The organism is Labrys sp. WJW (assembly GCF_001676615.1).
GTDB lineage: Bacteria > Pseudomonadota > Alphaproteobacteria > Rhizobiales > Labraceae > Labrys > Labrys sedimenti.
This window is the reverse complement of sequence record NZ_LYXZ01000056.1, coordinates 114,087-171,757: the sequence shown is the minus strand read 5'-3', so window position 1 is coordinate 171,757 and position 57,671 is coordinate 114,087. Positions and strand designations below refer to the sequence as shown.

General features: G+C 62.7%; 46 protein-coding genes, 1 tRNA gene and 2 pseudogenes (1 of these 49 only partly in view). 22 read left to right on the top strand and 27 right to left on the bottom strand.

The window, feature by feature from the left end; genetic code table 11:
* Positions 1-53: 53 nt before the first annotated feature.
* Together BA190_RS28795 and BA190_RS28790 are read left to right on the top strand one after the other, a co-directional pair.
* A complete protein-coding gene (locus BA190_RS28795) occupies positions 54-2,228 on the top strand; it encodes a type I secretion system permease/ATPase (protein WP_068296078.1) in 2,175 nt (724 codons plus the stop codon).
* Entirely contained in the window at positions 2,225-3,670 is a 1,446-nt protein-coding gene (locus BA190_RS28790; RefSeq protein ID WP_245314979.1) for an HlyD family type I secretion periplasmic adaptor subunit, read from the top strand. The genes BA190_RS28795 and BA190_RS28790 overlap by 4 nt, the downstream gene beginning before the upstream one ends.
* A 41-nt stretch (positions 3,671-3,711) precedes the next feature.
* Here the strand turns inward: BA190_RS28790 and BA190_RS28785 are convergent, their stop codons facing one another.
* Positions 3,712-5,961: a ComEC/Rec2 family competence protein gene (locus BA190_RS28785; RefSeq protein ID WP_156771746.1), complete on the bottom strand. Its 2,250-nt coding sequence runs from the start codon at positions 5,959-5,961 to the stop codon at positions 3,712-3,714.
* A 201-nt stretch (positions 5,962-6,162) separates the two neighbouring features.
* Between BA190_RS28785 and gltX the strand changes: the two genes are divergently transcribed.
* Both gltX and gltA read left to right on the top strand, forming a co-directional pair.
* Positions 6,163-7,593 carry a glutamate--tRNA ligase gene (gltX, locus tag BA190_RS28780; protein WP_068296072.1) on the top strand — a complete coding sequence of 477 codons (1,431 nt, stop codon included), beginning with the start codon at positions 6,163-6,165 and terminating at the stop codon, positions 7,591-7,593.
* Between the two features lie 303 nt (positions 7,594-7,896).
* Positions 7,897-9,189: a citrate synthase gene (gltA, locus tag BA190_RS28775; protein WP_068296068.1), complete on the top strand. Its 1,293-nt coding sequence runs from the start codon at positions 7,897-7,899 to the stop codon at positions 9,187-9,189.
* Positions 9,190-9,265: 76 nt separating this feature from the next.
* On the opposite strand, the gene lpxB is transcribed toward gltA, so the two are convergent.
* The 18 genes from lpxB to proS all read right to left on the bottom strand — a co-directional run bounded on the left by lpxB (position 9,266) and on the right by proS (position 32,918).
* Positions 9,266-10,438, bottom strand: coding sequence for a lipid-A-disaccharide synthase (gene lpxB, locus BA190_RS28770; RefSeq protein ID WP_371260425.1), 1,173 nt, complete (start codon positions 10,436-10,438; stop codon positions 9,266-9,268).
* Positions 10,438-11,328, bottom strand: a complete 891-nt coding sequence (locus BA190_RS28765; protein ID WP_082980100.1) for an LpxI family protein — start codon at positions 11,326-11,328, stop codon at positions 10,438-10,440. Before BA190_RS28765 ends, lpxB begins: the two co-directional genes overlap by 1 nt.
* A complete protein-coding gene (gene lpxA / locus BA190_RS28760; RefSeq protein ID WP_068296064.1) occupies positions 11,325-12,161 on the bottom strand; it encodes an acyl-ACP--UDP-N-acetylglucosamine O-acyltransferase in 837 nt (278 codons plus the stop codon). Before lpxA ends, BA190_RS28765 begins: the two co-directional genes overlap by 4 nt.
* A complete protein-coding gene (fabZ, locus tag BA190_RS28755) occupies positions 12,161-12,625 on the bottom strand; it encodes a 3-hydroxyacyl-ACP dehydratase FabZ (RefSeq protein ID WP_068296063.1) in 465 nt (154 codons plus the stop codon). The genes lpxA and fabZ overlap by 1 nt, the downstream gene beginning before the upstream one ends.
* 69 nt (positions 12,626-12,694) lie before the next feature.
* Positions 12,695-13,771: a UDP-3-O-(3-hydroxymyristoyl)glucosamine N-acyltransferase gene (gene lpxD, locus BA190_RS28750; RefSeq protein WP_068296061.1), complete on the bottom strand. Its 1,077-nt coding sequence runs from the start codon at positions 13,769-13,771 to the stop codon at positions 12,695-12,697.
* Positions 13,772-14,038: 267 nt separating this feature from the next.
* Positions 14,039-16,246 (bottom strand): outer membrane protein assembly factor BamA, encoded by a 2,208-nt coding sequence (gene bamA, locus BA190_RS28745; RefSeq protein WP_068296059.1) that lies wholly within the window; start codon positions 16,244-16,246, stop codon positions 14,039-14,041.
* Positions 16,247-16,419: 173 nt separating this feature from the next.
* A complete protein-coding gene (locus tag BA190_RS28740; RefSeq protein WP_082980099.1) occupies positions 16,420-17,544 on the bottom strand; it encodes an RIP metalloprotease in 1,125 nt (374 codons plus the stop codon).
* 52 nt (positions 17,545-17,596) lie between these two features.
* Positions 17,597-18,421: a phosphatidate cytidylyltransferase gene (locus tag BA190_RS28735; RefSeq protein WP_068296056.1), complete on the bottom strand. Its 825-nt coding sequence runs from the start codon at positions 18,419-18,421 to the stop codon at positions 17,597-17,599.
* Positions 18,422-18,530: 109 nt separating this feature from the next.
* Positions 18,531-19,301, bottom strand: a complete 771-nt coding sequence (locus BA190_RS28730) for an isoprenyl transferase (protein WP_068296054.1) — start codon at positions 19,299-19,301, stop codon at positions 18,531-18,533.
* 133 nt (positions 19,302-19,434) lie between these two features.
* On the bottom strand, positions 19,435-19,995 hold the full coding sequence (gene frr, locus BA190_RS28725; RefSeq protein ID WP_068296052.1) for a ribosome recycling factor: 561 nt from the start codon (positions 19,993-19,995) through the stop codon (positions 19,435-19,437).
* A gap of 34 nt (positions 19,996-20,029) precedes the next feature.
* Positions 20,030-20,746: a UMP kinase gene (gene pyrH, locus BA190_RS28720; protein ID WP_068296050.1), complete on the bottom strand. Its 717-nt coding sequence runs from the start codon at positions 20,744-20,746 to the stop codon at positions 20,030-20,032.
* A gap of 117 nt (positions 20,747-20,863) precedes the next feature.
* Positions 20,864-21,793: a translation elongation factor Ts gene (gene tsf, locus BA190_RS28715; RefSeq protein WP_068296048.1), complete on the bottom strand. Its 930-nt coding sequence runs from the start codon at positions 21,791-21,793 to the stop codon at positions 20,864-20,866.
* A 166-nt stretch (positions 21,794-21,959) separates the two neighbouring features.
* Positions 21,960-22,973: a 30S ribosomal protein S2 gene (locus BA190_RS28710; RefSeq protein ID WP_068296046.1), complete on the bottom strand. Its 1,014-nt coding sequence runs from the start codon at positions 22,971-22,973 to the stop codon at positions 21,960-21,962.
* 270 nt (positions 22,974-23,243) lie between these two features.
* Positions 23,244-25,097 (bottom strand): WD40 repeat domain-containing protein, encoded by a 1,854-nt coding sequence (locus tag BA190_RS28705; RefSeq protein WP_156771744.1) that lies wholly within the window; start codon positions 25,095-25,097, stop codon positions 23,244-23,246.
* Positions 25,098-25,212: 115 nt separating this feature from the next.
* Complete coding sequence (dnaE, locus tag BA190_RS28700; protein WP_068296043.1) at positions 25,213-28,680, bottom strand: DNA polymerase III subunit alpha; 3,468 nt, start codon at positions 28,678-28,680, stop codon at positions 25,213-25,215.
* A gap of 657 nt (positions 28,681-29,337) precedes the next feature.
* A complete protein-coding gene (locus BA190_RS28695) occupies positions 29,338-30,033 on the bottom strand; it encodes an ABC transporter ATP-binding protein (RefSeq protein ID WP_068296041.1) in 696 nt (231 codons plus the stop codon).
* A 3-nt stretch (positions 30,034-30,036) separates the two neighbouring features.
* The gene (locus BA190_RS28690) at positions 30,037-31,332 is read right to left on the bottom strand and encodes a lipoprotein-releasing ABC transporter permease subunit (RefSeq protein WP_068296040.1); all 1,296 of its coding nucleotides are present in this window, start codon (positions 31,330-31,332) and stop codon (positions 30,037-30,039) included.
* 266 nt (positions 31,333-31,598) lie between these two features.
* Entirely contained in the window at positions 31,599-32,918 is a 1,320-nt protein-coding gene (proS, locus tag BA190_RS28685; RefSeq protein WP_068296038.1) for a proline--tRNA ligase, read from the bottom strand.
* Between the two features lie 926 nt (positions 32,919-33,844).
* Between proS and cysG the strand changes: the two genes are divergently transcribed.
* Positions 33,845-35,272, top strand: a complete 1,428-nt coding sequence (cysG, locus tag BA190_RS28680; protein ID WP_068296035.1) for a siroheme synthase CysG — start codon at positions 33,845-33,847, stop codon at positions 35,270-35,272.
* A gap of 113 nt (positions 35,273-35,385) precedes the next feature.
* Positions 35,386-35,733: a GCG_CRPN prefix-to-repeats domain-containing protein gene (locus BA190_RS28675; RefSeq protein ID WP_068296032.1), complete on the top strand. Its 348-nt coding sequence runs from the start codon at positions 35,386-35,388 to the stop codon at positions 35,731-35,733.
* Positions 35,734-35,935: 202 nt separating this feature from the next.
* On the opposite strand, the gene BA190_RS28670 is transcribed toward BA190_RS28675, so the two are convergent.
* Positions 35,936-36,319, bottom strand: coding sequence for a hypothetical protein (locus BA190_RS28670; RefSeq protein ID WP_156771743.1), 384 nt, complete (start codon positions 36,317-36,319; stop codon positions 35,936-35,938).
* A gap of 261 nt (positions 36,320-36,580) precedes the next feature.
* Between BA190_RS28670 and BA190_RS28665 the strand changes: the two genes are divergently transcribed.
* From BA190_RS28665 to BA190_RS28650, 4 genes and pseudogenes are all read left to right on the top strand, one after another.
* A tRNA-Pro gene (locus tag BA190_RS28665) sits at positions 36,581-36,658 on the top strand.
* Between the two features lie 55 nt (positions 36,659-36,713).
* Positions 36,714-37,060, top strand: a pseudogene (locus BA190_RS36975) (putative quinol monooxygenase).
* Positions 37,061-37,183: 123 nt separating this feature from the next.
* Complete coding sequence (locus BA190_RS28655) at positions 37,184-37,600, top strand: hypothetical protein (RefSeq protein ID WP_068296028.1); 417 nt, start codon at positions 37,184-37,186, stop codon at positions 37,598-37,600.
* Positions 37,597-37,875 carry a hypothetical protein gene (locus BA190_RS28650; protein ID WP_068296026.1) on the top strand — a complete coding sequence of 93 codons (279 nt, stop codon included), beginning with the start codon at positions 37,597-37,599 and terminating at the stop codon, positions 37,873-37,875. The genes BA190_RS28655 and BA190_RS28650 overlap by 4 nt, the downstream gene beginning before the upstream one ends.
* A 308-nt stretch (positions 37,876-38,183) precedes the next feature.
* Here the strand turns inward: BA190_RS28650 and BA190_RS28645 are convergent, their stop codons facing one another.
* Together BA190_RS28645 and BA190_RS28640 are read right to left on the bottom strand one after the other, a co-directional pair.
* A complete protein-coding gene (locus BA190_RS28645; protein ID WP_068296024.1) occupies positions 38,184-38,363 on the bottom strand; it encodes a hypothetical protein in 180 nt (59 codons plus the stop codon).
* Positions 38,364-38,604: 241 nt separating this feature from the next.
* Positions 38,605-38,817 carry a cold-shock protein gene (locus tag BA190_RS28640; protein ID WP_068296022.1) on the bottom strand — a complete coding sequence of 71 codons (213 nt, stop codon included), beginning with the start codon at positions 38,815-38,817 and terminating at the stop codon, positions 38,605-38,607.
* A 552-nt stretch (positions 38,818-39,369) separates the two neighbouring features.
* Here BA190_RS28640 and BA190_RS28635 point away from each other — a divergent pair.
* Both BA190_RS28635 and BA190_RS28630 read left to right on the top strand, forming a co-directional pair.
* Positions 39,370-40,299, top strand: coding sequence for a glycosyltransferase family 2 protein (locus tag BA190_RS28635; protein ID WP_068296020.1), 930 nt, complete (start codon positions 39,370-39,372; stop codon positions 40,297-40,299).
* Positions 40,283-40,729: a GtrA family protein gene (locus BA190_RS28630; RefSeq protein ID WP_068296018.1), complete on the top strand. Its 447-nt coding sequence runs from the start codon at positions 40,283-40,285 to the stop codon at positions 40,727-40,729. Before BA190_RS28635 ends, BA190_RS28630 begins: the two co-directional genes overlap by 17 nt.
* Before the next feature lie 128 nt (positions 40,730-40,857).
* Here BA190_RS28630 and BA190_RS28625 read toward each other — a convergent pair whose 3' ends face one another.
* The gene (locus BA190_RS28625) at positions 40,858-41,334 is read right to left on the bottom strand and encodes an outer membrane protein assembly factor BamE (protein WP_245314977.1); all 477 of its coding nucleotides are present in this window, start codon (positions 41,332-41,334) and stop codon (positions 40,858-40,860) included.
* 165 nt (positions 41,335-41,499) lie between these two features.
* On the opposite strand from BA190_RS28625, the gene BA190_RS28620 reads away from it, so the two are divergent.
* From BA190_RS28620 to aat, 7 genes are all read left to right on the top strand, one after another.
* On the top strand, positions 41,500-42,096 hold the full coding sequence (locus tag BA190_RS28620) for a ubiquinol-cytochrome C chaperone family protein (RefSeq protein ID WP_082980097.1): 597 nt from the start codon (positions 41,500-41,502) through the stop codon (positions 42,094-42,096).
* Positions 42,093-42,623, top strand: a complete 531-nt coding sequence (locus BA190_RS28615) for a DUF177 domain-containing protein (RefSeq protein WP_068296015.1) — start codon at positions 42,093-42,095, stop codon at positions 42,621-42,623. The genes BA190_RS28620 and BA190_RS28615 overlap by 4 nt, the downstream gene beginning before the upstream one ends.
* 259 nt (positions 42,624-42,882) lie before the next feature.
* Positions 42,883-43,647, top strand: coding sequence for a DsbA family protein (locus BA190_RS28610; RefSeq protein ID WP_068296014.1), 765 nt, complete (start codon positions 42,883-42,885; stop codon positions 43,645-43,647).
* Positions 43,648-43,793: 146 nt separating this feature from the next.
* The gene (aroQ, locus tag BA190_RS28605) at positions 43,794-44,237 is read left to right on the top strand and encodes a type II 3-dehydroquinate dehydratase (RefSeq protein ID WP_068296342.1); all 444 of its coding nucleotides are present in this window, start codon (positions 43,794-43,796) and stop codon (positions 44,235-44,237) included.
* 34 nt (positions 44,238-44,271) lie between these two features.
* Entirely contained in the window at positions 44,272-44,748 is a 477-nt protein-coding gene (accB, locus tag BA190_RS28600) for an acetyl-CoA carboxylase biotin carboxyl carrier protein (RefSeq protein WP_371260423.1), read from the top strand.
* Between the two features lie 5 nt (positions 44,749-44,753).
* Positions 44,754-46,112, top strand: a complete 1,359-nt coding sequence (gene accC, locus BA190_RS28595) for an acetyl-CoA carboxylase biotin carboxylase subunit (RefSeq protein ID WP_068296013.1) — start codon at positions 44,754-44,756, stop codon at positions 46,110-46,112.
* An 11-nt stretch (positions 46,113-46,123) separates the two neighbouring features.
* Positions 46,124-46,792, top strand: a complete 669-nt coding sequence (gene aat / locus BA190_RS28590) for a leucyl/phenylalanyl-tRNA--protein transferase (protein WP_068296012.1) — start codon at positions 46,124-46,126, stop codon at positions 46,790-46,792.
* Between the two features lie 277 nt (positions 46,793-47,069).
* Here aat and BA190_RS28585 read toward each other — a convergent pair.
* The 4 genes and pseudogenes from BA190_RS28585 to BA190_RS28570 all read right to left on the bottom strand — a co-directional run.
* Positions 47,070-47,522 (bottom strand): annotated as a pseudogene (locus BA190_RS28585) (DUF2155 domain-containing protein); the annotation flags it as partial.
* 82 nt (positions 47,523-47,604) lie between these two features.
* Positions 47,605-48,012 carry an NADH:ubiquinone oxidoreductase subunit NDUFA12 gene (locus BA190_RS28580; protein ID WP_068296007.1) on the bottom strand — a complete coding sequence of 136 codons (408 nt, stop codon included), beginning with the start codon at positions 48,010-48,012 and terminating at the stop codon, positions 47,605-47,607.
* A 115-nt stretch (positions 48,013-48,127) separates the two neighbouring features.
* Positions 48,128-49,063: a nucleoside hydrolase gene (locus BA190_RS28575; protein ID WP_068296337.1), complete on the bottom strand. Its 936-nt coding sequence runs from the start codon at positions 49,061-49,063 to the stop codon at positions 48,128-48,130.
* 89 nt (positions 49,064-49,152) lie between these two features.
* Positions 49,153-49,659: a DUF1003 domain-containing protein gene (locus BA190_RS28570; protein WP_068296005.1), complete on the bottom strand. Its 507-nt coding sequence runs from the start codon at positions 49,657-49,659 to the stop codon at positions 49,153-49,155.
* Between the two features lie 139 nt (positions 49,660-49,798).
* Here BA190_RS28570 and BA190_RS28565 point away from each other — a divergent pair, with 139 nt between their 5' ends.
* The 3 genes from BA190_RS28565 to BA190_RS28555 form a co-directional block, all read left to right on the top strand.
* Positions 49,799-51,073, top strand: a complete 1,275-nt coding sequence (locus BA190_RS28565; protein WP_068296003.1) for an NAD(P)/FAD-dependent oxidoreductase — start codon at positions 49,799-49,801, stop codon at positions 51,071-51,073.
* A 73-nt stretch (positions 51,074-51,146) separates the two neighbouring features.
* Complete coding sequence (locus BA190_RS28560) at positions 51,147-53,348, top strand: tetratricopeptide repeat protein (RefSeq protein WP_082980096.1); 2,202 nt, start codon at positions 51,147-51,149, stop codon at positions 53,346-53,348.
* Positions 53,349-54,103: 755 nt separating this feature from the next.
* Positions 54,104-57,671, top strand: the 5' portion of a protein-coding gene (locus BA190_RS28555; RefSeq protein ID WP_068296002.1) for a vitamin B12-dependent ribonucleotide reductase. 194 nt of this gene lie beyond the right edge of the window; only the first 3,568 of its 3,762 coding nucleotides appear in the window; the start codon lies at positions 54,104-54,106; the stop codon falls past the right edge of the window.

Below are 57,671 nucleotides of genomic sequence, written 5' to 3'. Positions count from 1 at the left end.
CGTTCCTTGCCACTGCGAGCACTTGCGACTACGTCCCCCGAGGTCTTCCATTCATGAATGAAATATCACAGAGCACGGGAGAGCCAGAGAAACTCGACTCCGGTCTCGCTGCGCTGTGCGGTGTGGCGAACTATTTCCGAATTGCAGCCGATCCCATGCATATGCGCCGAGAGCTTGCGCTGGGAAACAGGGAGAGCACCCATGTCGATCTGGTGCGGGCCGCAGCCATCGTGGGTCTCAAGGCGCGCACCATCAATGCGGCCAAGGCCAAGCGCCTGCAGTCCATACCAGTGCCGGCCATCGTCAAACTGCGGGGCGGTGGCTATGCCATTTATGGAGGCCTGATGGCCTCCGGAGACTATCGGCTGGTCGATCCCGTCACGCGCGTGGCACGCGGCGTGTCGGTGGAAGACCTGCTCGGTCAGATCGAGGCGGACGTCATCCTGGTTGCCCGCCGTCTCAAGGGCCCTGGCATCGATCCGAAAGCCTTCAGCCTGCGCTGGTTCCTGCCATCGATCTGGCGCTACCGCAAGCCACTGGCCCATGTCCTGGTTGCATCGATCTTCGTGCAGATCTTCGCGCTGATCACACCGCTCTTCTTCCAGGTGATCGTCGACAAGGTCCTGGTGCATCAGGGCTATTCGACGCTCCTCGTACTGGTCCTCGGCCTGGTCATCATCGGTGTCTTCGACGTCTCGCTGCAATATCTGCGCACCTATGTCCTTTCGCATACGACGAGCCGCATCGATGTCGAGCTTGGCAGGCGCCTCTTCCATCACCTCTTGCGCTTGCCGCTCGGCTATTTCGAGACGAGAGCGGCAGGCCAGACCGTCGCCCGTGTGAGGGAACTCGAGACGATACGCTCCTTTCTGACGGGCCAGGGCCTGTTCTCGGCGATCGACCTGTTCTTCACCTTCATCTTCATTGCCGTTCTCTTCCTCTATTCCTGGAAGCTGACGCTGATCGTCATCGCGGCGATCCCGCTCTATTTGATCATCACCCTGCTGGTGCGCCCGCATCTGCGCGACAAGGTCAAGCAGAAGTTCAACACGGGAGCAGAAAGCCAGCAATTCCTGGTCGAGACCGTGGTGGGCATCCAGACGCTCAAAGCCGCGGCCGTCGAGCCGGCAACCCAGTTGCAGTGGGAGGAGCGGCTCGCCGCCTATGTCCGCACGGCCTTCGACGCGACGCTCCTGGCGAGCGTCGGCCAGAACGCCATTCAATATGTCAGCAAGCTGATGACCGCCGCCCTGCTCTTCTTCGGCGCCATGGCCGTGATCCGCGGCGAGATCACGGTAGGCGAACTCGTCGCCTTCAACATGATCTCCGGGCAGGTGATGCAACCCATCCTGCGCCTGTCGCAATTGTGGCAGGATTTCCAGCAGGTGCAGGTTTCCATCGAAAGACTGGGAGATATTCTCAACACCGTTCCGGAACATTCACCCCGAATGCCGTTGGCGTTGCCGACGCCACGCGGACAGATTGCCTTCCGGAACGTATCCTTCCGCTACAGGGCCGGTTTGCCGGAAGTTCTCAAAACCATCACCTTGCAGATCAATCCGGGCGAGGTGATCGGCATTGTCGGCCCCTCCGGTTCGGGCAAGTCGACGTTGACCAAGCTGATCCAGCGTCTCTACACACCGGTGGAGGGACAGGTCTTTCTCGACGGAGCCGATATTTCACAAGTCGACCCGGCTTGGCTGCGCAGCAATATCGGCGTGGTCCTGCAGGAAAACCTGCTGTTTCACCGTTCGGTTCACGACAATATCGCCTTGGCCAATCCGACCATGTCACGCGGCGCGGTGATGCAGGTCGCACGCCTCGCCGGCGCCGACGAATTCATCAGCAAACTGCCGAGCGGCTACGAAACCATCATCGAGGAACGCGGCGCCAATCTCTCGGGCGGACAACGGCAGCGCCTCGCCATCGCCCGCGCCTTGGCGACAAACCCGCCGATCCTCATCTTTGACGAGGCCACGAGCGCCCTCGACTATGAGAGCGAGCGTGTCATCCATCGTAACATGCGACAGATCGTCAAGGGGCGCACGGTCATCATCATCGCCCACCGGCTCGCCGCCGTCAGGAACTGCAACCGCATCATCAGCATGGCCGATGGGCGCATTGTCGAGATCGGCACGCATGACGCATTGGTGGCGAGGAAAGGCGGTCTCTATGCTCATCTGTGGGCGCTGCAGACCAGCCAGGCGAGTGGGGAGGACGTATCGTGAGCACGACCTCGCTCTCCCCTGCACGCAAGCGGCCCGTACCGCGGCGATCCGATCAGGAGTTCCTGCCAGCGGCGCTCGAGATTCTGGAAACCCCGGCGTCTCCTGCAAGGCTGGCGCTGCTGCTGCTCATCTGTGGTTTCCTAGCCAGCGCCCTGGCCTGGTCCTATTTCAGCCGGATCGACATCTTTGCCGTCGCTGCCGGCAAGATCCGGCCGATCGGCCAGATCAAGACCATCGAGCCTCTGGAAACGGGACGCATTCGGGCGATCCGAGTCGACAATGGCGCGCATGTGAAGGCTGGGGACATCCTCGTTGAACTCGACACCGTCGAGACCGAGGCCGACGTCGGCAACATCGCGGCAAGCCTGGCCGCTTATCAAGCCGAAGCCGTGCGGCGGCGGGCAGCGATCGAAACTACGGAGAAGAACATCATCGATGTGGCCCCCGCTATCCCATGGCCCGAGGCCATTCCCGCCAATGTGCGCATGCGCGAAGAACAAGTGCTGCGCGATGACCTGGCGAGTCTGCGCGCCGAGCTGAGCAGCTTGACGGCCAAGAAAGCGGTGAAGACGGCGGAACGTGATCGGCTGATCGCCACCACGACCTCCCAGGCGGCCCTGATAGAAACCCTGCAGAGCCGGGTCGACATGAGAAACACGCTGATGGAGAAGAATGCCGGCACGCGCACAAACTTGTTTGACGCGCTCCAGGCTCTCCAGTCGGAAAAATCCGCCCTCGCCGCCAATAATGGCTGGCTGGAGCAGGCGAAGGCCGAGATGGTCACTTTCGCGGTCGAGGCCACCAAGATCCGGGATGCCTTCATCAGCGACAACTCCCAGAAAAAGGCGAATGCCGAACGCCAGGCCGACGACCTCAGCCATCGCCTGATCAAGGCGAAGGCGAGCCTCGAACACAAGACCTTGACCAGTCCGATCGACGGTACCGTGCAGTCCGTCTCCGTGACCACCATCGGCCAGGTCGTGACCACGGGCCAGGAATTGATGCGGGTGGTCCCGGCCAATGCCACGCTCGAAATCGAAGCCTATGTGGAGAACAAGGACATCGCTTTCGTCCATAAGGGGCAAGAAGCCATCGTCAAGGTGGAGGCCTTTCCATTCACCCGCTATGGGACGATCTCCGGCCTCGTGACGCATGTCGCCGCCGACTCCATCCCTGCGCCGGAAGCACAGCGCGCCGAAGGCGACCCGACGCAGGCCATTCGACAGCAGGATATGTTTGCCGGCGCTTCGAGGGTCCAGGCACTCGTCTATCCCGTCACGCTCACCCCCTCGGCCACCTTCATTGCGGCAGACGGCAACAAGGTGCCGCTCGGAGCAGGCATGACGGTAAGCGTTGAAATCAAGACAGGCAGCCGGCGCGTCCTGGAATATCTCTTCTCGCCCCTTGTCGAGGTGTCATCCCAGGCGATGCGCGAGCGTTGATCCGCGGCGCGGAGAACCAAGGCGCCTCCCCTGGAAATATGTCAGTCGTCAGCACTCGGCTGCGAAGGCCCCAGATCTGCGTCGGGGATAGCGGAGCCCTGAGGCGGATCGACAAGTGGGGCCTTTGCAGCGGGCGGCGCAACACTGGAAGCCGGCTTCGTCCTGGCGGGAGCCCACGGGCGTGAACCCTCGAGGTCGCGCGCCATGACGATGCGCCAAGTGAGGCGGCCATCGTCGCCGCGCGGGCCGGCATAGAGCGCGATCGAGCCGGCCGCGCGGATCAGTTCGCGGTCCAGTGTCAGGCCAAGCGCGGCACAACGGGCACCGATCGAAACCGGCCCGGCCAGGACGCTGACGCGCCCGCAATCTTCCTCCGCCGCATTTGCCGTCTTGTCGAGCATGAAGACCCCGCCTCCTTCGAGGGGGGCGGAACATCCTTCCTTGTCACACAGGCGCTGCGCAATCAGAGTGGGATCCTCGGGCTTGCGCCGATCACCCATGGCCAGCAGCCATTGCTGAACGGTGAAAGCGTCGGACCGCTGCGCCAGCACCGTCAACTGATCGCCCTTGCGGACGAGGGCCGCATAGCCGTTGGAGCCGAACAGGGCCACCGGCAGCGGTGCTGTCGCGGCCAGGGCAATGCCCCCGCCAAGGGGCAGCAAGGCCAACAAAGCGAGACGCGTGCGCAGGATAGTCAGCAGAACCAGCGTCAGGGCGAACAATCCGAGAGCAACGGACGAAAATTGCGGCATCACGAGGTCGGAACCGGGCCAGGTGGCAACCGAACGGGCCACCTGCATGAACAAGCCGACCGCCCAGCCCATCGCCTGCCAGAATGGAGCGCCATAGCCGAACGGCTCGGCCACCAGCGCCAGCATGGCGAGTGGCATAATCAGGAAGGAAACGATGGGAGTCGCGACCAGGTTGGAAGCCAGTGACTGCAGGGTGAGGCGATGGAAATGAAAGGCGGAAAACGGTGCCGTGGCAAGCGAGGCGACGATCGTCGTCAGCATCATGGCGAGCACCAGGGTTACCGCGCCTCCAATAGCCCTCTCCCACGCCATCGTGGGTTTCTCTCGCTTACGCCGGCTCCATTGCTCATGTGCGATCACCAGCATTGCCACCGCCGCAAAGGACATCTGGAAGCTCGGCCCCAGCAACTGTTCCGGCGTGGTCAGCAGCACGAAGCTTGCAGCCAGGGCGACGTTGCGCCGGGTGATGGCATTGCGCCCCAGCGCCACGGCCAGCAGCACGATGGCCGTCATCAGGAAGGAACGAACGGTTGCGACCTCGGCACCGGAAAACAGCGTATAGGCCGCAGCCGGCAGCAGAGAGAGCATCGCGGCGAGTTCCTTGGTGCCCCGATAGAGCACGATACGGCGCGACAAGGCCAACACGGCGCGAATGAGACCAAACAACCCGCCCGCAAACAGGGCCATGTGCAGCCCGGAAATCGAAACAACATGGTAGAGGCCGGAAGCACGCAGTGCATCGTTGGCATCGCCGGGTATCTGGCCGCGCTTGCCGGTAACCTGCGATGCTGCGATCGCCCCATTCTCGCCCTGTATCGTCTCGACGATCCGCCGGGTCAGATGGTTGCGCTGCCGGTCGATCCAGATGGTGAAGGCCTCCGCCCAGTTCGCTTCGACCGGGCTGGCGGCAGGTGAGATCTTGCCCGCTGCGAAACCAACGCCACCAATGCCGTCAAAGTAGGCATCGCGTGCAAAGTCGTAACCGCCCGGCAAGGCAGGCGATGGTGGCGGCCGCATGATGGCCTTGAGGCTGATGCTGTCACCGGCTTCAATTTCGCTGCCCTTGCGGACCGTGAGGCGAATGCGAGCCGGCATGGCGGCAGGCTCCAGCTTCTCCACCGAGACCGGCCGGATGACGATGCGGGCACTGCTGCCCAAGCGAGGCTCGACCGAAAGGACAAGCCCCGTGACGGTTCCTGCCATCGAGCGCGAAAGCTGCGGCGCGGCAACGCTCATCGTGCGGAGCTTGGCGGAACAGAACCCCGCTCCTGCGGCCGCCAGGCAGACCAGGCCGACATGCAGCCACCAGCGTGCCCGCAAGCCATAGGCAAGGCAGGCCGTGCCCACGGTGAGGAGCGCTGGAAAGACAAGACCGGGCTCTTCCGGTGCGGCGAAATAGGCGATCACACCCAGGCCCAGAAAGATCGGAACGACGAGAGCAAGCTCGAAGGCGGCCATCTCGGCCGCAAGCCCGGCTGCCAGCCAGGCCAGCAGTTGTTGCAGCCCCTGCCCGAACAGCATACCGCCGGGCAGCGCCAATCCCCGCTGTCCCGGCCTTCCACCGAGGACACCAACTCGCGCGCGGCCCCGATCATTCTCAGGCAAAGGCGCCCCCGCCGCTACCGTCCGATGAAACCCTGTGCTAAAGCCCCAAGCTTATTGATGTGATCCGGGTTAGCCAAGAGCTCAACGCTCCTCAGCCCTGGTCTGCCCCACCCTTCCTTGGAATTGCCAGCTTCGATGTCCACTCCCGTCGTTACCCGCTTTGCTCCTTCCCCTACCGGCTTTCTCCACATTGGCGGCGGCCGCACGGCTCTGTTCAACTGGCTTTTTGCCAGAGCCAAGGGCGGCAAGATGCTGCTGCGCATCGAGGACACCGATCGCGAACGCTCGACCGATGCCGCCATTTCAGCCATCCTGGACGGCCTGGCCTGGCTCGGCCTCGACTGGGACGGGGACCCGATTTTCCAGTTTGCCCGCGCGGCCCGTCATCGCGAGGTCGCCGAGTCGATGCTCGCCCAGGGCAAGGCCTATTATTGCTACGCCACCCAGCAGGAGCTCGAGGAGATGCGCGAGCTCGCCCGCAAGGAAGGGCGTCCGCCGCGCTATGACGGTCGCTGGCGCGACCGCGACCCGGCCACCGCCCCCAAGGACGTCAAGCCGGTGATCCGCCTGCGTGCCCCTATCGAGGGCGAGACCGTCATCCATGACGACGTCCAGGGTACCGTGCGCTGGGCCAACAAGGATCTCGACGATCTCGTCCTGCTGCGCTCCGACGGCACGCCGACCTATATGCTGGCCGTGGTGGTCGACGACCACGACATGGGCATCACCCATATCATCCGCGGCGACGATCATCTCACCAATGCCGCCCGCCAGAAGCAGATCTATGAAGCCATGGGTTGGGAAGTGCCGCATATGGCGCATATTCCACTGATCCATGGGCCTGATGGTGCCAAGCTCTCCAAGCGCCATGGCGCGCTCGGCGTCGATGCCTATCGCGCCATGGGTTACCTCCCGGCTGCCATGCGCAATTATCTGGTGCGCCTGTCCTGGAGCCACGGCGACCAGGAGGTGTTCACCACCAAGGAGATGATCGAGCATTTCGATACGGGTGCCATCGGCAAATCAGCCGCGCGCTTCGATTTCAAGAAGCTCGAAAATCTCAACGGCATCTATATGCGCAACTCGACGGATGAGGAGTTGCTCGCCGCCATCGACCAGTTGCTGCCCCATCTTCCCGATGGCCCGGCGCTCGCCGCCCAGCTTGCCGCCGGCAACGGCGCCAAGCGTTCTCAACTGCTCGCGGCCATGTCGGGCCTCAAGGAGCGTGCCAAGACGCTGGTGGAACTGCTGGACGGCGCCAGTTTCCTGTTTGTCTCGCGCCCCCTGCCGCTGGATGACAAGGCCAAGGCCATGCTGAGCGAGGAAGCACGGGCGACCATCGCCATGCTGCTGCCCCGTTTCGAAGCGCTGACCGAGTGGAACGCAACGGCGACCGAGGCGACGGTACGGGCTGCAGCCGAGGAAACCGGCGCCAAGCTCGGCTCCCTTGCCCAGCCGCTGCGCGCCGCCCTCACCGGCCGCACCACCTCCCCGCCCGTCTTCGACGTGCTGGCCGTGCTCGGCCGCGAGGAAAGCCTGGCCCGGCTGAAGGATCAGGCGGGCTGAGACCAAGCGCCGCACAATTGCGTTTCCTGTGCGCTGGGTTTCGCGCAATAGGTGTATTTTTCGCAGCTTTGACGCGAAAGATTTGGAAAGCTTTCGCGTCAAAGTGGACCAAATGGTCGAACGTTGGTCTAACGGAACCCACCTCGTGGTCGAACCGTCGGTTCACCTCTTCGTCATTCTTGCGGCATTGCAGCAAATGGTCTACCCAACACCCACGGATCGGCGATACGTAGGCCTTACTTGAGCCGGGGGGCTCCTTTCTGGCCAAGGCGTGACCGCGTATTTCCGTACAAGGAGGATTGCATGAGCGGTAACACGGCGACTCTGACTATTGGTGACAAGGCAATCGAATTGCCGACCAAGGCCGGCTCCGTTGGTCCGACGGTTGTTGATATTGCGCCCCTCTATAAGCACACGGGCATGTTTACCTACGATCCGGGCTTCACCTCGACGGCGAGCTGTGAATCTCAGATCACCTATATCGATGGCGATGAGGGCGTGCTGCTCTATCGCGGTTACCCGATCGAGCAGCTCGCCGAGCATGGCGACTTCCTCGAGACCTGCTATCTGCTGCTCTACGGCGAACTGCCGACGGCCGCCCAGAAGGCAGACTTCGACTATCGCGTCACGCGCCACACCATGGTGCACGAGCAGATGGCCCGCTTCTTCCAGGGCTTCCGCCGCGACGCCCATCCGATGGCGGTGATGGTCGCCTCCGTCGGCGCCCTCTCGGCCTTCTACCACGACTCCACCGACATCTCCGACCCGCATCAGCGCATGATCTCGTCCATGCGCCTGATCGCCAAGATGCCGACCCTGGCGGCGATGGCCTACAAATACACCATCGGTCAGCCCTTCGTGTATCCGCAGAACAATCTGGACTATCCGTCCAACTTCCTGCGCATGTGCTTCTCCGTGCCCTGCGAGGACTACAAGCCCAACCCGATCCTGGCTCGCGCACTCGATCGCATCTTCATCCTGCATGCCGATCACGAGCAGAACGCCTCGACCTCGACGGTACGCCTGGCCGGCTCCTCGGGCGCCAATCCCTTTGCCTGCATCGCGGCCGGCATCGCCTGCCTGTGGGGCCCGGCCCATGGCGGCGCCAACGAGGCGGCTCTCAAGATGCTGCAGGAGATCGGCACCGTCGATCGCATCCCGCAATATATCGCCAAGGCCAAGGACAAGAACGATCCGTTCCGCCTGATGGGCTTCGGCCATCGCGTCTACAAGAACTACGATCCGCGCGCCAAGATCATGCAGCGCACCACCCACGAGGTGCTGAACGAGCTCGGTCACAAGGATGACCCGCTGCTCGAGGTGGCGCTGGAGCTCGAGCGCATCGCCCTGCACGACGAGTATTTCGTCGAAAAGAAGCTCTATCCCAACATCGATTTCTATTCGGGCATCACGCTGAAGGCGATGGGCTTCCCGACCTCGATGTTCACCGTACTGTTCGCCCTGGCCCGTACGGTCGGCTGGATCGCCCAGTGGAAGGAAATGATCGAGGATCCCTCCCAGAAGATCGGGCGCCCGCGCCAGCTCTATACCGGCGCGGCCCGCCGCGACTACGTCTCGCCGGCCCAGCGCCGCTAAATAGCAAAGGGCGGATCCTCGGATCCGCCCTTCTCGTTTCCAGTTCCTGCGCTTCCGGCTGACGCGCCCGAATCTCTTATCTCGCCTTGGCAGCAATGGTCTCCAGGACGATGCGGGCTGCTCGTTGCGAGGGCGTCTCTCCCACAACCTGCATGCGCCGATCGATCTCGTCGAAGGCTTGCATCTGGGCCAGCCGCTCGTCCGTATCCCCCAGCAATCCAGCCATCAGGTCGGCCAGGCGATTCGGCACGACCTCCTCCTGGAAGAGTTCGGGCACCGCCGGGCGGTCAAGAATCAGATTGGGCAGCAGGAAGAAACGTCCCTTGACCAGACGCCTCGCCAGGAAGGCCTCCCAGGCCGGAAAGCGATAGGTGCCGATCATCGGCACCTGCGCCAGGGCCAGTTCGAGCGTCACCGTGCCCGATGCCGCCAGCGCTGCCCGTGCCTGGCGAAAGGCCGCGTATTTCTCATCGGGGTCAGTGATGATGCGCGGCTTCACAGCCCAGCCGGCCGTCGCCTGTCGCAAACGTTCGGCATAGCGCGGTACCGTCGGCAGCACGGCATCGAAAGGCCCGATCCTGGTCGACAAGAGCTCGATCGTCCTGCCGAAATCCTCGGTCAGCAATCCCACTTCACTCGAGCGGCTGCCCGGGAGCACCAGCACCAGCGGTCGCGCTCCCTGCCGGATCGCCTCCTCCTCGGCATTGGGCCGCAATTCGCCAAGACGTTCCATCAGGGGATGGCCGACATAGGAACAGGGCGGACCGTTCAGCCGGCGATAGGCTTCGGGTTCGAACGGCAGCAAGGCGAGTACATGGTCGACATAGGCCCGCATCGACACGGCCCGGCCCGGGCGCCAGGCCCAGACGCTGGGCGAAACATAGTTGATGATCGGCAGATGCGGCAGGCGCCGGCGCACACGCTTGGCGACGGCATGGGTGAAATCCGGGCTGTCGATGATCACCAGGCCATCCGGCGGACCGGCAACGATGGCGTCGATCACCTGCCAGGCCCGCCGGTAGATCGTGGGAAAGCGACCGATCACGGCGGCAAAGCCCATCACCGCGATATCATCGAGGGGAAACAGGCTTTCCATGCCCTCGCGCGTCATGGCGGGGCCAGCCGTGCCCGTGAACACCACGGGCGCACCGGCCTGTGCTCGCAGGGCCTGCATCAACTTGAAGCCGAGTTGGTCGCCGGAATGTTCGCCCACGACGATGGCGATCTTCAAAGGCCGTCCCGTCATCATCACACCCCGACAAGGAACAGATTGGCCGCATCGGCCGCCGCGATGGTGGCGTCCCGCTCCAGCACGAGAACATTGCCCGCCTCGATGGCGATACCTGCGAGACCTGCTTTCTTGGCGAGACGCACGGTACGCGGGCCGATGCCCGGAAGGTCGGCTCTGAAATCCTGCTCTGGCTTTGCTGCCTTCACCAGCACGCCGCCATCCTGCTCGGCCACGGGCGGTCGGCCATGGCGCAGCAGGCGCCCGAGCAAGCCGGATTGGCGCAAAAGAGCCACCCTACGGATCATATTGTCGGTACCTTCGGCAGCCTCGACGGCCAGCACGCGCTTTTGGGCGACGACCACACCCTGGCCGATATCATCGGCTCCCATGGCGGCAAGAGCGCGCCGGCCGACAGCGATCCCCTCGAGCTCGGCCGGACTCGGCGACAAGCGGCCAAGCGGCCCCACGGGCGCCATCAGCGACGGCGCGACGTCACGAACGCCGACGACTGCATAACCATGCTTTTCCAGGAAGACGATCACGCCCCGCAGGAGATTATCGTCCCCGCCCTCGAGCACGTTGCGGATTTCATCGAGGTGCCGGACAGCCTGGATGCCTGAGCGTACCATGCCAAGCCCTGGCCGATGCACGGCACCGGCCAGAACCACCCGGCCAGCGCCCGCCCGAGCCAATTCCTGCAGAACCCCCTTCGGATCGATCAGGCTGACGGGATATTGGGCGTAGCCTGCGAAATCGGCGTCGGCAAATCCCTTCAAAGGCAAGATCGCGACAGCTTCGCCTCGCTTTGCAGCCTCTGCCGCGATCTCAGCCGGCAAACGTCCTGCGCCGGCGATGACCGCCAAGGCAGGCAATGCCGAAACCACCCCGGCAACAGGCGGTGTGCTCACGCCTCGCTGCCTGCGAGATCGCGCGCCGCCGCATCGCGCGGCGTCACCAGCGCACGATGGCCGCCGGCTCTCACAAAATCGACGATCTCCATGACCGCCGTCTGATCGGCGAAAGTCTCGGCAACGCTCTCGACCCGCTCCTTCAAGGTGCCGGCGGAGGCAAACAGCATGCGATAGGCGTGGCGCAAGGCATGGATCTGTTCCCGCCCGAAGCCGCGGCGCTTCAGGCCGACGATGTTGAGGCCAGCCAGGCTGGCGCGATCGCCCAGGGCCATGCCGAAGGGAATCAGATCGTTCTCGACGCCGGACAGGCCACCGACGAAAGCATGCGCGCCGACCCGTGCGAACTGGATCACCGCCGCCGCTCCTCCGAGAATGGCGTAGTCGCCCACCGAAACATGGCCAGCCAGCAAGACGCCATTGGAGAGAATGATGTTATTGCCGAGCCTGCAATCGTGCCCGACATGGGAATTGGCAAGAAAGGCACAGCGATCGCCGACCACGGTATGCATGCCGCCACCGCTGGTGCCGGGATTCATCGTCACCCCTTCGCGGATCAGGCAATCACTGCCGATGGTGAGGTCCGAGGGTTCGCCGGCATATTTGAGATCCTGCGGCTGGTGCCCCAGCGCGGCGAAGGGAAACACCTTGGTACGCGCACCGATGCTGGTACGCCCGGTGACCACGACATGCGAATGTAACGTGACACCATCCGCCAACGTCACTTCAGGCCCGACAACGCAGAATGGGCCGATACTGACGCCCTCGCCGAGTGTCGCTCCCGCCTCAATGACGGCGGTGGGATGAATGGTCTGTTGAGCCCCCCCGACCATTATTCGGTAACCAGCATGGCGGAAACCACGGCCTCGGCTACCGTGACTCCGTCGACCTTGGCCTCACCCTTGTACCACCACATGTTGCGGCGATTCTTCAGCTTGGTCAGATGCAGGCGCATCTGGTCGCCCGGGGTGACCGGCTTGCGGAAACGGCACTCGTCGATGGTCATGAAATAGACGACCTTCGGCTTGGCCTTGCCTTCCGTGCTGAGCACGCAAATCGCGCCGGCCGTCTGGGCCATCGCTTCGATCACCAGCACGCCCGGCATCACCGGCTGTTCGGGAAAATGGCCGGTAAAATGCGGCTCGTTGAAGGTGACGTTCTTGATGCCGACGGCGGAATTGTCGCCATCGATTTCGACAATGCGATCCACGAGCAGGAAGGGATAGCGATGCGGCAGCAACGTCAGGAGCTTGCCGATATCTGCGGTTTCCAGCGTTCCAGGGGTTGCTTCACTCATATAGGTCTCGTTTCCTGAACCGGCTCGGCCTCTGGCCAGAGCGCTTAAGCCAAACTCCAACTCGCCCCCTCAGGGAGCGGATCCCTCATCCGTTCCCTGCCCCGATCGAACCCGCGAATTCTTGACCAGCTTTTTCAGCAGAGCCAGCTCGCGGGCATAATCGCCCAGCGGCTGGGCCGGCGTGCCGCCCATGCGTGCACCCGGCGGCACATCATCCTTGACATTGGCGGCGCCGGCGATCTGGGCACCCATGCCGATGCGGATATGGCCAACCGTGGCAGAGGCGCCGCCCATCACCACGAAATCTTCCAGGACGGTCGAACCGGAGATCCCGACCTTGGACACCAGCACGCAGTGCCGGCCGACCATCACGTTGTGGGCGATCTGCACCTGATTGTCGATCTTGGTGCCCTCGCCGATGATGGTGTCCCGGTTGGCGCCGCGATCGATGGTGGTGCAGGCACCGATCTCGACATCGTCCTGCACGACGACGCGGCCGACCTGCGGCACTTTGAGATGGCCGCGCGGCCCCATCGAGAAGCCGAAACCATCCTGGCCGAGGCACGCCCCGGCGTGGATGATGACGCGGTTGCCGACCAGCGAATGCTGGATCACGACATTGGGACTGATTGAGCAGTCGCGCCCGATCCGCACATCCGGACCGATCACGGCATTGGCGCCGACGATGGTGCCGGCCCCGATTTCCGCACGGGGCCCGATGACGGCACCCGGATCGACCGTCACGCCGATCTCGAGCCTCGCCTCGGGATGCACGACGGCACCCGGTGAAATCCCCTTGGCCCCGAAGAAGGATTGGGGGCGTGCCGCGTCCGGGAACAGGGCCATGCCGATCTGGGCAAAGGCGCGATAGGGCTCGCGCGCCACCAGCAGCGGCGCATGTCTCGGGGCACGATCGACGAATTTGGGAGAGATCAGGATGACCGCAGCCTTGGACGTTTCCAGCATCGGCAGGTAGTGCGGATTTTCGAGGAAACTCAGATCGCCTTCCCCGGCATGATCGAGCGGCGCAACCCGTTCCACCGTCAGGTCCAGCGACAGACCTGCCACGGGTTCCGCGCCGGTGAGCTCGACGATATCGGCAACGGTGAGGCGGTTGCGCGCGTGAAAGAATACCGGATCCGTCATCAAGTCCACGCTACGGTCAGCCCCTCCAAATCCGGCTTCGAGTGGCTGCTCCGAAACCGGTGATCTTTTCCATTATGAATAGACCAGTCCCTTTGCAAAAGCGTTACCGGTCCGAACATTCATGCGCCAGCCCATACACGATGAAGGGGCCGCGATGCAAAACACCGAATATGTCCGTTCGTTGCGATATCCCGGGGATGCCACTGTGCGAACAAAAAACCGGCCGGCCCCGAAGGGACCGGCCGGCGAAAACGTCAGGTCAGATCATCAATAGTTGACGATCGTGCCGAAGCGGAAGGCCTGCGTGTCGTCATGCTTGTCCTTGGTCAAGACATAAGCGTAGTCGAAGCGCAGCGGGCCAAGCGGCGAGGCCCACAGCAAGCTGGCGCCGACCGAAGACCGGATCTTGTGGCTGTCGACGAGATCGAACTCGCCAGGATGCTGGATGGCGAAATTCTTGCCGCCATAGCCATAGAGCGTACCGGCGTCGGCAAAGACCGCGCCACGCAGACCGACTTCACGCGGCAGGCCAAAGATCGGGAACTGGAGTTCCACCGTACCACCGAAGTAGGTCGTGCCGCCCAGCCCGTTGCCCTTGGCACCGCCGGCGATGTCGCGTGCACCGATACCGCCCGGGGCAAAGCCGCGCACCAGATCGGGGCCGGGGTTGAACTGGTCGACGATCGCCAGACTGTCCTTGTCACCGAAGCCGCGCATATAACCACCCTGGCCGCGGACCATCAAGGTGAGGTCGTCAGTCAACGAATAGTAATAGCGACCATCGATCGACTGCTTGATGAACTTGGCGTCGCCGCCCAGACCGGCGATGTCCTGCTTGAACTGAACATAGACACCCGAGCTCGGCTGCTTGAGATCGTCCAGCGTGTTGTAGGTCAGCGTGTAGCCTACCATCGAGACAAGGCGGCGACCGTCCGCAGCCAACTCCTTGATCGCCCACGACGCTTCACCGTTATCAAAGTCGCCATCGGTGTAACGCCCATCCGGAATAGTCACCTTCTCCGAATAGATCGTGTAGTTCACGCCGACGGTGAAATTCTCAGTGATCGGGAAGGCAGCGCGCAACGTGCCGCCCGTGGTCTGGTCCTTGTAGTAGCTGTAGTCGCTGTCATCGGTCGTCTTCGAGAAGATGTCGAAGCCGGCGGCGATGCGCTGACCGAGGAAATAGGGCTCGGTGAAGGACAGGCTGTAGCCCTGCGTGCGCTGGCCATACTGCACCGAAGCCTTCACATACTGGCCGCGGCCGAGGAAGTTGCGCTCGGTGAGCGAAACTTCGCCGAGGAAGCCGTCCGAGGTGGAGTAGCCGCCGCCCAGCGAGAATTCGCCGGTGGACTGGTCTTCGACCTCGACGTTGACGACCACGCGATCAGGCTCCGAGCCCGGCTCGTTGGTGACGCGGATGTTCTTGAAGTAACCCAGATTCCGCAGCCGGCGAGTGGCCCGCTCGATCAGGGCCTTGTTGTAGGGGTCGCCTTCACCGATATCGAACTCGCGACGGATCACATAGTCACGCGTGCGGGTGTTGCCGCGGATATTGATGCGCTCGATATAGACCTTCGCGCCCTCTTCCACGACGTAGTTGACACTGATGATGTTGCCGCCGGCATCGCGGACCGCACGAGGACGAACCTGAGCAAATGGATGGCCGGAAGCAGCCAGCTTGACCGTCATGTCCTCGACGGTCTTGTCCACGTCCTCGCCGCGGTAGGTCCAGTTGTTCCAGGACTGGACGTCGCCCTGGAGATCGGCCGGGTTGACGTCGGAAATGCTGGATTCAACCTGCGAAGGACCGAATTTGTAGTACTGGCCCTCATCGACCGTAACGGTCAGGACATAGGCATCCTGCTTCTCGTTCAGCGACGGAACGATGGAGACGACGCGGAAGTCGGGATAGCCGTGGTTCACATAGAACTGGCGCAAGCGCTCCTCATCGCCGGCGAGGCGATCCGGATCGTAGGTGTCGGTGGTGCGCAGCCAGCCGAGATAGCCGCTCTCGACCGTCGCCATCTGGCGCTTCAGGCGCCAGGCGGAGAAATTGTTGTTGCCGACGAAGTTGATCGAGTCGATGCCGACCTTCGAGCCTTCAGCCACGGTGAAGACGAGGTCGACACGATTGTTCGGCAGCGGGACTTCGCGGTAGGTAATCTGCACCGTCGAGCGACCGGTCCGGTTATAGGCCTCACGCATGCGATCGATATCGGCGTTGAGGGTAGCCTGGTTCACCTGGCTGCCAGGCTTGGTCTCCATGATGGAAGACAGCTGATCCGCGGTGACCTTCTTGTTCTTCTCGAACACGATGCGGTTGACGATCGGCGCCGAGCGCGACGCAACATGCTTCCTCGGAGCGGCTTCAGCCGTGCCCACCAAGGGAGATGCCACGAAGGCCCCGAACAACGACGGAACCGCGACAGCCGCGAGGGCAACGCCCAGCTTCAACTTGTACATTGCTGTTGCCATCGGGTCTAAATCCCACTCTTTTTACCAAACCAAGTCGAGTTCAACGCCAAACCTCGCCAGCCCGCATTGCTCTCATTGGAAATGCTTCTACAGGGTTTCCGGACGCATGCAAACCGACCCTCGGCCGCCATCCGTCCTTTTTTGGGAGACCGTTGCGAATCCGCCACGCCCTCTCAGCCGCCCGATAATTGCTGTGACAGATCATGGCCCAACACCAAAACGGTGATTGTAATTATCAACATGAGCCCGATGCCGAAGGACAACTCCTGCGCGCGCGCTCCAACCGGCCTGCCACGGATCGCCTCGATGGCGTAGAAGACCAGATGACCGCCATCTAGAACCGGTATCGGCAACAGATTGATGAAGCCGACCGAAATCGACAGCCCCGCCGTCAGCAGGATCAGGCCGGCGAACCCGATGGTTTCGGTGATCGTCTTGGAGGCTACCGCAATGCCGACAATGCCCGTCACCTGCTTGGGATCGCCGCGGCCCGCAAAAAGATCGTAGATAAATTTCGCTGATGCACCAATACCTTGCCCCGTTTCCTTGGTACCCTGCCACAGCGCGGAGACAGGATCGAGGCGCGACATGCCGCCGGGGCCGATGCCGATGATCGCCCGCGAAATGGTCTTGCCATCCGGCGTGGTGAAGGTGCGGGTTTCCGGCGTGACACTCACGTCGAAACTCTCCTGCCCCCGCTCGATGGTGAGATTCACAGGACGTCCCGGCTCGGCCGAAATCAGCTCAGGAAGCTGGTCGAACAGTGTGACCTTGGTGCCGTTGACCTCCACGATCCGGTCACCCTTGCGCAGGCCGGCCTTAGCCGCCGGCCCATCAGCCTTGATCGGCCCGATAATGGCGTCAGAATTCGGGTAACCATAAATCGAGAATGCGGCGGCGAAGACGAAGGCGGCCAGGATGAAATTGGCCAAAGGACCTGCCGCCACGATGGCGATGCGCTGCCAGACCGGTTTGTGGAACAGACTGACCGCCCGCTCCTCCGGCGTCATCAGCTGGTTGCGCTCCTCATCGGGCAGGGAAGCGGCATTGGCATCGCCGAAGAAGCGCACATAGCCACCGAGCGGGATTGCCGCGATGCGCCAATGGGTACCGTGCCGATCGTCATAGCCGAACAATTCCGGCCCAAAGCCGATCGAAAAGGTCACGACCTTCACGCCGCACCAGCGCCCGACCAGGAAATGCCCAAGCTCGTGAAAGAAGATCAGGATGGAAATGATCACGATGAACGGCACGAAGCCGAGAGCACCGAGACCGAAACTATCCAGAAGACCCATCATCCGTTCCCCTCACGCACCAGAAGCCAGGCCAGACCGCCCTGCTTTTTCGGCACTACCACACAATGAAGCCCTGGGCCGGGTGCAATCCGGCATGCACAAGTCCGATCAGCAAGGCGGCCAGTGCCGCCGCCAGGAAGCCGTCGAGCCTATCCATGACGCCGCCATGACCCGGGATCAGATGGCTCGCATCCTTGGCATCAAAGCGGCGCTTCAAGGCGGATTCAAGGAGATCGCCCCCCTGAGAGATCGCTGCCAGCACCGCGCCTATGGGAACCAGAACAAGAGAGCCGCCAACCAGGCCGGCCGCCAAGGCGGCAAACACCGTACCACCGATGAAACCCGACCAGGTTTTCTTTGGGCTGACCCTCGGCCACAGCTTCGGCCCGCCAAAGGTGCGGCCGGTAAAGTAGGCCAGCACGTCAGAGCCCCAGACAATGGCGAACAGCACGAAAATGGCACGCATGCCATAGGGCTCGTCCAACCTTAGCAGGGTAGCCGGCAAGACCACGCAGGCCGCATAGGGCAAGGCGGCCGCGACCAGCAAAGGCTGCATCGCCCCTCTCCCCCAGGCCAGCCCCCCCATCACCGCCGCGCCTCCCAGGACTGTCAGCAGGGCTGCGCCTCCCTGCCCGCCCAGGGCGAGCACGGTCGATACCGCGAGCAAGCCGACACCAAGCGCAACGATCAACCAATCCCGTCGGCCGCCGGCGATCAGGAACAGCCATTCGCACAGGACGGCTGCGGCTGCGAGAAACCAGAACAACGCGAAAAGCGGCCCGCCCCACCAGGCGGTGGCCAACGCCAGCCCGGCCATGACCAGGGCCGAGGCGATACGGATGGAAAGATCGGACCAGTTGGCCTTGGATACGCCCGCCATGTCAGAGACCACGGGCGGATGAAACCGTCCCCCGCGGACGGCCAGCCGCTATCCCCCGACACAAAACTGCTCTCACATCATCCCCCACAGGCACGCCGACGATATTGCCCTAGCCGGAATTGGCCTGACGGGGCGGATTGGCTTCGCCGAGCCCCCCGAAACGACGATCACGAGCATGGTATTCGGCCAACGCAGCCTCCAGGGCGCGCCGATCGAAATCCGGCCAGAGCAGGGGAACGAAGACGAATTCGGCATAGGCCGCCTGCCAAAGCAGGAAATTGGAAAGCCTCTGTTCGCCGGAGGTTCGAATGACCAGATCCGGATCCGGAATATCATGCGTATGAAGATTGGCGGCAAGGGCATCGGCCGTGATGTCCTGCGGCTTGAGCGTCCCCTCTGCCACCTGCTGGGCCAGGCGCCGTGCGGCAGCGACGATCTCCTGCCGGGCGCCATAGTTGAACGCCACCACCAGGGTCAGCCCCGTATTGGCAGCTGTGAGGTTTTCGACCTCGACCAGGAGTTCGGCAAGCTCTGCGTCGAGCCCCTCGCGTTCGCCGATGATGCGCACCCGAACATTGTTGGCATGCAGGTCCGCCAGATCGTTGCGAACGAAACGCTTCACCAATCCCATGAGATAGTCGACCTCGGTTCGAGGTCTCGACCAATTTTCCGAGGAGAAGGAGTAGAGCGTAAGATAGCGGATGCCCAGTTCCGCGGCGGCGCGGACGGTCCGCCTGAGTGCTTCGACGCCCCGGCGATGCCCCTCGAAACGGGGCATCAGGCGCTTGGAGGCCCAGCGGCCATTGCCATCCATGATGATGGCGACATGAGTCGGCGGGGCCGCCACGGTGGTATCGTCGATTTCGTCCCTGCCAAACATTGGTGCCTCGAAGCTTCTCCGCCGAACCGGCTGGCACGAATTCTATCGAACGATCATCGGATAGACAGTGGATAATTGGTGTCGAATTGGGGAAGTAGAATAGTCCTTGCGGATAGTCTGCAACCCTCTTCCGTCACACCTGCATGATTTCCTTCTCCTTGGAGACGAGCGTCTTGTCGATTTCGGCGATCATCGCATCGGTCGCCTTCTGCACCTGATCGGCCAGACGCTTTTCTTCGTCCTCGCCGATGGCACCGTCCTTTTCCGTCTTCTTCAGGATATCCAGGCCGTCGCGACGGACATGCCGCACCGCCACGCGTGCCGATTCTGCGTATTTATGCGCGACCTTGACCAATTCCTTACGGCGATCCTGCGTCATCTCGGGAATGCGCAGCCGGATCACCTGGCCCTCGGTCTGCGGATTGAGACCGAGATTGGAATTCATGATCGCCTTCTCGACGGCACCAACCATGCCGCGGTCCCAGACCTGCACACTGATCAAGCGCGGTTCGGGCACCGAAATGGTAGCGACCTGGGACAGCGACATGCTGGCGCCATAGGCATCGACATGCACCGGTTCGAGCAGCGAAGAAGAGGCCCGGCCGGTACGAAGTCCACCCAACTCATGTTTCAGCGCATTGAGCGCGCCTTCCATGCGGCGCTTGACCTCGGCGATATCGAATGACGCAGTCATGTTCCTGCCCTCGAAATTTCTTTGATGGAAGCGGTCAGGGAGTGACCAGGGTGCAACGCCCTTCTCCACGCAGCACGGCTGCCAGGGATCCGGGTTGTTGAATCGAAAAAACAATTATCGGCAAGCGAGCCTCGCGGGCAAGCGCAAACGCCGCCGTATCCATGATCTTGAGGTCTTTGCGGATGACCTCGTCATGGGTGATGTGATCATAGCGGGTCGCGGCCGGGTCCTTCTTGGGATCGGCGGAATAGATGCCATCGACCTGCGTGCCCTTCATCAGGACATTGCATTCCAGCTCCGCAGCGCGCAACGCGCCGCCGGTATCGGTGGTGAAGAAGGGATTGCCGGTGCCGCCCGCCAGCAGCACGACACGGTCCTTGGCAAGGTGCTCCATCGCCTGCTGACGCGTATAGGTCTCGACCACCGACGGCATGGCGACGCCGGACATGGCGCGGGCGGACTGGCCGAGCGATGCGAGCTGGGCTTCGAGCGCGATGACGTTCATCACGGTGGCGAGCATGCCCATGGAATCTGCTGCAGGCCGCGACAGACCCATGCCTGCGATCTGCGAGCCGCGGAAGATATTGCCGCCGCCCACCACCACGGCGACTTCGACGCCGAGCTTGACGGCTTCGATCACGTCCTCGGCAATGCGCCGCACCGTGGCCCGGTCGATGCCGAAGGCCTCGCCTCCCATCAATGCCTCGCCGGAAAGCTTCACCAGGACGCGTTTATAGGGAAGGACCGCCATGATTGCTCTCCGATTCGCTGGCCACTTATACAACAGGCGGCCCATGGCCGCCTGTTGTCGATCTCCGTCATCCACATGGCCGAAATACGGCCGGCGGCGATTCCTGGAAGAAGAGGCTCAGGCGGCGTGGCCAGCCTGGGCAGCGACTTCGGCCGCGAAGTCGCTTTCCTGCTTCTCGATGCCATCGCCGAGGGCGTAACGCACGAAGCCCGCCACCTTGATCGGCGCGCCGGCGGCGCCTTCGCTCTCCTTGACGGCCTGGCCGACCGACTTGGAGGGATCGAAGATGAAGCCCTGCTCCAGCAAGGTCACTTCCTTGAAATAGGTCTTGATGCCGCTCTCGACGATCTTGGCGATCGCCGCTTCCGGCTTGCCCTGCTCGCGATACTTGTCGGCGAGAATGGTCTTCTCGCGCTCGATGGTCGCGGCATCGACGCCGGCGGCATCGACCGCAACCGGGTTCGAGGAAGCGACATGCATGGCGATCTGACGGCCGAGCTCGGCCAGCTTCTCGGCATCGCCGGTCGATTCGAGCGCCACGATCACGCCGATGCGGCCCTTGTTGGCAATCACGGGATTGTGGACATAGGTTGCCAGCACGCCCTGCCCGACCGAGACGATCTTGGCGCGGCGCAACGACATGTTCTCGCCGATCTTGGCCACCGTGTTGGCGATCTTCTCATCCACCGAACCGCCGCCGGGGAAGCCAGCAGCCTTGATGGCCTCGACATCCTCACCAGTCTTCAGGGCGACTTCGGCGATACCGGAGACGAGATCCTGGAACTCGGGGTTGCGGGCGACGAAGTCGGTCTCGGAATTGACCTCTACGGCAACGCCCTGATTGCCGTCGACCAGAACGGCGACGAGCCCTTCGGCGGCGACACGGCCGGCCTTCTTGGCGGCCTTGGACAGGCCCTTCTTGCGCAGCCAGTCAACGGCGGCTTCCAGATCGCCGGCGGTCTCGGTGAGCGCTGCCTTGCAATCCATCATGCCCGCGCCGGTCTGTTCGCGCAGCTCTTTAACCATGGCGGCGGTAATGTTCGACATCGCAGGATACCTCTTTGGGAAACCGGAACTGGTCCGGTGATGGGAAGCGGCCCGGCGCTTACCACTCCAACATCACAATTGGAAGGCGAGCAACCGGGCCGTGTTCAGGAATAGATAGGAAGGCTGCAATCAGATTGCAGCCCAAAAAACCACAGACCCTGGAAGGTCAGGCGCCGGCAACCAGATTGCGAGCCAGTTCCACCCAGCCGTCGCGATCGATACGGCCGTTGAGCTTGAGCTCGGCATCGACCTTGGCGACGTCTTCCGGGGTCATGGCAGCCACCTGCCAATAGTGCCAGATGCCGCCCTCGTTGAGCTTCTTCTCGAGCTGCGGGCCGACGCCGGTCAGCTTGGTCAGGTCGTCGGGCGCGCCGCGCGGAGCCGACAGCAGCTCGAAGAGCTCGCCAGCGGGGGCAGCCTCGTCGGCGACCGGCAGTTCCTCGACCAGCGGAGCTTCCTCGGCGCCGATGTCGAGACCCATGTCGCCATGGGCGCGGGAGATGCCGTCGAGAGCGGCGCGGGCGACGAGATCGCAATAGAGCGACAGGGCGCGGCCGGCGTCATCATTGGCCGGAATCGGGAAGGTGATGCCATCCGGATCGGAATTCGAATCGAGGACAGCAGCCACCGGGATGTTGAGGCGGCGGGCTTCCTTGATCGCGATGTCTTCCTTGTTGGTATCGATGATGAAGATCAGGTCGGGGGTGCCGCCCATGTCCTTGATACCGCCGAGGGCGCGCTCGAGCTTGTCGCGCTCGCGGGTAAGGTCGAGGCGCTCCTTCTTGGTGTAGCCCTGCTGAGCACCACCGGAGAGCAGCTCGTCGAGCTTGCGCAGGCGCTGGATCGAGTTGGAGATGGTCTTCCAATTGGTCAGCGTGCCGCCGAGCCAACGCGAATTGACATAATACTGGGCCGAACGGCGGGCCGCATCGGCAACCGCGTCCTGGGCCTGGCGCTTGGTGCCGACGAACAGCACGCGACCGCCACGGGCAACCGTGTCCGACACGGCCTGCAGGGCGCGATGGAACGCGGGAACCGTCTGGGCGAGGTCGATGATGTGGATGCCGTTACGCACGCCGAAGAGATAGGGCCCCATCTTGGGGTTCCAGCGGTGCGACTGATGGCCGAAATGGGCTCCAGCTTCGAGCAGCTGGCGCATAGAGAAATCTGGCAGTGCCATAGAGTTGTAACTCCGGTTTGATAAGGCCTCCGCGGACATCTACCGTGCCTGCTTCGCCGCGCCATTGCGGACAAAACAAAACACGGCACCGGAGCGGCAGGGCCGCTTCGTCCGCGTGTGGAATGGCGCGCTCTATAAGCGGATGCGGCCGATTAGGCAAGCCCCCTGACATCCGCCATCACGATGAAGTTCGATCCTGCGCTCGCTCCACCGCCACGGGCTATGCCTCCGCTGTGTCTTTCGATCGGCGGAGGCGGCCTTCCATCGACCTCAAGGCCCGGTAGTCGCCTGCTCGCCAAGCAGTTCCGTCAGGCTGGCGCGCTGATTCTGCCGGATGTAATCGTCGAGGCGAAGGATGCTCGTCCCGCGGACCAGCGCCAATACCCTGCGCGGGTCCGTATTGGTGACGAAGCGGCCGTCCGGTGCCAACGCCAGTGTTTCGGCCCTGCCGCTGATGGGAGACTGGTTGGCATGGAGTGTCACCAGCAATGCTCCGCTACGGCCGTCCCGCAGTTCGACGCCGCCATTTTCATCTCGGGACTTGATGGCCTTCCAGCGCCCATCCCGCGAGACGATCGCGCCATTGGCCGGTGACGAGCCGACATAAGCGAGCGTGCCCTGCCCCGTAGCCAGGTCCCACTGGACGAGGCTGCTGCCTGAGGCAACTTGCAAGAACTGGCTGTTGGGCCCGAAACTCAATCGGGTGATACTCGGGTTTCCGGCCAGCGAAATCTCCCGCCAGGCGTTCTTGGCTTCCTGACCGGCCTCCTGATCCACCTCTTGCCAGAGCCGCACCGGATAGTCGAATTCCGTGGACAGTACGCTTTGCCCATCGGGCGCAAACTGGAAATTCCGCTTGAAGCTGCTTTGAGGGATAAAGCGCGATGTTCCGTCGATGGTGGACCAAAGATAGACGTCGCCGCCATCGGCCTTGACGGCAATCAGGCCACCATCGGCCGAGAAATCGAGAGCCTGCGGCCGGTTATTGGAATCGCTCCCGGGCCACGCGGCAAGGCGGATGCCGGTCGCGACATCCCAAAGGACCAGCGAGGAATCGGGCATCCGCGACAAGGCGCGTGGATTGCGGGCGGATGCGGCGACAACGGGACCCGGCGGAGCGCTTCGCGCCGTCGCAACGCAGCGCCCGACCTCCCACGCCACGGCATCGCCGCTGCCCGCGTCCAGGAGCAGTACGCTGCGCCCGTCGAGCGAGAAAACCCTGCCGGCCTCCTGCCGCGCCGCCTGAATCTGGCAATAGCGTCGATCGCTCTCGACGAGGCAGGAAAGCGCAGGGCGTTGATCCGGCATGACGCAGGTCTTGCCGCCACTCTCTGCGTCAAAGGACGCGGTTTCCCACCGCGACGACACCGGATCCTCCCAGGAGGCCAGAATTGCGCGCCCATCCGGAGAGATGGCGACGACGTCGGCCGGCGCGGCGCGGCCGGGGTCGCCAGCAAGAAGGGATCGCACCAGAGCGCCGGTTTGGACGTCCCACAAGACGATGCCGCCCTTGCTGCAGGCGATGACGGCGCGCCGTCCATCCCGACTCAATGCCATTGTCGAAATCTGCGACGCCGCGCAGGGCACGAACGTCCGGATCACCTTTCCGTCGCGCGTATCAAACAGCGTCAGATCGTCTTGCGAGCGTGCCTTGTTTCGGTACCAGACGAGGAAGGCATCAGCGTCGCGGAGGAAGTCCAATCCCTTGATGACCTTGTAGTTCTGTTCGCCTGTGTCGGGAAATCGGCGCAGCAATGTCGCCGTGGCAACATCCCATAGTCTGAGATCGTCGAATTGATTGGCGGTCAGCAGGAGGCGCCCGTCGCGCGACATCGCCGTCCAGCCATTGCCAAAGGCATTGCCGGCCTGCACCACGAGACGCGGCTCGCTTTCGCCGGGCGGATCCGCGGCACCTGACCTCGGGCTCCCTCCACCGACGCCGGCTGCCTCGAAGGCCAGGTTTCGCGCCACCATCTGCGCTGCCTCGCCGTTGAGGCGCAGCAGTTCGGCATGCTGGTGCTGCCTGAACCAATAATAGACCACCGAGGCCGCGAGCACGCCGAGAACCAGCAGGACGCCAAGCAAATGACGTCGAGACCGAACAACCTGGCCCATATCGTTCAATGCGCGCCTCTCATCGAAGGTTGTCCCGGACAGGCTAGCACCCATGTGCTTTGCCGATCTGTGCCCTTCGAAACCATGGCCATGCACGGACCGCGCGGCGAACCGCCATGCAGCCTTACATCTGCATGACCGTCGCCACGCCCGGTATCGCCTTGATCGCGCCCGCGACCTGGGGCGTGACCAGGAACTTGCCGGGCAGCTTCAGCTCGACCTCCCGCATGCCGCCATCGAGCTGGAGAATCAGGAAGACCTCCCCTTCCCCGCGCTGGCCCAGCCGCTTGGCGACGGATTCGAGCGCCTGCTCGCCCTGCAGGAAGACCTTGATGCCGCGCTGGGTCTTGGCGGTGGCGTTGTCGAGTCTCTCGGCCGTCACGATGCGAATGCGGACGTCGTCTCCTTCATGCGCAGCCTGCACGCCGACCAGCACGGCCGTGCCAGGCTCGAGCAGGTCGCGATATTGCGCCAACCCCTCCGAGAAGAGCACGGCCTCGAACTGGCCCGAGGCGTCGGAGAGCATGATCACACCCATCTTGGAGCCGGTTCGGGTCTTGCGCTCGGAGCGCGACAGCACGGTCGCTGCCAGACGTCCTGCTGTAGCGCCCTGCTTTACCTTCTGGGTGAACTGAGCCCAGGACGGCACCTGCAGGCGCTCCAGGGCCGTGGCATAGGCATCGAGCGGATGGCCTGAAAGGAAGAAACCGATCGCGTCGAACTCGCGCTGCAGACGGTCGGCAGGCTCCCAGGGTTCGACGACCGTCCCCTTGAGCGGTTCCGGGGTCGAAGCGGAGCCGAACATGTCGGCTTGGCCGTCGCTCTTCTCGGCGTGGGAGCGCTGCGCCTGCGCCATGACGGCATCGATGGACGCGGTGACGCGGGCCCGGTCGCGGTCGAACTCGTCGAAGGCTCCCGCCGCCGCCAGGTTTTCGAGAATGCGCTTGTTGATAGCCTTGGGATCGATGCGCCGGGCGAAGTCGCCAAGGTCGAAGAAGGGCTGGTCACCGCGGATCTCGACAAGGCGCTCCATCGCCGCCAGGCCAACGCCCTTGACCGCGCCGAGCGCATAGCGGATCGCGCCGCCATGGACCTCGAAGTCCGGTCCCGAACGGTTGATCGAAGGCGCCTCGACCTTGATACCCAGCCGACGCGCCTCCAGGCGGAATTCAGCAAGCTTGTCGGTGTTCGACATATCCAGCGACATCGAGGCAGCCATGAACTCGACCGGATAATTGGCCTTGAGATAGGCGGTCTGGTAGGAGACCAGCGCATAGGCTGCCGCATGGCTCTTGTTGAAGCCGTAATCGGCGAATTTCGCTAGATAGTCGAAGATCTCGTCGGCCTTGGCCTTCTGGATGCCCCCTTCGACGGCGCCCTTGACGAAGCGAGCGCGCTGGGCGTCCATCTCAGCCTTGATCTTCTTGCCCATGGCGCGGCGCAGCATGTCGGCCTCGCCCAGCGTGTAGCCGGAGAGGATCTGCGCGATCTGCATCACCTGTTCCTGGTAGATGATGACGCCATAGGTCTCTTCCAAGGCCGGCTTGAGCTGGTCGAGCATGTAGTCCGGCTCTTCCAAGCCCTTCTTGCGGGCATTGTAGACCGGAATATTGGCCATCGGGCCCGGGCGGTAGAGCGCCACCAGGGCGATGATGTCTTCGAAACGGTCGGCATTCATGTCGAGCAATGCCTTGCGCATGCCCGCACTTTCCACCTGGAACACTCCCACCGTCTCGCCGCGGCCGAGCATCTCGTAGCTCTTCCTGTCATCGAGCGGCAGGGCGGCAAGGTCGAGAGCAATGCCGCGCTGCTTGAGGAACATCAAGGCGCGCTCCAGCACGGTGAGCGTCTTGAGGCCGAGGAAGTCGAACTTCACCAGCCCCGCCTGCTCCACCCATTTCATGTTGAACTGGGTGGCCGGCATCGGCATCGAGGTCTTGGGATCGTGATAGAGCGGTACCAGCTCCACCAGCGGACGATCCCCGATCACCACGCCGGCGGCATGGGTCGAGGCGTGGCGATAGAGCCCTTCCAGCTTCTGGGCAATGCCGAGCAGGCGCTCCACCACCGGATCGTCCTTGGCGGACTCCCGCAGTTTCGGCTCGTCCTCGATCGCCTTGGCCAAGGTGACCGGATTGGCCGGATTCTGCGGCACCAGCTTGCACAGCTTGTCGACCTGGCCATATCCCATCTCCAGCGTGCGCCCGACGTCGCGCAACACGCCGCGCGCCTGGAGGGAACCGAAGGTAATGATCTGGGCGACGCGATCCTCCCCGTATTTCTCCTGCACGTAGCGGATGACCTCGTCACGCCGCTCCTGGCAGAAGTCGATGTCGAAGTCCGGCATCGAGATACGTTCGGGATTGAGGAAGCGCTCGAACAGCAGGCTGAAGCGCAGCGGATCGAGATCGGTGATGGTAAGGGCGTAGGCAACCAGGGAGCCAGCGCCGGATCCGCGGCCCGGCCCGACCGGGATGCCCTTCGCCTTGGCGTGCTTGATGAAGTCCGACACGATCAGGAAGTAACCGGGGAACTTCATGCGCTCGATGATCGACAGCTCGAATTCGAGCCGCTTGGCATAGCTTTCATCGGTATGGCCAGGAGCCGGACCATGCGCGGCCAACCTGGCCCTCAGCCCCTCTTCAGCCTGGCGACGCAGTTCGACGGCCTCGTCGACAGGTGCCCCCGTCTCGTCGAAGCCCGTGGAGAAGCGCGGCAGGATCGGCTTGCGCGTACGCACGCGGAAGGCGCATCGCTTGGCAATTTCAATCGTATTCTCAATAGCTTCCGGAAGATCCCTAAACAAGGAAACCATCTCGGTCCGGCTCTTGAAGTAATGGTTCGGCGTCATTCGCCGCCGGTCCGTCTCGGCGAGGATGCGGCCTTCAGCGATGGCAAGCAGCGCGTCATGCGGTTCGCTATCGGCGCGCGCGGCGAAATAGACCTCGTTCGTCGCGACCAGCGGCACGTCGGCGGCATAGGCGAGTTCCAGAAGTGGCGCCTCGACCTGCTGCTGCTCCGCGCTATCGTGGCGCTGGACTTCGACATAGAGCCGATCGGCGAACATCGCCTGCAAGCGTTGCAGCCGGGTTCGCGCGAGATCATCGAGCCCCTCGCGCAGGGCCATGTCCAGCGGGCCGGCGGGCCCCCCGGTCAACGCGATCAGGCCTTCCTGGAATTCGGCCAGGCGTCCGATCGAAATATGGGCCTCCTCGCCGCTGGCGGGATCCATGTAGCAATGGGAGGACAGCGCCATCAGATGGCCGTAGCCCACCTCGCTCTGGGCCAGCAGGATCACGCGCGGCAAACGCCGCTGGTGCAGGGGTCGCCGGTCCGAGGCATCCTCACGGTCGGCAAAATTGATCGCCAGCGAAATGCCCATGATCGGTTGGATGCCGCTGCCCGCGAGCTTTTCGGAAAACTCCAGCGCCCCGAACAGATTGTTGGTATCCGTCAGTGCGAGGGCCGGCATGCCGTCGGCCTTGGCGAGATCAGCGAGCTTGGGGACCTTCATCGCCCCTTCGAGCAAGGAATAGGCCGAGCGGACATTCAAATGCACGAAGCCCGGACCGTTCACCTTCCCGTCCGCCATGACACCTCCGCTCTGCGCTGGCGGGCAGCGCGACTCGCGACCTGCCCTTCCCTATGGTCCAAGCAGATTTCTCTTGATCGAGCCATGGGCACGATCAAGAGAAATCTGCAAGACATAGATTTTTGCAGAGTTTCCGGGCGAGTTCGCGGCCGGGTTTCACCGGGAAACTCTGCTGGGCAATCCAGTCGGTCGCCAAAGCTGACTCTGCATCCTGAGCCCGGATGGCCACATCGGCGTCACATCTTCGCCACCGCTCCTTGTTGAGAGCCTGTGGACAAGTGTGGACAAATCTGGCTTAAACACCGCTCAGGAAGCCCGTCCACATGGCGAGCATGACCAGAAACAGGCTCATCGAAGCAATGGCGGCGAAATCTTCGGCGAAACGCGTAAGCATGATGTTCTCCTCTCTTCGATAGAGACATCTTGTTCACGTTTTGTTCCGAGTCAAGCGCGACGTCGCGGAACCGCCATCTTATGTCGCTCTTATGTTCCGCTCGCATGGCGCAACTTCTCGCCGCTCCGGATGCCAAAGACGTCACATTCTCAAGACGGTTCAAGGACTTAAAGAGAAGCCTACGCGGTGTCTGGCTTTGCCCTCGGCAGCATTTACCATAGCGTGAAGCTGTCATGGTACCGAGGCTGCCAATGTCACAATCGTCAGTCGAGCTCGACGATGTGGCCGTCGCGCAGGGTGACGCGGCGATCCATGCGCGCCGCCAGATCGAGATTATGGGTCGCGATCAGGGCCGCAAGGCCTGACGCGCGCACCAGAGCCGTCAGCGTGCCGAAGACGTGATCCGCGGTGCCCGGATCGAGATTGCCGGTCGGCTCGTCGGCCAGGATGAGATGCGGCGCATTGGCGACGGCGCGGGCAATGGCAACCCTTTGTTGCTCGCCGCCCGACAATTCGTTCGGCCGGTGGCCAAAGCGCTGGCCAAGGCCAAGGAAGGTCAGCAATTCCTCGCCGCGCTGGCGCGCCTCGCGGCGCGACAAACCGCGGATCATCTGCGGCAGGATCACATTTTCCAGCGCTGAGAACTCCGGCTGGAGATGGTGGAACTGATAGACGAAGCCTATCGAATTGCGGCGCAGGCGGGTGCGCCCCGTATCGTTCAGATCGGCAGTCGAATAGCCGGAGATCAGCACGTCGCCGCCATCCGGTCTCTCGAGCAGGCCGGCTGTGTGGAGCAGCGTCGACTTGCCTGCCCCGGAGGGCGCGATCAGGGCTACCGACTGTCCCGGCATCACCATGAGGTCGACGCCCCGTAGAATATGAAGTTCCGAGGGACCTTGCTGGTAACTGCGTTCGACCCCTCGCAGTTCGAGGGCCGGAATTTCACCCAACAGGCTCATGACTCAGCCTCCCCTCAACGCTTCGACCGGGTCGAGCTTGGCAGCCCGCCAGGCGGGGTAGAGCGTGGCCAGGAAGCACAGGATCAAAGTGGTGATGACCACCACGGTCACTTCCGTCGGGTCGGTCTTGGCAGGCAAACGCGAAAGGAAATAGATCTCGGAGGCGAACAATTGCGTATTGGACAGCCAGGAGATGAACTCCTGGATGTTCTCGATATAGCGGCACACCAGCAGCCCGAGCAGCAGGCCGAATATCGTACCGAGTAGGCCGATCGCCATGCCGGTGATGAAGAAGATGCGTAGCATAGCCCCGCGCGTCGCGCCCATGGTTCGCATGATGGCGATGTCGGTCTGCTTGGACTGCACCAGCATCACCATGCTCGAAACCACCCCGAGCGCAGCCATGATCACCAGGATCAGCAGGATCATGAACATGACGTTGCGCTCGACCTGGAGTGCCGTGAAGAAGGCCGAATTGCGCTGGCGCCAGTCGACTAGCGAGACAGGACGCCCGGCCGCCGTCTTGATCGCCTCGCTCTCAGACTGCACGTGGTCGGGGTCCTCGATATAGACCTCGATCGCCGTCGTATCGCCGTCGCGATTGAAATAAGCCTGCGATTCCTGCAGCGGCATGATCACGAAGCCGCTGTCGATATCGGACATGCCGACCTCGAAGGTGGCGACCACCGGATAGACCTTCATGCGCGGCGTGGTGCCAAAGGCGGTCTGGTCTCCCTTGGGCGAGATCAGGGTGATGCCGTCGCCGATCTGCAACCCGAGCGAGGATGCCAATTTGGCACCGATCACCACGCCCTGCCCCTGGTCGAAATTGTCCAGCGTGCCTTCCTTGATATTGTTGGCTAGGCCGGGCAGGCGCTTGAGATCCTCGAGCTTCATGCCGCGCACCAGGGCGCCGCTTGCCGAAAAAGGCGAAGACACCAGCACCTGCCCTTCCACGAAGGGAACGGCCAGGGTCACGCCGGGCACCTTGGCGATACGGCTGGTGACTGCATCATAATCGGTCAACGGCGTCTCATAGGGAGAGACGACGATATGGCCGTTGAAGCCGAGAATCTTGGATTGCAATTCGACCCGAAAGCCATTCATCACCGACATCACGATGATGAGGGCTGCAACGCCGATGAGGAAGCTGAGAAAGGACAGGACGGCAATCAGCGAAGCCACCCCACCCTTGCGGTGCGGCATGAGATAGCGCAGCGCCACCATCCACTCGAAGGCAGAGAAGGGCGGCGTTCCGGTCGGTTCCGAGGATTTCGTGGCTGAATCAGACGCGTTCATGGCATTCCAGGTGGGGCGCGAGGCCCCTTACTCCGCGAGAATCGCGGCGTTTGCACGGCAAAAATTCAGCGAGGCCCAGCTTTGCCACGGCTTTTTGACGCTCCAATCGAGGCACCTTCGATGAAGATAGACACTTCGCCTTGAGATTATCCCTTGCAATTCAACTGGATACGGGGAGCTCTTGATCAATTACAAAAATGCCGCGAGCGCAAAAGCACCCGCGGCATCGATAATGGTCCTTCCGGCTGAGGCAAGGCCAGGTCAGGTCAGCCCACCAGCACAAGCGCGTCCGACGGCGTCAGCAATTGGCGTTCGCCGGTGCGACGGTTCTTCACCTCGACCTTGCCCTCTGCCAGGCTCTTGGGACCGACGATGATCTGCCAAGGCAAGCCGATCAGGTCCATCTTGGCGAATTTGCCGCCGGGCCTTTCATCGGTGTCATCGAGCAGCACGTCGACCCCTTTGGCGCCAAGCTGCAGATAGAGATCGCCGCAGGCCGCATCCACCGCGCTGTCGCCCGGCTTGAGGTTGATCAGGCCGACCTTGAACGGCGCGATCGCCTCCGGCCAGATGATACCGGCCTCGTCATGGCTGGCCTCGATGGCCGCCCCGGCGACGCGGGTCGGCCCAATGCCGTAGGAGCCGCCATGCACGGGAATGAGCGAGCCGTCCGGTCCGGCGACGACGGCCTTCATCGGCGTCGAATATTTCGTGCCGAAATAGAAGATATGCCCGACCTCAATGCCGCGCGCCGAAACCTGCTTGTCGGCCGGCAGGACGTCGAAGGCAGCCTTGTCGTGCTTCTCCTCGGTCGCCGCATAGAGCGAGGTCCACTGGTCGACGATCGCCTGCAGCCCGGCCTTGTCGTCGAAATCCGTGCCGGCAGAGGGTGGTGCCATCGACAAATAGTCGCGGTGGCAGAACACTTCGCTCTCCCCCGTCGACGCCAGGATGATGAATTCATGGCTCAGATTGCCACCGATCGGGCCGGTATCAGCCACCATGGGAATGGCAGTCAGGCCGAGCCGCGCGAAGGTGCGCAGATAGGCCACGAACATCTTGTTGTAGGAATGCTGCGCGCCGGCCTGGTCGAGATCGAAGGAGTAGGCGTCCTTCATCAGGAACTCTCGCCCGCGCATCAGGCCGAAACGGGGGCGGATCTCGTCCCGGAACTTCCATTGTATATGGTAGAGGTTGAGCGGCAGATCCTTGTAGCTGCGCACATAGGCGCGGAAGATCTCGGTGATCATCTCTTCATTGGTCGGCCCATAGAGCATCTCGCGCTCCTGGCGATCCTTGATGCGCAGCATCTCCTTGCCGTAATCGTCATAGCGGCCGCTTTCGCGCCACAGATCGGCCGACTGGATGGTCGGCATCAGCAGCTCGATGGCACCGGCGCGATTCTGTTCTTCACGAATGATCGTGTTGATCTTGTTCACCACGCGCAGGCCGAGTGGCAGCAATGCGTAGATTCCGGCCGCTTCCTGACGGATCATGCCTGCACGCAGCATCAGACGATGGGAAACAATTTCTGCTTCCTTCGGCGTCTCGCGCAGAATAGGCAGGAAATAACGGCTCAAACGCATAGGACAGACCTTCTCCAAGCTGCCGGCGAACCTTGGCTGCGCCGGGTAACACATGTGGCTAAATCGCGATTCAGGATAAAAAGGCGCGCCTGATCGAAACCTCGGCACGCCTCTCCGGCAAATCGCTTCCGATCGCCAGTCCGTGCCAGCTTGACCCGATCCCTCGCAAAAACACAAGGGTAAGACCAGCAAAAGCGCCATTATTTGGCGGTTTTCGCGCCCGCCGCGGTCAGTGCGACTCTACCCACCTGCTCATCTGCCTGCCCACGAACAGCGCAGCCTAGAGAAATGACGCGCACAAATTTTAAGCAAAGATATTAATTTTGTGCCGATCGCTGCACAAAGACGTGACAAGCAAAAAAACTTCGTCTAGCGTCCCTCCCGTCAACGACAGGGCATCCGAACTCAGCGATGAGTAGAAGGAAGTCAGGGTCCAAGTCTTGGGAGGAAGCCCGCAGGCGCCGCCGGTGAATAAACCGTTGTCGAGCAGCCGTCCTGACACTTCAAACAGCACAAAGATGCGTGAAGGAAGTCTCAGCGAAGATGGGTTAGGACGAGGTCTAGAATAAGGCGAGGCTCGCGAGAGCCTCGCCTTTTTTCATTGCCGTTTGCGCAATGGCACCTTGCATCATGCGGATTCGACATGACAACCGCGTGACAATGTCGGATCGGCTGAACCCCCGTCGTAATGGCGATAGCATCGCAACGGAGAATCGGGCTTTCCGGATGCCGATTCTCCCGGATCGAACCGCCTATTCGATCAGGAGGAATTTGCTGGGTCTCCAACTCCGTTTCACTTCACATTGTCTGCCCGGCCGATTTACTTTAGCCTTTGAGGGCTGTGTGACGTGCGGCAGAACTGAGGCGAAGGCCGGCAGTTATCAGCGCCTCCCAGACTGTATTGAGCACGTTGAGCCTGTAGATCGATGAGCCGTAGCCCTGTCTCGCAACCCGCGCGCATCGCGCCGCTGGCGGTATTGCCGGTATTCTATCGCCTGATCGGCAAACCCGTGCTGGTCATCGGCACGAGCCAGGCCGCGTTGTGGAAGGCCGAGCTTCTTGCCTCGACCGGCGCCGAAGTTCGCATCGCCGCACCTGAGGCGAGCGATGCCCTGGCGCAGCTGTGTGCCCGCGAGGACGTGGGTGTCCGCCACCTCGCCCGCTCCTGGCACGAAGCCGACCTCAATGGCATCGCGCTTGTCGTCGCCGACGTCGAGGACGACGAGCAAGCCGCCGATCTCGCCGCAGCCGCGCGCCGGGCTGGAACGCCGGTAAACATCGTCGACCGGCCGGCCTTCTGCGATTTTCAGTTCGGTGCGGTGGTCAATCGCTCGCCGCTGGTGGTGGGCATTTCGACCGATGGCGCCGTTCCCGTCTTTGCCCAGGCGATCCGCAGCCGAATTGAGATGCTGTTGCCGACGGGGTTCCAGAAATGGGCGGAAGCCGCCCGCAACTGGCGCCCTCTGGTGCAGGCGCGGGATCTCTCCCTCCAGGCCCGCAGAGCGATCTGGGAACGTTTCGTCAATGCGGCCTTCCGACATCCCGACCGCACGCCAGGCGAAGCCGAACGCGCCGACCTTCTGGCCGGCATCGAACAGCAGGAAAGAAATCCGGCACAGGGCAGCGTCGCCCTGGTGGGCGCAGGCCCTGGAGATCCGGAACTGCTGACCCTGAAGGCGGTGCGGGCCCTGCAATCGGCGGATGTCATCCTGCACGACGACCTCGTCTCCCAGGAAGTGCTCGATTTCGCTCGCCGCGAGGCTGAGCGCATCATCACCGGCAAGCGCGGGCATCGCCCGTCCTGCAAGCAGGACGACATCAATGCGCTCATGGTCTCCTTGGCCAGGGACGGCAAGCGGGTGGTGCGGCTGAAAGGCGGCGATCCCTTGATATTCGGACGGGCCGGCGAAGAAATCGCGGCCTGCCGCGCGGCTGGCGTGGCCGTCGAGGTCATTCCCGGCATCACCGCGGCATCCGGCGCCGCCGCGAGCCTGGAGGTCTCCCTCACCCATCGGGACCATGCCCGACGCCTCCAATACATCACCGCCCATGCCAAGAACGGCAAGCTGCCGGACGATCTTGATTGGAAGGCACTTGCCGACCCAGTCGCCACCACCGCCATCTATATGGGCAAGCTTGTCGTCGCCGAAGTCGCCACGCGCCTGCGCGAGGCCGGCATGGCCGCGGATACGCCGGCCATCATCGTCGAATATGCCACCCATGCACGCGAGCGCCGCTTTCACACCACGATCGGCGAAATGGCCGCCGTTTTTGCCGCCAATCAGCTCGACGGCCCTTGCATCATCCTGTTCGGCCAAGCCATGTCCGAGGCGAGACCCGACCGCCCAAGCTGAACGGCAGCGGTCTGCGCGGTACAGCTTCCGTTAAGGAAACGTTTGCGACCATGGTTCAATGGTGAGCCGCAGATTCGCGCGCCCGCCGGGCGAATGAACGACAGGAGTATTTGATGAAGAGATTGATTCTCGCGGCCGCCCTGGCCACGATCGGTTTTGCGGGTTTCTCGAGCGGTGCCTCGGCAATGCCGGCCTCGCCTGGCGTCCATGCCGACGGAAGCCTGGTCGAGAATGTCGCCTATGGCTGTGGACGTGGCTATGCGCCCAACCGCTGGGGCCGCTGTGTACCCAACAATTACGGCATCCGCCCTGCCCCGGTCTATCGTCCTGCCCCCAATTACGGTCGCCCGCCGGCCTACCGTCGTGGGTCGGTCCCGGCCAATCGCAGCGGCTATGGTCGCGTCTGCCCGCCGGGCACGCGCCTCGGCCCCCGTGGCGCCGCCTGTCATCCGGCCTATTGAGCCACTCCATCTATTGAGCCACCTGCCCCACTGAGCCGGCAAGTGGCACGAGATCTCACCGTCTCACCGAACCCGGCAAGGTCTGTCCTTGCCGGTTTTTTTGGGTCACCAGGGACACCCGCTTCAAGGCAAACCTGTGCTCTCACGCCGGGGAAGCCCACCTGCGGACGCGCTCTTTGCCGGATAGTCAGTGGAACCGAAATCACCAGCCCGACACACAGCGGCCGTACAGGCCCGGATACCTGCTGGGGGGACAGCGCCGCGGAGCGGCCCAATAGCGCGGGCCGTCATAATAGCCGGGGCCGTCGAAGTAGCCCGGACTGTCATAGTAGGGACGCACATAATATCGCGGTGCGCCGGCATAACCGTCGCCGTAGCGCGGTCCCCGATAACCGCGGCTGTTGGGAACGCAGCGTCCATAGCTGCGATAATAGTTACGCGGGCAGCCATCGGCCACCGTTTGCAGCAGGGGATTTTCCACGCCAGCCGCAGGCGCCAACGGCATGGCTGAAGCAGGCGCTGCAGCAAGGCCTGCTGAAGCAAGGCCCATGGCTGTTGCATAAGCGGCAATAACCCATTGTCTCATCACACGCTCCTCGAGCGAATCCAGCGCGGTATAAACGCAGCGCGGGAAATGTTCGTTCCACGCCAGCGGCGATCCCCCTTGCCAATCTATGGCGGCAGCCGGAGCATTCATAGACAGCGGGAAATTCTTCCTCATATTTGTGGTGCGCGCACTTCCGCCTGACCGGCCTGTGCATTTCGTGTCTCTCTTATGTCGAGAAACTGAAATCGGGGCTTGCGCATCAGAGCGAAAAACCCTATTCAGCCCACGCTCAATGAGCGTCGGAGCGTAGCGCAGCCCGGTTAGCGCACTAGTCTGGGGGACTAGGGGTCGGAGGTTCAAATCCTCTCGCTCCGACCATTTTTTCTGAACATTTTGGATATGTCAGCTCTTCTTTGCCTGGGCGAAGGAGCGCATGTCGCTTGCGGGTCCCGGCCATGGGACACGCAGAGCTGAACCCCTCAGGTTCCCGATGCTGAAAGTCATTGCCCGGGATTTCATCAAGCCCGAGCATGTCGCGGCCGTGCTTCCTCTCTACAGGGAACTGGTTGCCCGGACGCGCCTGGAAGAACATTGCATCGCCTACGACCTTTTCATCGACCAGAAAGACCCGGCCATTTCATCTTCATCGAGGCGTGGCCCGATCGTGCAGCCCTCGACGCCCTTTGCCGCACCGAACATTTCAAGCGGCTGGTGCCGCAGATCGATGCACATCTGCGCCAGCCGGATACCTATATTCTGATGGGCTCCTTCGAGGCCTGAGTGAGGTATTCCCAATCCACGTCGATTCTCCGCCCTTGCACGACAAGAACAAAAGAAGAACAAAATGCTGGACAAGCATCATGTCAGGGCATAGGCTCCTGCGCTCAACCGAAGGTAATCGACATGCTCGACGGTTATTTTGACGGCACGCATATGCAGGCTGCCCGGCCGGAGGAAGTCGCGGAGATCGCCCGTTTGGTCGAAAAGGCAGGCGGCAGCGGTGCAGCTCTGCTGGTACTCTACCGTTATGCCCGGCAGGCTCAGACCTCGCTGATCAACCGGGACCGGCTGATCGAGGAATTGAAGCGTCAATCCGATCGGCTCGAGGACGAAGACCTTCACGAAAGAGTGGATGGTGACGCCCAGGGCGTATCGATCGACTGGATCGTCAGCCGCGAACTGAAGCGAACTGATGGCAATGCCGTCACAGCATTGCGCAGGGCCATTCGCCGCAATGTCCGGCTCGACGACGAGCTCGACCGTCTGGCGAGCCTGCTGGAGGCGGCAGGCAATCCTCTCAGCCTGTCCGGCAAGCCATGAATGGGCGGTCCGCAAGCCTGGAGCCTTTCCTGCTCCGGAATGCCGAAGTCGCGCAGCGCGAAGCCGACGAAGCGATCGCCGCCTGCCAAGGCGATGCACGCGCCGCAGTTCGGGCCTTGGTCGTGATGGTCGATCATCTCAGGGCCGAACTCGTCGAGCGGGACGATGCGATCGCGACGCTGACAGCCAGTGTATCACGCGGCTATGCACGCGGTTTTGGCGAACGGCCTCTGCCTGGCTCGAGGGACAAGCTACTTCACAAGCCAGGTGAATGAGACCGAGTCTCTGTTTCAGGCCAAGGCGGTTTCAGGCCAAGGCGGTTTCAGGCCAAGGCGGTTTCAGGCCAAGGCGGTTTCAGGCCAAGGCGGTTTCAGGCTAGGGCGATCCCTCAGGGACGAGATCCCAGCAGTCGCCATTCGTGTAAATACACAAAAGCCTTGCCGCCATGCGGCACTCCTGCCGCTGCAGCAGTCAAAACGATTGTGCTGTGCGTGCGGTGCAATCACCTGGCCGCGCAACACACAAACTTCCCCGTTCGCCGGACGGCTCACGTCGCGGTCGTCGCGTCACAGTGCGTGGGCGTTCAGCACCAGACGATGTCACAGCCGATCTTCGGATCGAGGCTGTGCTTGCCCGGAACAGCAAACTGTCTCGCTTGCTTCGCGGCCTTGGCCGGCGAACGCCAATCAATCACCGTATCGATAATCAAAATTGCGATCACCAGGATAACCAGAAAACCCGTGATCATTTCACTCAGATCCATGACGAACCTCCATCAGCCGGTTTCCAATCCGGCCATGAGGGACTCAGCCCCTGACTTGAACGCCTGAATTCTGCGCTTGTTCCTACTATCCTTCAAGTTGAAATCGCCGTCGACTGCCGGAACTCAGCGCCATCTCGCAATGCACACATGTTGCTGCAGTGCAACCAAAAGAAAAGCCGGCCGCTGCCGCGCCGGCTTTTCCTGAAAATCTGACGGTATACCGAAAGACTCTATGGGTCGCTTAGGCCGCGGCCTGGAGCTGGTCAGCGGCCAACTTGCCCGAGCGCCGATCCTGGACCAGCTCATAGCTGATCTTCTGGCCTTCGCGCAGCTCATACAGGCCGGCCCGTTCAACCGCACTGATGTGGACGAACACGTCCTTGGAGCCATCATCGGGCTGAATGAAACCGTAGCCCTTCTGGGCGTTGAACCACTTCACGGTACCTGTGCTCATCGTGAGCTATTCCTTCAACGTAGTGAGAGCCAAAGCCCGCAACGAAGCGGACCCAGCGAGTGTCGAGTTTTGGTGAGAGCTTGTCAGCGCGCATCCAGCTTTTGCCGTGACGCGAGGCCAAGTCGTTCGGCCGAAAATCGATGGCGACAGGCTGCCCGATTGAAACCGGCCGGTCAAGACAAACCTGCGACAAATTGTACGTTTCTGCGATCTACCCCGCATTCTTGAAATGCCAATAACAATATAGTGGCAATTCAACCGAAATCTTCCGAGCAGAACATCGAGGCGGCAATTTCCCAGCACATGCTTGATCCTATTCTTATGGATTCACTACGCTTCAAATCACTTTCCTGCCACACAATCCTCTGACTTTTCGCTGGAAGAGCATTCGCACAGACTCAAAATCGGCCCTGGGGAGCGCTCACGTCATGTTCTTCCTGCGGCCAGATACAAGCAAATGGCCTTAACCATGACGCAGGGCGGTTGGCGTCTTGGTCTCGCTTGCGACTATAAGGACGGGACCGGGCAGGCAGGCAAAGGACCGAAGGAACGATGGAGGGGGCGGATCCAGCGATCGCGATATTGGTGCCCTGCTACAATGAGGCGGTGGCCATCCAGGCGGTCATCCAGGGGTTCCGCGCCCACCTGCCGTCAGCTGTCATCTATGTCTATGACAACAATTCCACTGACGATACGGTGCGTCTGGCACGGGAAGCCGGCGCCGTGGTGCGGCATGAAGCCCGTCAGGGCAAGGGGCACGTGATCCGCCGCATGTTCGCGGATATCGAGGCCGACATCTATATCATCGTCGATGGTGACAACACCTACGATCCCGCCAGCGCCCCAGCACTGGTCGCGGCGCTGCGCGCCGGACCTCTCGATCTCGTCAACGGGGTGCGCGTGGCCAACGGCGAAACGGCCTACCGCCCCGGACATCGTTTCGGCAACCGGATGCTCACCCGTCTGGTGACGCGTTTCTTCGGCTCGTCCTCGCGTGACATGCTGTCGGGCTACAAGGCGATGTCCCGGCGTTTCGTCAAGACCTTCCCCGCCCTTTCGACCGGCTTCGAGATCGAAACCGAGCTGCTCGTGCATGCGCTCGAAATGTCGCTTCCGCTTGGCGAGATCGAAACGTTCTATGGGGAGAGGCTGGCGGGCTCGCAGAGCAAGCTGCGCACCGTGCAGGATGGCGTGCGCATTCTCAAGCTGATCGCAAAACTGGTGAAAGAGGAAAGACCGCTGCTCTTCTTCAGCCTGGTGGCCGGCATCCTCGCCTTGCTGTCGCTCGGCACCGCAACGCCCGTGGTGCTGGAATATCTCGAATTCGGCTCGGTCAAGCGCCTGCCGACGGCCGTGCTGGCCACAGGCCTGATGCTATCGGCCATCATCGCCTTCTTTTCCGGCATGATCCTCGATACGGTCACGCGCGGGCGAAGGGAACTCAAGCGGTTGCATTATCTGCATTATGCCCCCGTCCGCTGACCCCGCCTCCGGCAGGTCCCTGCGCCGCCGGCTATGCTGTTTTGCCCTGGCTGGTTTCGTCGGCTTCGCCTTCGATGCCGGCATCCTGACCATCCTGGTCAATCTCGGCCTCGATGCACGCTTGGCGCGCCTTGCCTCCTTCGCCTGCGCCATGGTGGTGACCTGGCTGATCAACCGCTCGCTCACCTTCGGCGACCGGGCCGGCACCGACATCGCGGCCGAGTTCCTGCGCTATCTGTCCGCCAGCGCGCTGGCTGCTCTGGTCAATCTCGGCGCCTTCATGGCGTTGGTCACGCTCGGCGGGCCTTTTGCACGCTGGCCGGTGCTGGCGGTGGCAATTGCCGTCGCGCTATCGATGACCTTGAATTTCTGGAGCTATTTCAAGATGGTCTTCACGCCAAAGACCCGGGATCCAGACGGGCCCGCCTAAGACCGGCTCCGTCATAGAACCTCGTGCGACTGGCGAAATCGTCACCTGTCGCATATCATATGGAAAAGAAGGATCGCGGCAAAGAAGCACCCGAGGCCCGGGCGCTTCCTGGTTTGCCGCTGAACCTGTTATCGGCCGAAGCCCGGAATACCTGCGGTCATGCCGCGCGCGAGCTGCGTGACGAAGTTGAGGTCGCCGCCAGCCGTCGGCGTCGTACGGGTGATCGAATCAAATACCACGCCGTCCTTCAGGCCGTAATTGGCGACGCGCGCCACCCGGCCATTGGTGAAGTAGACGGCCAGCACGTTACGGTCGGTCACATGCGGAGACAAGAAGGCCACCGGACGGGACGTGGTCTGAGACACATAGTACCAGGCCTGGCCGTCCAGCGTGGACTGGGTCGAGGGCGTGCCGAGCGCGTCGAGCACCTGGGCCTGGGACGTGCCCGGCTTGATCGCCGACAAGGTGCTCTCCGTCACCACGATGCCGTGCACATTGGTCTCGCCGATCGAACCGCAGCTTTGCAGCAGCCCGGCCAGGGAGATGACGACAGCGGCCGCCAACGCGGGAGACCGGAAACGGGGGGGCAACACAACTATACTCACTTTGGCCTCCATCGGGCACACAGGCTCGTTCGCCACATCGTCGCGTGGGTTCTGGCGTAACCCGCTCGCGCACGAAATTCAACCTTGGCGCTCAGAGAGCATCCACTTATATGGAGCATCCGTTATAGAGTGCGGTCTTCGACCGGATCGTGCCAGGCTACCGACATGGTCGCGCCCCGGAACCCCGGTCGAATACCCCTGCTGGTGAAGGAGCTCATGTTCGGCCTGTTTCGCAATAGAGCGCGCGATGCGCAGATTGCCCGTCTCTACGACCAGATCGTGACCCAGGGTCGCGATCCCGCCTTGTTCGTCGAGGGTTGCGTCCCCGACACGGTGGAAGGACGTATGGACATGATGCTGCTGCATCTGTTCCTGCTCATGCATCGGCTCAACGATGAGCAGGGCGAGATCCGCGAGATCGCCCAGGGCGTTTGCGACCGCTTCTTCGCCGAGCTCGACCGAGCCATGCGGGAAATGGGCGTCGGCGACCTCGCCGTCCCCAAGAAGATGCGCAAGATCGCAGACATCTATACGGGATGCTCCTCATCCTATGGCAATGCCCTGCATAAGCCAGATGACGAGGAACTCACCCAGGTCCTCCTGCGCAACGTCTATGCCCGCGACGAAGAGAGGTTGCCTCAGGCGCGGGCCCTCGCAGGCTATGTCCGGCGCGCCTCCAGGGCCCTTGCCGACGCTTCCCTGGCAAGCCTTGCCAGCGGCTCCCTACCCTTCCCCACTCCAGCACTAGGTGAGAGCGCATGACCAATCCAACGCCCCACTTCTCGCGTCCGGTCCATCTGCGCGAGATTCCGGCCACGGGCCGTCACTTTGTCATCGAGACGAACGAAGAAGAGCGCAAGGCCGTCGCCCGGCAGCTCGGCATTCCGGACGTCGCAGCCCTGACGGCCAAGCTGCATGTCACGCCCTTCCGCAAGGATGGCCTTGCGGTCGAAGGCTCCCTTCATGCCCTGATAACCCAGATCTGCGTCGTCACCGCCGAAGCGTTCGAGAGCAAGGTCGAGGCGCCCGTCGATATTCGCTTCTCGCCGGATGGGCAGGATCCCAATGCTGAATTCGATCTGGCCGAATTGAACGATCCGGAGGCCGAAGATCCGCCGGACCTGCTGACGGGCGATACCATCGATCTCGGCGCCGTCGTCAGCGAATTCCTCGCCCTGGCGCTTGATCCCTATCCTCGCAAGCCGGGCGCTACGTTCGAGGGCGACGGAGACGAAGCGGGCCTTTCCCCTTTCGCCGCCCTCAACAGGCTGAAGGACAAGGATTCCTGAAGGCAAGGCCTGTTCTGCCGAGAACTGGCAAAAGCCTCCGCGAATGCCTTTGATCGAACACGATTGTGTGAGATCGCACGTCCTTGAGCCGCGATTCATTGATCCGTTACGGGCCTGGACCTATCCACGTCCCAAAGCGTTTTGTGGTTTGAATGACGGACGTCAAATCGCAAGGACGCGCCGAACCAAAGAATGAGAGCAAGGCGCGTTTCGCCAAAACACGCTTTGCTCCTGGGATTTCTGCCTGTTGGAGAAGTATATGTCTTTGAAGCGTCTGATGGCCGGGGTTTCACTCGGCATTGGCTTGCTCGCATCCGGCCAACCTGCCTTCGCTGCCGAAGCGCTGGACAAGCCGGCGATCGAGGCAATCGTCAAGAATTACCTGATGGAGCATCCCGAGGTCATCGTCGACGCCATCAACGCCATGCAGGCCAAGCAGGAAGCGGCGACGGCCGAGCGCCAGAAGAAACTGCTCTCCGACAGCATGGACACCATCCTCAACGGGTCGCAGAACGCCGTGCTCGGTAACCCCGAAGGCGATGTCACCCTGGTCGAGTTCTTCGACTACAATTGCGGTTACTGCAAGCGCGGCCTGGCCGACATGGTCAAGCTGCTCGATACCGACAAGAAGCTGAAGGTGGTATTGCGCGACTACCCGATCCTGAGCGAAGGCTCCAAGGAAGCGGCCATTGTTGCCCTCGCCGTCAAGAAGCAGTTGCAAGGCGACAAGTTCCTGGAGTTTCACCAAATCCTGCTGGGCACGCGCGGCGCCGTGGGCAAGGACCGCGCCCTGCAGGTTGCCCAGGATTCCGGTGTCGACATGACCAAGCTCCAGGCCGACATGAAGGATCCGGCCCTGCTGAAGGGGCTCGCCAACACGATGCAGCTCGGCGAAGCGTTGGGCATCAACGGCACGCCCTCTTATGTGCTCGGCAGCGAGATCACCCCCGGCGCCGTCGGTTACGATGCCCTGAAGTCCAAGATCGATTCGCTGCGCAAATGCGGCCAGACCGCCTGCGGCTGAGCCGGACAGCCCCTTCTCCGACAAAGCCGGCGGTTTTTTACCGTCGGCTTTGCCTTCCTGGATCGGGCGCCCTATAAGGGGCGTTCGCAGCAAAAGGCCCGTTGCAGCAAGCTTCGGGCTTTCAATTTATGGTCCTGATGGCAAGCATGGCGCTCGTCTACATTCTGAATGGCCCCAATCTCAACATGCTGGGTGTGCGTGAAACGTCCGTCTACGGCACGCTCGACCTCAACGGCATCGAGAAGCTGGCCAGGGCGCGCGCCGAGCAATTGGGCCTTACCATCGAATTCCGGCAGACCAACCACGAGGGCGTGCTGCTCGACTGGGTGCACGAGGCCTATCACAAGGGGGCGGTCGGGTTGATCATCAATCCCGGAGCGCTGACCCATACCTCGATCGCTCTGCACGATGCGATCAAGGCCGTTAGCCTGCCGGTAATCGAATTGCATCTATCCAACGTGTTCGCGCGCGAAAGTTTCCGGCACCATTCCTGGGTCTCGCCGGCAGCCAAGGGCGTGATCTGCGGATTTGGCCCGAAGGGCTATGAACTTGCCCTCGAAGCATTGGCTTCGAGCGTATCGGCTCAATGAATGACGGGGCCTCGGCCCCGCGGAAACGCAAGGCATGACGATGTCGCGAACCAAATCGGGGATTGACCCCGAGATTATCCGGGAACTCGCCAATCTCCTGACGGAGACGGATCTCACCGAAATCGAGGTGCAGCAGGCCGACCTGCGCATTCGGGTGGCGCGGCAGATCAATGTGACCGCGACCGTTCCGGTCGGCGCGCCGACCGTCGCCGTCGCTGCTCCGGCTGTCGTCGCGGCTGCAGCCGCCGCTCCGGCCGCTGCCGATCCGGCCAATCATCCCGGTGTCCTGAAATCGCCGATGGTGGGCACCGCCTATCTCGGCGCCGCACCGGGCGCCAAGGCCTTCGTCGAGATCGGCAGCAAGGTCAATCAGGGCGACCGCGTGCTGATCGTCGAGGCGATGAAGACCTTCAACGACATCATCGCGCCGCGTTCGGGAACGGTGACCACCTTGTTCATCGAAGACAAGCAGCCGGTCGAATACGGCCAGCCGCTGATGATCATCGAGTGACGTGAATGTTTGACAAGATCCTGATCGCGAATCGCGGCGAGATCGCCCTGCGCGTGCTGCGCGCCTGCAAGGAGCTCGGCATCAAGACGGTGGCTGTCCATTCCACCGCCGATGCCGACGCCATGCATGTCAAGCTGGCGGACGAAAGCGTCTGCATCGGCCCGCCGCCGGCCCGCGAAAGCTATCTCAACATTCCCGCGCTGATCGCGGCTTGCGAGATCACCGGCGCCGAGGCCGTGCATCCGGGCTATGGCTTCCTGTCGGAAAATGCCCGCTTCGCCGACATCCTCGATCAGCACAACATCGCCTTCATCGGCCCCAAGGCCGAGCATATCCGCATGATGGGCGACAAGATCGAGGCCAAGCGCACTGCCAAGCGCCTCGGCATTCCCTGCGTGCCCGGCTCGGATGGCGGCGTCACCAATGACGTCGATGCCGCCCGCATCGCCGAGGAGATCGGCTATCCGGTGCTGGTCAAGGCCGCTGCCGGCGGCGGTGGCCGCGGCATGAAGGTGGCTCTGACGGCGGAAGACCTGCCCGACGCTCTCGCTACCGCTCGCGCGGAAGCGCTGGCTGCCTTTGGCGACGATGCGGTCTATCTGGAGAAATATCTGCAGAAGCCCCGCCATATCGAATTGCAGGTGCTCGGCGATGGCCAGGGCCACGCCATCCATCTGGGCGAACGCGACTGCTCACTGCAGCGCCGGCACCAGAAGGTGTGGGAGGAAGGCCCCTCTCCCGCCCTCAATGCCGCCCAGCGCAACAAGATCGGCGACATCGTCGCCAAGGCGATGATCGAGCTCGGCTATGTCGGCGCCGGCACCATCGAGTTCCTCTATGAGAACGGCGAGTTCTATTTCATCGAGATGAACACGCGCATCCAGGTGGAACATCCGGTCACCGAGATGATCACCGGCATCGATCTGGTCAACGAGCAGATCAAGATCGCCGCGGGATCGCCGCTGTCGATCAAGCAGTCTGATGTGCAGATCGAAGGCCACGCCATCGAATGCCGCATCAATGCCGAGAATGCCGCGACCTTCCGGCCGTCGCCCGGCACGATCAGCTATTTCCACCCACCCGGCGGGCTTGGCGTGCGTGTCGATTCGGCTGTCTACCAGGGCTACAAGATCCCGCCCTATTACGATTCGCTGATCGGCAAGCTGATCGTACACGGCCGTACCCGCACCGAATGCCTGATGCGCCTGCGCCGGGCCATCGACGAATTCGTGGTCGATGGCGTAGAGACCACCCTGCCGTTGTTCCGCACCCTGGTGCGCAACGCGGACATCCAGAACGGTCTCTACGACATTCACTGGCTCGAGAAATTCCTCGAGGCCGGCGGCATGAGCGACAGCGCCTAGGCGGTTCCGCCATGTCGGGCGCCGAGCTCAATCTGGAGATCACGCCGCAGGTCCTGCTCAAGGCCTATGCCTGCGGTATCTTCCCGATGGCCGAAAGCGCCGACGATCCAGGCCTCTATTGGGTCGAGCCCGAGTTTCGCGGCATCGTTCCACTCGATGGCCTGATCATCTCCCATCGCCTCGCCCGCACCATCCGCTCCGACCGCTTCGAGGTGGTGGTGGATCGCGATTTCGAGGCGGTGATCAATGGCTGCGCCCAATCCGGGCCGGGACGCCGCACCACCTGGATCAATGCCTCGATTCGCCGGCTCTATGGCGAGTTGTTCCGATTGGGCCATTGCCACACCGTCGAGGCCTATCGAAACGGCCGGCTGGTCGGCGGCCTCTACGGCGTCGATCTCGGCGGCGCCTTCTTCGGCGAGAGCATGTTCCATCTGGAGAGCGATGCATCCAAGGTGGCCCTCGCCCATCTGGTCGCGCGGCTGCGCCATGGCGGCTACCAATTGCTCGACGCCCAATTCGTCACCGACCACCTCGCCAGTCTCGGCGCAATCGAATTACCGCGTTCCCTCTATCATCGCCTGCTGGACGACGCCTTGGCCGAGGACGGCGATTTTCTCGCCTGGCCAAAGGAAGAGGCCAGGAGCGGCGCCGAAATTCTGGCAGCTCTCGCCGATTGAGCCTGGCGCAAGAGGTCGGCGACGCTGCATACAGGCGACCAAGGTCGTGCGCTACCGGATGCTGTGAAGCCGCTACCGCCGTGACGGATCGTCAGTCCCAGGCTGGCCGGGAGAAATCGGCTCAATCCTGCGGCGCGTTGGGATCCACCGGCTGGTCGAAGAAATCGGTGTTGCCGTCGCCCGTTTCGGGCGGCGGAGCGGCATCGGGCTCGGGTGCCGCGGTCTGCCCCTTCTTGCCTTTGGCGGGCTTGGTGCCCGGCTGCGCCGTCACGACGGGCGGTGGCGGCGGATCGCTGGTCTTGCCGCCCTTGCAGTCCTTGAGCCAGACGTCATAGACGGGGTGTTCCACGCCATTGAGGCCGGGGCTGGACGCAAACATCCAGCCATTGAACAGGCGCTCGACCTTCTTGTTGAGGGTCAGTTCGTCGATCTCGACGAAACTGGTGGTTTGCGGATCTTCGCTGGCGGAACGGCTGTAACAGACGCGCGGCGTCACGCTGAGCGCGCCGAACTTCACCGTCTGTCCAACCGGCGCCTCGAAGGTGCTGATTTCACCCGAGATCTTGTCGAGGCCGGTGAACACCGCGGTGGGATTGGCGACACGTTCGGCCCGGGCGGCGGTACCACCCAGGATCAAGCCGAGGCAGGCCACGCTTGCCATGGCAAGGCAGCGCGAGCGACCGGTCGGGGGAAAGAAGGCAAGCGGACGCAAAAGCAAATGGATCCGTATCTGGACGAGTCGAGAAGCGATAGCGCCCCATCGGGGCAAAAAGACGGCCACAGGCATGGCCGCGCCCCAGCCATGGGCCGCGTCAATCCCCCGGCGACCAGGCCTGGTAGTCGCCGGTCGCGGACTGACGATGGCCATGGGAGAGCATCGAGCCCTTCGGATGATAGGCGTTCACCGTACCGGTCTGGTTCGGGCGATGCGGCTTTTGCCATTCGCGCGGCTTGTATTCGGTCTCGCTCGGCGGCGTGTCGATCTGATGGTGCATCCAGCCCCACCAGCCAGGCGGAATCGCCGTGGCCTCGGCATAGCCATTGTACTGCACCCAGCGACGCTGCACGCCGATGGTCGGATCCACGGCGCCGCCCTTGGTGCGGTAATAGACATTGCCGAACTCGTCCTCGCCCACGCGCTCGCCCTTCCGCGAGGTCCAGAAGCGGGTTCCGATCGTGGAGCCGTTCCACCACGTGAAGATCTGCAGGAGCGTTTTCATCGAGGGCTGCCGTTTCGTATTCCGTTGCAAGTCTTATGGCCAAGCGCGGCGGCGATGTCCACCATTGCGCATGGTCTCATCGGTGATTTCTGACGCAAAGCGCCTGCCGGCGGCCCTAGAGCCGCGCAATCGCCTGCGCGATCAGGTCGAAATAGCCCTCGGCATCGATACCGCCCAGGACGAAGGCATTCTTCGGACGGTCGGTGACGCCCCACCAGTCAATCACCGTCATGCCCTGGGTGAGCTGAGATTCCGTCTCGATCTCGACATTGCAGGAACGGCCGGTGAAGAGGTCGGGCTTGAGCAGCCAGGCGATCACGCAGGGATCGTGCAGCGGTCCCCCTTCCGAGCCATATTTCTGCACGTCGAAACGCTCGAAGAAATCGAGCCAACCCACCGCAGCATCGGAAACTCTGGTACCGATCTTCCGGATCCTGTCGACGCGCGGTCGCGTGGTGAGTGCCTTGTGAGTCACGTCGAGCGGCGCCATGGTGATCGGAACACCGGAGGCGAAAACCGCTTTGGCGGCATGGGGATCGACGAAAATGTTGAACTCGGCTGCCGGCGTCATGTTGCCGCCCTCGAAGCAGCCCCCGCCCATCAGCACGATCTCCTTGATGCGCGGGGCGATGCGCGGCTCGCGCAGCAGCGCCAGCGCGATATTGGTGAGAGGACCGAGCGGGCAAAGCGTGATGGTGCCGGAGGGGCGGGTCATCAGGGTCTCGACGATGAAGTCGACGCCATGGCGCGGGCTGAGCGGCATGGTGGGCTCGGGCAGGTCCGCGCCGTCGAGACCGGTCTTGCCATGCACATGTTCCGCTGTGACGAGCGGGCGCAGCAGCGGCCGGTCCGCGCCGGCGCACACCGTGATGTCTGATCGACCCGCCAATTCGCAGACCACGCGCGCGTTTCGGCTCGTCAGGGCCAGCGGCACATTGCCCGCCACCGTGGTGATGCCCAGCACCTCGAGCTTGGGACTTCCCAGCGCCAGCAGCAGCGCCAGGGCGTCATCCTGGCCGGGATCGGTGTCGATGATGATGGAGCGGGACATGGCAGACTCGGGAGTATTGAAGAAGGCGGGACCATGGACCGACGGCAGCCGGCACGCAAGGCGCCGCAGCTGCATGCTTATCGCTGGTTTCAGGCCGGCGGCGCCCAACCGCCGGCATCGAGCTTCTCTTCCAGTCGCTTGACCAGCTGCATCAGCTCCGCGACCTGGGTCTCGCGCAGGAAATCGATCTTCTCATGCAGGAGTTCGATCTCCAGTTCCGCCTTGGTATTGACGTCGTAATCATGCGTGGCGGCAGCGCGATCGATGGCGGCCTGCCGGTTCTGACTCATCATGATGAAAGGAGCGGCATAGGCTGCCTGGAATGACAGCGCCAGATTGAGCAGGATAAAGGGATAGGGATCCCAATGCTGGATGAAGGCGGCGACATTGAGCACCACCCAGGCTGCGAGCACGGCTGATTGCACGATGATGAAGGGCCAGCTGCCCATGGTGGCCGCGACGGCATCGGCGATGCGGGCTCCGGTGGGCAAGGCGGCCGGATCCGGCCGCCGATGGGAACGCCGCTCCTGGCGCAATCGATGCAGGAGCGTGCGTTCCTCGTCATGGAGTTGATGGGCTTTGGCGATGAGGCTCATCTTCCCGTTCTTTCCGACTCTGCTTGCGGGAATGGAATGCTACAAGCTTCTGTGCGTAGACGCAGGACCCTGTCGGACATAATCCATGCGGCGGCATGGGATTATCGCGATCTGAAACCATCGAGCAGGAGGCTATGTCATGGCGGGAGAACCCCACCGCATCGTGGTCGTCGGGGCGGGCTTCGGAGGGCTGGAGGCCATCCATCATCTCAAGGGTGCGCCGGTCGAGATCACGCTGGTGGATCGGCGCAACCACCATATCTTCCAACCCCTGCTCTACCAGGTCGCCACCGCCTCGCTGTCCACTTCCGAGATCGCCTGGCCGATTCGCCATCTCATGCGCGGTCGGCCGGAGGTGACCACACTGCTCGGCGAAGTCACCGGCATCGACGCGTCGGCGCGCCAGGTTCGTCTGAAGGACGGAGCGCAGCTTGCCTATGACACGCTCATCCTGGCGACGGGCGCTCGCCATGCCTATTTCGGCCATGACGAATGGGAGCCCCACGCCCCCGGCCTGAAGGCGATCGAGGACGCCACCACCATTCGCCGGCGCATTCTTCTTGCTTTCGAGAAAGCGGAACGCGAGACCGCCCCCGCGGTGCAGGATGCCTTGCTCACCTTCGTGATCGTTGGCGCCGGACCGACCGGCGTGGAGCTTGCCGGCACCATCGCCGAGCTGGCGCGCGACACGCTGGCCCCGGATTTTCGCCGCATCGACACGCACAAGGCGCGGGTCGTGCTGGTGGAAGCGGGCCCCCGCGTACTGGCGGGTTATCCGGACGACCTGTCCGACTACACCAAGCAATCGCTCGAAAGCCTTGGTGTCGAGGTCGTTCTCGGCGCCGCAGTCACCGAATGCACGGCCGAGGGTGTCGTCTATGGCGGCAAGCTGCTGCCGGCGCGCACCATTGTCTGGGCCGCAGGCGTACGCGCATCCCCGGCCGCCGAATGGCTCGGCGTGCCGGCGGACCGCAACGGCCGAATCATCGTCGAGCCGGATCTGAGCGTGCCCGGTCATCCCGAGATCTTCGCCATCGGCGACACCGTCAGCCTTGCCGGGCCGAACGGCAAGCCGGTTCCCGGCATCGCGCCGGCTGCCAAGCAGGCTGGTGTCTATGTCGCCCGCGTGATTCGGGCTCGCCTGGCGGGTACCCCTGCTCCGCCCCCTTTCCACTACAAGCATCAGGGCAGCCTGGCGCAGATCGGCAAGAAGCGCGCGGTGATCGATTTCGGCTGGATCAAGCTGCGTGGCGCGCTCGCCTGGTGGATCTGGGGTATCGCCCACATCTATTTCCTGATCAGCGTGCGCTCCCGCCTCAGTGTCGCCCTGAGCTGGCTGTGGATCCACACCCGCAACCAGCGTAGCGCCCGCCTGATCACCCAGGGTGGCGATGAGGACGCTTTCAGATCCTGAGTGTCATCTGTGTTACTTTACCACTTTCTTAACCATGCTACTCTCACGCGGTATCGATCCTCCGGGGTGCGCCATGCGCGGTTCCGCCCTCCTCGCCTTCGCGTTTCTGGCCTATGGCCTCGTTGTGCAATCGGCCTTTGCCGATGATTGGCCTCAATGCGCGGGCCAGAATCGGGATCAGGCCATCGCTGCCTGCAACCGCATCATCGGCGACAAGACCACCTCCAATACGGGGCGGGCCTACGCCTTCAACAATCGCGGCGCCGCCTATCGGGCCAAGGGCGACTACGACCGCGCCGTCGCCGACTATACACGGGCGATAAGCCTCAAGCCCGACTACGCCGTCGCATTCAACAATCGCGGCATCGCCCGGGATGCCAAGGGCAACCGCGATGAAGCCATCGCCGATTACACCAAGGCGATACGTCTCAATCCCGATTATGCCGCCGCCTTCTTCAATCGCGGTTCCACCTATGACGACAAGGGTGAGTACGACCGCGCCATTGCCGACTATGACCGGGCCATCCGCCTCAAGTCCGACTACGCCGATGCCTTCGTCAATCGTGCCATAACCTACCGGAAAAAGGGCGAGTATGACCGGGCGATCGCCGATTATGACGAAGCCATCCGCCTTGCACCAAACGACGCCACCGCCTTCTTCAACCGCGCCATCGCCTATAAGAGCAAGGGCGACTACGATAGCGCCATCGCCGATTACGATCAGGCCATCCGCCTCAAGCCGGACGATGCCTCGGCCTTCGTCAATCGCGGCTCCACTTTTGGCAAAAAAGGTGAGTACGACCGCGCCATTGCCGACTACGACCAGGCCATCCGCCTCAAGCCGGATTATGCCTCCGCCTTCTTCAATCGCGGTTCTGCCTATGACGACAAGGGTGAGTACGACCGCGCCATCGCCGACTACGGCCAGGCCATCCACCTCAGGCCCGACTTTTCCGCCGCCTATTTCAATCGCGCCATCACCTATCGAAAGAAGGGCGAGTATGACAGCGCCATCGCCGATTACGACCAGGTTATCCGCCTTACGCCGGAGGATGCCTCGGCCTTCGTCAATCGCGGTAGGCTATACAACGTCAAGGGGCAGTATGACCGAGCCATCGCCGACTACGATCAGGCCATCCGCCTCAAGCCCGATTATGCCGCCGCCCTCCACAATCGCGGTTCGGCCTATGACGACAGGGGTGAGTACGACCGCGCCATTGCCGACTACGGTCAGGCCATCCGCCTCAACCCCAATGACGCCGACATTTTCATCAATCGCGCCATAACCTACCGGAAAAAGGGCGATTACGACCGGGCGATCGCCGATTATGACCAGGCCATACGCCTTGCGCCGAGCGACCCAGTTGCCTTCCACAACCGCGCCTTCGCCTATAAGAGCAAGGGCGACTATGACCGCGCCATTGCCGACTATGATGAGGCCATCCGCCTCAAGCCGGACTACACGCGCGCCATCGAGAACCGGGCGCTGGCGTTGGATGCGCGCAACAAGCAGGCGGCGGCCCGGCCGTTGCTGCAAACCGGCAAACCCGAGCCGCAGGGCGATGGCACGACCGAACGCCGCGTTGCTCTGGTGATCGGCAATTCCAGCTATCGCGGCGCCGCGCAATTGCCCAATCCCGCCAGGGACGCCGCGCTGGTGGGAGACGCCCTGCGCAATCGCGGCATCGAGGTCACCGTGCTTCACGACCTCGACCGTTCCGACATGATCGAGGCACTCAACGCCTTTGCAGAGAAGGCCCAGGACGCGGATTGGGCCATCATCTATTTTGCTGGGCATGGCATGGAACTCGGCGGCACCAATTATCTCATTCCCACCGATGCACGCCTGCTCAGCGAGACCAGCCTGTCGGACGAGGCCATAACGCTCCAGCGCCTCCTGAGCGCATCCGAGGGCGCCGGCAAACTCCGCCTGGTGATTCTCGACGCCTGCCGCAACAATCCTTTCGCGGCTCAGATGAAGCTGACGGAGGCCAAGCGCGCCACCCTTTCGCGCGGCCTTGCCCGCATCGAGCCCAGCAAAGCGACCCTGGTGGTCTATGCCGCTAGGGAAGGCACCACCGCCGCCGATGGACAGGGCGACAACAGCCCCTTCGCCATTGCTTTCGCCAAGCGCCTGTCCGAGCCCGGCATCGAGATCAACAAGATCTTCCGCTTCGTGACACAGGACGTGAAGCTTGCCACCAACAACGAACAGGTGCCGGCGACCTATGGCGACCTGCCGCCGGAGGATTTCTATTTCAGCCTCGCCAAATAGTGCCAGCGCGCGGCGAGTGTCGGGGTTCGCCGCAGCAGTCGCCTCCATCGGGAACCTTGGCTCGAAGCATCGCCCGATCAACGCCCGGCGCGATTACAGCGGATCGAACTTTGCTCCAACCCTTTGTTTTTTCGTTCTTTATTGGCTAAGAAACTCGTCCGGGATCCCGCAAGACTCATCGGCAGCGCTCCTGCCTTCCCGATTCGATGCTCTCCAGGCCCGCACCGCGAACGATTCGCTCGCACCGGAAGTACGGCGGAATTGCCCCGGGCACGATTCGCGCCCCCTCACGGCCCCTCACGCTTGCCCTTACGGCAAGCCTTCGGCGACCTCTCCACAAGGGCTTGTGTGCCATTTTGGGTCATCCACCGGGGATGGTAAATGAAACATGACTGGAACATGGCAATTCAAAGACAGGTTGAAGGCGGCGATTTTGCCAGGGATTCCGGAAGCTTGAGGGCTCCCGCTCAAGCTTGTCCCCGATTTCCACAGCTTCTACTATATGTAGATAGCCACTCATTTTGCCGGCACTAAATCTTGACGCCCCTGCCGGCGAGTCATACCTATTGAGTCATAGTCGGAAACGTCGGCGGCGGGGGTGACCTCGCGGAATTGCGGGGCACGAGCCCGGCATTCGAACGTTGGCAGGGCCATGTACTCACCGACGAGTAAACAGGATGTCAGACAGATTTCGAACCGAGCCGTAACGATGGCACGGCGCGGATTTTTGCGTCTAATTTTCGGGGCAGAACGCAATGCGGATTGAACGGCAATACACCAAGAAGGGGCAGTCCCCCTACGCGTCCATCGCGTTCCGGACGGCGACGAGCGAGATCCGGAATCCGGACGGCTCGATCGTCTTCCGGCTGGAAGGCATCGCCGTGCCGGAGGCCTGGAGCCAGGTCGCCGCCGACATTCTGGCGCAGAAATATTTCCGCAAGGCGGGCGTCCCCGCCCGCACCAAGCGCGTGGAAGAAAACGCCGTGCCGTCCTGGCTCTGGCGCACCATCCCCGACAAGAAGGCTCTGGCCGCCCTCCCCGAGGCCGAGCGCTATGTCGGCGAGACGGATTCGCGCCAGGTCTTCGATCGCCTCGCCGGCACCTGGACCTATTGGGGCTGGAAGGGCGGCTATTTCGATAGCGAGGACGATGCCCAGGCCTTCTTCGACGAGCATCGCTACATGCTCGCCATGCAGATGGTGGCACCCAATTCGCCGCAATGGTTCAACACCGGCCTGCATTGGGCCTATGGCATCGACGGCCCCGGCCAGGGCCATTTCTATGTCGACTACAAGACCGGCAAGCTGACCTCCTCGACCTCGGCCTACGAGCATCCCCAGCCGCATGCCTGCTTCATCCAGTCGGTTGCCGACGACCTCGTCAACGAGGGCGGCATCATGGACCTGTGGGTGCGCGAGGCGCGCCTGTTCAAATATGGCTCGGGTACCGGCTCCAACTTCTCTGCCCTGCGCAGCGAGGGTGAACGACTTTCGGGCGGCGGCCGTTCCTCCGGCCTGATGTCGTTCCTGAAGATCGGCGATCGCGCCGCCGGCGCCATCAAGTCGGGCGGTACCACCCGTAGAGCCGCCAAGATGGTGGTCGTCGATGCCGACCACCCCGATATCGAGACCTATATCGACTGGAAGGTGCGCGAAGAGCAGAAGGTCGCCGCGCTCGTCACCGGTTCCAAGATCGTACAGAAGCACCTCAAGGCGGTGATGCGCGCCTGCGTGCAGTGCGAAGGCCCGGGCGATGACTGCTTCGATCCGGAGCGCAACCCGGCCCTCAAGCGCGAGATCAAGGCCGCGCGCCGCGCTTTGGTGTCCGACAACTACATCAAGCGCGTCATCCAGTTCGCCAAGCAGGGCTACAAGGATATCGCCTTCGACACCTATGACACCGACTGGGATTCGGAGGCCTACCTCACGGTATCCGGCCAGAACTCCAACAATTCGGTGCGCGTGGACGACGACTTCCTCAACGCTGTCGAGAAGGACGGCGACTGGGAGCTGAAGGCCCGCATCACCGGCAAGACCATGAAGACGCTGAAGGCGCGCGACCTGTGGGAGAAGATCGGGCACGCCGCCTGGGCTTCCGCCGATCCGGGCATTCAGTTCCACACCACCATCAACGACTGGCACACCTGCTCGGTCTCGGGGCCGATCCGCGCATCCAATCCGTGCTCGGAATACATGTTCCTCGACGACACGGCCTGCAACCTGGCTTCGCTGAACCTCCTGCAGTTCCGCAACGCCGACGGCACCTTCAACCTGGCCTCCTACGAGCATGCCGTCCGCCTGTGGACCATCGTTCTCGAAATCTCGGTGATGATGGCGCAGTTCCCGTCCAAGGCGATCGCGGAACTCTCCTATCGCTACCGCACGCTGGGCCTGGGCTATGCCAATATCGGCGGCCTCTTGATGACCTCCGGCATTCCCTATGATTCCGATGCCGGCCGCGCGCTCGGCGGTGCTTTCTCGGCGATCATGACCGGTGTCGCCTATGCGACCTCGGCCGAAATGGCCAAGGAGCTCGGCCCCTTCCCCGGCTTCGAGCCGAACCGTGAATCCATGTTGCGCGTCATCCGCAACCATCGCCGCGCCGCCCATGGCGAGAGCGCGGGTTATGAGGCGCTGGCCACCACGCCCGTCGCCCTCGACCACGCCTCCCTCACCGCTCTCGGCGACAATGGCAAGGCCATCGTCGAGCATGCCAGAGCCGCCTGGGACAACGCTCTCAAGCTCGGCGAAGCGCATGGCTACCGCAACGCCCAGGCAACCGTGATCGCGCCCACCGGCACGATCGGCCTGGTGATGGATTGCGACACCACCGGAATCGAGCCCGATTTCGCCCTGGTGAAGTTCAAGAAGCTGGCCGGCGGCGGCTACTTCAAGATCATCAACCGCGCCGTGCCCTCGGCCCTGCGCACCCTCGGTTATTCGGAAGCCGACATCGCCGAGATCGAGGCCTATGCCGTCGGCCATGCCTCGCTGCGCCAGGCGCCGGCCATCAACCACACCACGCTGACCGCCAAGGGCTTCACCGAGGAGAAGCTCGCCGTGGTCGAGAAGGCTCTCGCTTCGGCCTTCGACATCAAGTTCGTCTTCAACAAGTGGACGCTGGGCGAGGACTTCATCACCGGCAAGCTCGGCGTGCCGGCCGAGAAGCTCAACGAGCCGTCCTTCGACCTCCTCGTCCATCTCGGCTTCGCCAAGGCGGATATCGAGAAGGCCAACATCCATGTCTGCGGCGCCATGACCCTCGAAGGCGCGCCGCATCTGAAGGCCGAGCACCTGCCGGTGTTCGATTGCGCCAATCCCTGCGGTCGCCTCGGCAAGCGCTTCCTCTCGGTGGAAAGCCATATCCGCATGATGGCGGCGGCGCAGCCCTTCATCTCGGGTGCGATCTCCAAGACCATCAACATGCCCAATGATGCGACGGTCGAGGATTGCAAGGCCTCCTACATGCTGTCCTGGCGCCTGGCATTGAAGGCCAACGCGCTCTATCGCGACGGCTCCAAGCTCTCCCAGCCGCTGAACTCCCAGCTCCTCGCCGACGAGGACGAGGCCGATGCGGTGGAAGAGCATCTGGAACGTTCGGTGCCCGCCCGTGCGACGCAGGTCGCCGAGAAGATCGTCGAGCGCATCATCGAGCGGGTGGAAGTGGCGCGCGAGCGCGAGAAGATGCCTGACCGCCGCAAGGGCTACACCCAGAAGGCGGTGGTGGGCGGCCACAAGATCTATCTGCGTACCGGCGAATATGACGATGGCCGCCTTGGCGAGATCTTCATCGACATGCACAAGGAAGGCGCCTCCTTCCGCGCGATGATGAACAATTTCGCCATCGCCATCTCGCTCGGCCTGCAATATGGCGTGCCGCTGGAAGAATATGTCGAGGCCTTCACCTTCACACGCTTCGAGCCCTCGGGCTTCGTGCAGGGCAACGACTCGATCAAGAACGCGACGTCCATCCTGGACTATGTGTTCCGCGAGCTCGCCATCTCCTATGTCGGCCGCTACGACCTCGCCCATGTCGTGCCTGACGAGGATGGCCATGCCACGCTCGGCCGCGGCGACGGCGAGAGCAAGGCCCCGGCCCAGCCGGTGACCGTACCGGTCTCGCGCGGCCTGGTGCGCTCCAAGACCGAGCGTTTCGTGGTGATGCCCGGTGGTGCGACAGCGGCCTCGAACACGCTCGCCCCGGTCTCCAGCGATGCCCGCGGTGCCATCACGGCTTTGTCGAGTGCCGTGAACACCGGCCTCAGCCGCGGCGTCGTGGCCGGCCCGGGTGCCCAGACCGTCGGTGCCACTGCACTGAAGGAGG

What these genes read in the sequence shown, in the direction of transcription:
- BA190_RS28795 (WP_068296078.1), top strand. Translation starts at nt 54, where the DNA reads ATGAATGAAATATCACAGAGCACGGGAGAGCCAGAGAAACTCGACTCC.
- gltX (WP_068296072.1), top strand. Translation starts at nt 6,163, where the DNA reads ATGTCCACTCCCGTCGTTACCCGCTTTGCTCCTTCCCCTACCGGCTTT.
- gltA (WP_068296068.1), top strand. Translation starts at nt 7,897, where the DNA reads ATGAGCGGTAACACGGCGACTCTGACTATTGGTGACAAGGCAATCGAA.
- lpxB (WP_371260425.1), bottom strand. Translation starts at nt 10,438, where the DNA reads ATGATGACGGGACGGCCTTTGAAGATCGCCATCGTCGTGGGCGAACAT.
- lpxA (WP_068296064.1), bottom strand. Translation starts at nt 12,161, where the DNA reads ATGGTCGGGGGGGCTCAACAGACCATTCATCCCACCGCCGTCATTGAG.
- fabZ (WP_068296063.1), bottom strand. Translation starts at nt 12,625, where the DNA reads ATGAGTGAAGCAACCCCTGGAACGCTGGAAACCGCAGATATCGGCAAG.
- lpxD (WP_068296061.1), bottom strand. Translation starts at nt 13,771, where the DNA reads ATGACGGATCCGGTATTCTTTCACGCGCGCAACCGCCTCACCGTTGCC.
- bamA (WP_068296059.1), bottom strand. Translation starts at nt 16,246, where the DNA reads ATGGCAACAGCAATGTACAAGTTGAAGCTGGGCGTTGCCCTCGCGGCT.
- BA190_RS28740 (WP_082980099.1), bottom strand. Translation starts at nt 17,544, where the DNA reads ATGATGGGTCTTCTGGATAGTTTCGGTCTCGGTGCTCTCGGCTTCGTG.
- BA190_RS28735 (WP_068296056.1), bottom strand. Translation starts at nt 18,421, where the DNA reads ATGGCGGGCGTATCCAAGGCCAACTGGTCCGATCTTTCCATCCGTATC.
- BA190_RS28730 (WP_068296054.1), bottom strand. Translation starts at nt 19,301, where the DNA reads ATGTTTGGCAGGGACGAAATCGACGATACCACCGTGGCGGCCCCGCCG.
- frr (WP_068296052.1), bottom strand. Translation starts at nt 19,995, where the DNA reads ATGACTGCGTCATTCGATATCGCCGAGGTCAAGCGCCGCATGGAAGGC.
- pyrH (WP_068296050.1), bottom strand. Translation starts at nt 20,746, where the DNA reads ATGGCGGTCCTTCCCTATAAACGCGTCCTGGTGAAGCTTTCCGGCGAG.
- tsf (WP_068296048.1), bottom strand. Translation starts at nt 21,793, where the DNA reads ATGTCGAACATTACCGCCGCCATGGTTAAAGAGCTGCGCGAACAGACC.
- BA190_RS28710 (WP_068296046.1), bottom strand. Translation starts at nt 22,973, where the DNA reads ATGGCACTGCCAGATTTCTCTATGCGCCAGCTGCTCGAAGCTGGAGCC.
- dnaE (WP_068296043.1), bottom strand. Translation starts at nt 28,680, where the DNA reads ATGGCGGACGGGAAGGTGAACGGTCCGGGCTTCGTGCATTTGAATGTC.
- BA190_RS28695 (WP_068296041.1), bottom strand. Translation starts at nt 30,033, where the DNA reads ATGAGCCTGTTGGGTGAAATTCCGGCCCTCGAACTGCGAGGGGTCGAA.
- BA190_RS28690 (WP_068296040.1), bottom strand. Translation starts at nt 31,332, where the DNA reads ATGAACGCGTCTGATTCAGCCACGAAATCCTCGGAACCGACCGGAACG.
- proS (WP_068296038.1), bottom strand. Translation starts at nt 32,918, where the DNA reads ATGCGTTTGAGCCGTTATTTCCTGCCTATTCTGCGCGAGACGCCGAAG.
- cysG (WP_068296035.1), top strand. Translation starts at nt 33,845, where the DNA reads ATGAGCCGTAGCCCTGTCTCGCAACCCGCGCGCATCGCGCCGCTGGCG.
- BA190_RS28675 (WP_068296032.1), top strand. Translation starts at nt 35,386, where the DNA reads ATGAAGAGATTGATTCTCGCGGCCGCCCTGGCCACGATCGGTTTTGCG.
- BA190_RS28670 (WP_156771743.1), bottom strand. Translation starts at nt 36,319, where the DNA reads ATGAGACAATGGGTTATTGCCGCTTATGCAACAGCCATGGGCCTTGCT.
- BA190_RS28655 (WP_068296028.1), top strand. Translation starts at nt 37,184, where the DNA reads ATGCTCGACGGTTATTTTGACGGCACGCATATGCAGGCTGCCCGGCCG.
- BA190_RS28650 (WP_068296026.1), top strand. Translation starts at nt 37,597, where the DNA reads ATGAATGGGCGGTCCGCAAGCCTGGAGCCTTTCCTGCTCCGGAATGCC.
- BA190_RS28645 (WP_068296024.1), bottom strand. Translation starts at nt 38,363, where the DNA reads ATGGATCTGAGTGAAATGATCACGGGTTTTCTGGTTATCCTGGTGATC.
- BA190_RS28640 (WP_068296022.1), bottom strand. Translation starts at nt 38,817, where the DNA reads ATGAGCACAGGTACCGTGAAGTGGTTCAACGCCCAGAAGGGCTACGGT.
- BA190_RS28635 (WP_068296020.1), top strand. Translation starts at nt 39,370, where the DNA reads ATGGAGGGGGCGGATCCAGCGATCGCGATATTGGTGCCCTGCTACAAT.
- BA190_RS28630 (WP_068296018.1), top strand. Translation starts at nt 40,283, where the DNA reads ATGCCCCCGTCCGCTGACCCCGCCTCCGGCAGGTCCCTGCGCCGCCGG.
- BA190_RS28620 (WP_082980097.1), top strand. Translation starts at nt 41,500, where the DNA reads ATGGTCGCGCCCCGGAACCCCGGTCGAATACCCCTGCTGGTGAAGGAG.
- BA190_RS28615 (WP_068296015.1), top strand. Translation starts at nt 42,093, where the DNA reads ATGACCAATCCAACGCCCCACTTCTCGCGTCCGGTCCATCTGCGCGAG.
- BA190_RS28610 (WP_068296014.1), top strand. Translation starts at nt 42,883, where the DNA reads ATGTCTTTGAAGCGTCTGATGGCCGGGGTTTCACTCGGCATTGGCTTG.
- aroQ (WP_068296342.1), top strand. Translation starts at nt 43,794, where the DNA reads ATGGCGCTCGTCTACATTCTGAATGGCCCCAATCTCAACATGCTGGGT.
- accB (WP_371260423.1), top strand. Translation starts at nt 44,272, where the DNA reads ATGACGATGTCGCGAACCAAATCGGGGATTGACCCCGAGATTATCCGG.
- accC (WP_068296013.1), top strand. Translation starts at nt 44,754, where the DNA reads ATGTTTGACAAGATCCTGATCGCGAATCGCGGCGAGATCGCCCTGCGC.
- aat (WP_068296012.1), top strand. Translation starts at nt 46,124, where the DNA reads ATGTCGGGCGCCGAGCTCAATCTGGAGATCACGCCGCAGGTCCTGCTC.
- BA190_RS28580 (WP_068296007.1), bottom strand. Translation starts at nt 48,012, where the DNA reads ATGAAAACGCTCCTGCAGATCTTCACGTGGTGGAACGGCTCCACGATC.
- BA190_RS28575 (WP_068296337.1), bottom strand. Translation starts at nt 49,063, where the DNA reads ATGTCCCGCTCCATCATCATCGACACCGATCCCGGCCAGGATGACGCC.
- BA190_RS28570 (WP_068296005.1), bottom strand. Translation starts at nt 49,659, where the DNA reads ATGAGCCTCATCGCCAAAGCCCATCAACTCCATGACGAGGAACGCACG.
- BA190_RS28565 (WP_068296003.1), top strand. Translation starts at nt 49,799, where the DNA reads ATGGCGGGAGAACCCCACCGCATCGTGGTCGTCGGGGCGGGCTTCGGA.
- BA190_RS28560 (WP_082980096.1), top strand. Translation starts at nt 51,147, where the DNA reads ATGCGCGGTTCCGCCCTCCTCGCCTTCGCGTTTCTGGCCTATGGCCTC.